General features: G+C 59.6%; 75 protein-coding genes. 53 read left to right on the top strand and 22 right to left on the bottom strand.

Annotation, left to right across the window (positions count from 1 at the left end; genetic code table 11):
• Both L6D64_RS26670 and L6D64_RS26665 read left to right on the top strand, forming a co-directional pair.
• The coding region (locus L6D64_RS26670) for a DUF2514 family protein (RefSeq protein ID WP_236192619.1) at positions 1–257 on the top strand (257 nt) is incomplete at its 5' end.
• 34 nt (positions 258–291) lie between these two features.
• A complete protein-coding gene (locus L6D64_RS26665) occupies positions 292–504 on the top strand; it encodes a hypothetical protein (protein WP_236192617.1) in 213 nt (70 codons plus the stop codon).
• Between the two features lie 323 nt (positions 505–827).
• On the opposite strand, the gene L6D64_RS26660 is transcribed toward L6D64_RS26665, so the two are convergent.
• The 7 genes from L6D64_RS26660 to L6D64_RS26630 all read right to left on the bottom strand — a co-directional run bounded on the left by L6D64_RS26660 (position 828) and on the right by L6D64_RS26630 (position 4,173).
• On the bottom strand, positions 828–1,880 hold the full coding sequence (locus L6D64_RS26660) for a site-specific integrase (protein WP_176509402.1): 1,053 nt from the start codon (positions 1,878–1,880) through the stop codon (positions 828–830).
• 1 nt (position 1,881) lies between these two features.
• Complete coding sequence (locus L6D64_RS26655) at positions 1,882–2,127, bottom strand: DUF4224 domain-containing protein (RefSeq protein WP_176509403.1); 246 nt, start codon at positions 2,125–2,127, stop codon at positions 1,882–1,884.
• A 39-nt stretch (positions 2,128–2,166) separates the two neighbouring features.
• On the bottom strand, positions 2,167–2,394 hold the full coding sequence (locus L6D64_RS26650; protein WP_176509404.1) for a hypothetical protein: 228 nt from the start codon (positions 2,392–2,394) through the stop codon (positions 2,167–2,169).
• A gap of 293 nt (positions 2,395–2,687) precedes the next feature.
• The gene (locus L6D64_RS26645; protein WP_236192615.1) at positions 2,688–3,074 is read right to left on the bottom strand and encodes a hypothetical protein; all 387 of its coding nucleotides are present in this window, start codon (positions 3,072–3,074) and stop codon (positions 2,688–2,690) included.
• The gene (locus L6D64_RS26640) at positions 3,064–3,489 is read right to left on the bottom strand and encodes a DUF2591 domain-containing protein (protein ID WP_176509405.1); all 426 of its coding nucleotides are present in this window, start codon (positions 3,487–3,489) and stop codon (positions 3,064–3,066) included. Before L6D64_RS26640 ends, L6D64_RS26645 begins: the two co-directional genes overlap by 11 nt.
• A gap of 187 nt (positions 3,490–3,676) precedes the next feature.
• Complete coding sequence (locus L6D64_RS26635; protein ID WP_176509399.1) at positions 3,677–3,880, bottom strand: hypothetical protein; 204 nt, start codon at positions 3,878–3,880, stop codon at positions 3,677–3,679.
• Complete coding sequence (locus L6D64_RS26630; protein WP_176509406.1) at positions 3,877–4,173, bottom strand: hypothetical protein; 297 nt, start codon at positions 4,171–4,173, stop codon at positions 3,877–3,879. The genes L6D64_RS26635 and L6D64_RS26630 overlap by 4 nt, the downstream gene beginning before the upstream one ends.
• A 320-nt stretch (positions 4,174–4,493) precedes the next feature.
• On the opposite strand from L6D64_RS26630, the gene L6D64_RS26625 reads away from it, so the two are divergent.
• Both L6D64_RS26625 and L6D64_RS26620 read left to right on the top strand, forming a co-directional pair.
• Complete coding sequence (locus L6D64_RS26625; RefSeq protein ID WP_176509407.1) at positions 4,494–4,706, top strand: hypothetical protein; 213 nt, start codon at positions 4,494–4,496, stop codon at positions 4,704–4,706.
• A 112-nt stretch (positions 4,707–4,818) separates the two neighbouring features.
• Positions 4,819–5,118, top strand: a complete 300-nt coding sequence (locus L6D64_RS26620; RefSeq protein ID WP_105948338.1) for a hypothetical protein — start codon at positions 4,819–4,821, stop codon at positions 5,116–5,118.
• A 47-nt stretch (positions 5,119–5,165) separates the two neighbouring features.
• Here L6D64_RS26620 and L6D64_RS26615 read toward each other — a convergent pair whose 3' ends face one another.
• Entirely contained in the window at positions 5,166–5,714 is a 549-nt protein-coding gene (locus tag L6D64_RS26615; RefSeq protein ID WP_176509400.1) for a hypothetical protein, read from the bottom strand.
• 172 nt (positions 5,715–5,886) lie between these two features.
• Between L6D64_RS26615 and L6D64_RS26610 the strand changes: the two genes are divergently transcribed.
• A complete protein-coding gene (locus L6D64_RS26610; protein ID WP_176509408.1) occupies positions 5,887–6,459 on the top strand; it encodes a hypothetical protein in 573 nt (190 codons plus the stop codon).
• Positions 6,460–6,476: 17 nt separating this feature from the next.
• Here the strand turns inward: L6D64_RS26610 and L6D64_RS26605 are convergent, their stop codons facing one another.
• Positions 6,477–6,752: a hypothetical protein gene (locus L6D64_RS26605; protein ID WP_236192613.1), complete on the bottom strand. Its 276-nt coding sequence runs from the start codon at positions 6,750–6,752 to the stop codon at positions 6,477–6,479.
• 121 nt (positions 6,753–6,873) lie between these two features.
• Positions 6,874–7,656 carry a DUF2786 domain-containing protein gene (locus L6D64_RS26600; RefSeq protein WP_176509409.1) on the bottom strand — a complete coding sequence of 261 codons (783 nt, stop codon included), beginning with the start codon at positions 7,654–7,656 and terminating at the stop codon, positions 6,874–6,876.
• 96 nt (positions 7,657–7,752) lie between these two features.
• Between L6D64_RS26600 and L6D64_RS26595 the strand changes: the two genes are divergently transcribed.
• Both L6D64_RS26595 and L6D64_RS26590 read left to right on the top strand, forming a co-directional pair.
• Complete coding sequence (locus L6D64_RS26595) at positions 7,753–8,397, top strand: hypothetical protein (RefSeq protein ID WP_176509410.1); 645 nt, start codon at positions 7,753–7,755, stop codon at positions 8,395–8,397.
• Between the two features lie 100 nt (positions 8,398–8,497).
• Positions 8,498–8,677: a hypothetical protein gene (locus tag L6D64_RS26590; RefSeq protein ID WP_176509411.1), complete on the top strand. Its 180-nt coding sequence runs from the start codon at positions 8,498–8,500 to the stop codon at positions 8,675–8,677.
• Positions 8,678–9,056: 379 nt separating this feature from the next.
• Here L6D64_RS26590 and L6D64_RS26585 read toward each other — a convergent pair whose 3' ends face one another.
• The gene (locus tag L6D64_RS26585; protein WP_176509412.1) at positions 9,057–9,470 is read right to left on the bottom strand and encodes a hypothetical protein; all 414 of its coding nucleotides are present in this window, start codon (positions 9,468–9,470) and stop codon (positions 9,057–9,059) included.
• Positions 9,471–9,582: 112 nt separating this feature from the next.
• Between L6D64_RS26585 and L6D64_RS26580 the strand changes: the two genes are divergently transcribed.
• A complete protein-coding gene (locus L6D64_RS26580) occupies positions 9,583–9,804 on the top strand; it encodes a hypothetical protein (protein ID WP_176509413.1) in 222 nt (73 codons plus the stop codon).
• Positions 9,805–9,813: 9 nt separating this feature from the next.
• Here L6D64_RS26580 and L6D64_RS26575 read toward each other — a convergent pair whose 3' ends face one another.
• From L6D64_RS26575 to L6D64_RS26555, 5 genes are all read right to left on the bottom strand, one after another.
• Positions 9,814–10,182 carry a regulator of G-protein signaling domain-containing protein gene (locus tag L6D64_RS26575; protein WP_176509414.1) on the bottom strand — a complete coding sequence of 123 codons (369 nt, stop codon included), beginning with the start codon at positions 10,180–10,182 and terminating at the stop codon, positions 9,814–9,816.
• An 81-nt stretch (positions 10,183–10,263) separates the two neighbouring features.
• On the bottom strand, positions 10,264–10,722 hold the full coding sequence (locus L6D64_RS26570) for a hypothetical protein (protein ID WP_176509415.1): 459 nt from the start codon (positions 10,720–10,722) through the stop codon (positions 10,264–10,266).
• Positions 10,719–10,988 (bottom strand): hypothetical protein, encoded by a 270-nt coding sequence (locus L6D64_RS26565; protein ID WP_176509416.1) that lies wholly within the window; start codon positions 10,986–10,988, stop codon positions 10,719–10,721. Before L6D64_RS26565 ends, L6D64_RS26570 begins: the two co-directional genes overlap by 4 nt.
• 19 nt (positions 10,989–11,007) lie before the next feature.
• Entirely contained in the window at positions 11,008–11,391 is a 384-nt protein-coding gene (locus L6D64_RS26560; protein ID WP_176509417.1) for a response regulator transcription factor, read from the bottom strand.
• Between the two features lie 3 nt (positions 11,392–11,394).
• Entirely contained in the window at positions 11,395–12,246 is an 852-nt protein-coding gene (locus L6D64_RS26555; protein WP_176509418.1) for a ParB/RepB/Spo0J family partition protein, read from the bottom strand.
• Between the two features lie 358 nt (positions 12,247–12,604).
• Between L6D64_RS26555 and L6D64_RS26550 the strand changes: the two genes are divergently transcribed.
• Both L6D64_RS26550 and L6D64_RS26545 read left to right on the top strand, forming a co-directional pair.
• The gene (locus L6D64_RS26550) at positions 12,605–12,925 is read left to right on the top strand and encodes a DUF1654 domain-containing protein (protein ID WP_176509419.1); all 321 of its coding nucleotides are present in this window, start codon (positions 12,605–12,607) and stop codon (positions 12,923–12,925) included.
• A 238-nt stretch (positions 12,926–13,163) separates the two neighbouring features.
• On the top strand, positions 13,164–13,952 hold the full coding sequence (locus L6D64_RS26545; RefSeq protein ID WP_176509420.1) for a sce7726 family protein: 789 nt from the start codon (positions 13,164–13,166) through the stop codon (positions 13,950–13,952).
• Here L6D64_RS26545 and L6D64_RS26540 read toward each other — a convergent pair.
• From L6D64_RS26540 to L6D64_RS26530, 3 genes are read right to left on the bottom strand one after another with little or no spacing between them, the layout of a single operon-like run.
• Positions 13,949–15,052 (bottom strand): beta family protein, encoded by a 1,104-nt coding sequence (locus L6D64_RS26540; RefSeq protein WP_176509421.1) that lies wholly within the window; start codon positions 15,050–15,052, stop codon positions 13,949–13,951. The genes L6D64_RS26545 and L6D64_RS26540 overlap by 4 nt on opposite strands.
• Entirely contained in the window at positions 15,027–15,446 is a 420-nt protein-coding gene (locus tag L6D64_RS26535; protein ID WP_176509422.1) for a hypothetical protein, read from the bottom strand. Before L6D64_RS26535 ends, L6D64_RS26540 begins: the two co-directional genes overlap by 26 nt.
• A gap of 41 nt (positions 15,447–15,487) precedes the next feature.
• Complete coding sequence (locus L6D64_RS26530; protein ID WP_176509423.1) at positions 15,488–16,339, bottom strand: S24 family peptidase; 852 nt, start codon at positions 16,337–16,339, stop codon at positions 15,488–15,490.
• Positions 16,340–16,427: 88 nt separating this feature from the next.
• Between L6D64_RS26530 and L6D64_RS26525 the strand changes: the two genes are divergently transcribed.
• From L6D64_RS26525 to L6D64_RS26490, 8 genes are all read left to right on the top strand, one after another.
• The gene (locus L6D64_RS26525; protein ID WP_125464606.1) at positions 16,428–16,604 is read left to right on the top strand and encodes a Cro/CI family transcriptional regulator; all 177 of its coding nucleotides are present in this window, start codon (positions 16,428–16,430) and stop codon (positions 16,602–16,604) included.
• Positions 16,605–16,813: 209 nt separating this feature from the next.
• The gene (locus L6D64_RS26520; protein ID WP_176509424.1) at positions 16,814–17,542 is read left to right on the top strand and encodes a DnaT-like ssDNA-binding domain-containing protein; all 729 of its coding nucleotides are present in this window, start codon (positions 16,814–16,816) and stop codon (positions 17,540–17,542) included.
• Positions 17,539–18,222 (top strand): replication protein P, encoded by a 684-nt coding sequence (locus L6D64_RS26515; RefSeq protein WP_176509425.1) that lies wholly within the window; start codon positions 17,539–17,541, stop codon positions 18,220–18,222. The genes L6D64_RS26520 and L6D64_RS26515 overlap by 4 nt, the downstream gene beginning before the upstream one ends.
• Positions 18,223–18,247: 25 nt before the next feature.
• Positions 18,248–18,544, top strand: a complete 297-nt coding sequence (locus tag L6D64_RS26510; RefSeq protein WP_176509426.1) for a DUF1364 domain-containing protein — start codon at positions 18,248–18,250, stop codon at positions 18,542–18,544.
• Positions 18,541–18,969: a VRR-NUC domain-containing protein gene (locus L6D64_RS26505; protein WP_176509427.1), complete on the top strand. Its 429-nt coding sequence runs from the start codon at positions 18,541–18,543 to the stop codon at positions 18,967–18,969. The genes L6D64_RS26510 and L6D64_RS26505 overlap by 4 nt, the downstream gene beginning before the upstream one ends.
• A complete protein-coding gene (locus tag L6D64_RS26500; RefSeq protein ID WP_176509428.1) occupies positions 18,966–20,264 on the top strand; it encodes a tyrosine-type recombinase/integrase in 1,299 nt (432 codons plus the stop codon). Before L6D64_RS26505 ends, L6D64_RS26500 begins: the two co-directional genes overlap by 4 nt.
• Positions 20,261–20,581 carry a hypothetical protein gene (locus L6D64_RS26495; protein ID WP_236192611.1) on the top strand — a complete coding sequence of 107 codons (321 nt, stop codon included), beginning with the start codon at positions 20,261–20,263 and terminating at the stop codon, positions 20,579–20,581. Before L6D64_RS26500 ends, L6D64_RS26495 begins: the two co-directional genes overlap by 4 nt.
• An 11-nt stretch (positions 20,582–20,592) precedes the next feature.
• Positions 20,593–20,982: an antiterminator Q family protein gene (locus L6D64_RS26490; RefSeq protein WP_019471606.1), complete on the top strand. Its 390-nt coding sequence runs from the start codon at positions 20,593–20,595 to the stop codon at positions 20,980–20,982.
• 103 nt (positions 20,983–21,085) lie between these two features.
• Here the strand turns inward: L6D64_RS26490 and L6D64_RS26485 are convergent, their stop codons facing one another.
• Positions 21,086–21,355: a hypothetical protein gene (locus L6D64_RS26485; RefSeq protein ID WP_176509429.1), complete on the bottom strand. Its 270-nt coding sequence runs from the start codon at positions 21,353–21,355 to the stop codon at positions 21,086–21,088.
• A 335-nt stretch (positions 21,356–21,690) separates the two neighbouring features.
• Here L6D64_RS26485 and L6D64_RS26480 point away from each other — a divergent pair, with 335 nt between their 5' ends.
• The 33 genes from L6D64_RS26480 to L6D64_RS26320 all read left to right on the top strand — a co-directional run bounded on the left by L6D64_RS26480 (position 21,691) and on the right by L6D64_RS26320 (position 45,994).
• Positions 21,691–22,062, top strand: a complete 372-nt coding sequence (locus tag L6D64_RS26480) for a hypothetical protein (protein ID WP_009397122.1) — start codon at positions 21,691–21,693, stop codon at positions 22,060–22,062.
• Complete coding sequence (locus L6D64_RS26475) at positions 22,062–22,379, top strand: hypothetical protein (protein ID WP_176509430.1); 318 nt, start codon at positions 22,062–22,064, stop codon at positions 22,377–22,379. The genes L6D64_RS26480 and L6D64_RS26475 overlap by 1 nt, the downstream gene beginning before the upstream one ends.
• Positions 22,379–22,717: an HNH endonuclease gene (locus L6D64_RS26470; RefSeq protein WP_176509463.1), complete on the top strand. Its 339-nt coding sequence runs from the start codon at positions 22,379–22,381 to the stop codon at positions 22,715–22,717. Before L6D64_RS26475 ends, L6D64_RS26470 begins: the two co-directional genes overlap by 1 nt.
• Before the next feature lie 155 nt (positions 22,718–22,872).
• The gene (locus L6D64_RS26465; protein ID WP_176509431.1) at positions 22,873–23,373 is read left to right on the top strand and encodes a hypothetical protein; all 501 of its coding nucleotides are present in this window, start codon (positions 22,873–22,875) and stop codon (positions 23,371–23,373) included.
• A gap of 3 nt (positions 23,374–23,376) precedes the next feature.
• Positions 23,377–25,056 (top strand): terminase large subunit, encoded by a 1,680-nt coding sequence (locus tag L6D64_RS26460; RefSeq protein ID WP_176509432.1) that lies wholly within the window; start codon positions 23,377–23,379, stop codon positions 25,054–25,056.
• Positions 25,053–25,214: a hypothetical protein gene (locus L6D64_RS26455; protein WP_176509433.1), complete on the top strand. Its 162-nt coding sequence runs from the start codon at positions 25,053–25,055 to the stop codon at positions 25,212–25,214. The genes L6D64_RS26460 and L6D64_RS26455 overlap by 4 nt, the downstream gene beginning before the upstream one ends.
• A complete protein-coding gene (locus L6D64_RS26450) occupies positions 25,207–26,505 on the top strand; it encodes a phage portal protein (protein WP_176509434.1) in 1,299 nt (432 codons plus the stop codon). The genes L6D64_RS26455 and L6D64_RS26450 overlap by 8 nt, the downstream gene beginning before the upstream one ends.
• A 16-nt stretch (positions 26,506–26,521) precedes the next feature.
• Positions 26,522–27,379 (top strand): head maturation protease, ClpP-related, encoded by an 858-nt coding sequence (locus L6D64_RS26445; RefSeq protein WP_176509435.1) that lies wholly within the window; start codon positions 26,522–26,524, stop codon positions 27,377–27,379.
• A 2-nt stretch (positions 27,380–27,381) separates the two neighbouring features.
• The gene (locus L6D64_RS26440) at positions 27,382–28,563 is read left to right on the top strand and encodes a phage major capsid protein (RefSeq protein ID WP_176509436.1); all 1,182 of its coding nucleotides are present in this window, start codon (positions 27,382–27,384) and stop codon (positions 28,561–28,563) included.
• Between the two features lie 48 nt (positions 28,564–28,611).
• Positions 28,612–29,145, top strand: coding sequence for a hypothetical protein (locus L6D64_RS26435; protein ID WP_176509437.1), 534 nt, complete (start codon positions 28,612–28,614; stop codon positions 29,143–29,145).
• A gap of 4 nt (positions 29,146–29,149) precedes the next feature.
• Positions 29,150–29,491 (top strand): head-tail connector protein, encoded by a 342-nt coding sequence (locus tag L6D64_RS26430; RefSeq protein ID WP_176509438.1) that lies wholly within the window; start codon positions 29,150–29,152, stop codon positions 29,489–29,491.
• Positions 29,488–29,814: a head-tail adaptor protein gene (locus L6D64_RS26425; protein WP_176509439.1), complete on the top strand. Its 327-nt coding sequence runs from the start codon at positions 29,488–29,490 to the stop codon at positions 29,812–29,814. The genes L6D64_RS26430 and L6D64_RS26425 overlap by 4 nt, the downstream gene beginning before the upstream one ends.
• 8 nt (positions 29,815–29,822) lie before the next feature.
• On the top strand, positions 29,823–30,005 hold the full coding sequence (locus tag L6D64_RS26420; protein ID WP_176509440.1) for a hypothetical protein: 183 nt from the start codon (positions 29,823–29,825) through the stop codon (positions 30,003–30,005).
• A 3-nt stretch (positions 30,006–30,008) separates the two neighbouring features.
• The gene (locus tag L6D64_RS26415; protein WP_176509441.1) at positions 30,009–30,509 is read left to right on the top strand and encodes an HK97 gp10 family phage protein; all 501 of its coding nucleotides are present in this window, start codon (positions 30,009–30,011) and stop codon (positions 30,507–30,509) included.
• Positions 30,502–30,888, top strand: a complete 387-nt coding sequence (locus tag L6D64_RS26410) for a DUF3168 domain-containing protein (protein ID WP_176509442.1) — start codon at positions 30,502–30,504, stop codon at positions 30,886–30,888. The genes L6D64_RS26415 and L6D64_RS26410 overlap by 8 nt, the downstream gene beginning before the upstream one ends.
• A 53-nt stretch (positions 30,889–30,941) precedes the next feature.
• Positions 30,942–31,442, top strand: a complete 501-nt coding sequence (locus tag L6D64_RS26405; protein WP_176509443.1) for a hypothetical protein — start codon at positions 30,942–30,944, stop codon at positions 31,440–31,442.
• A 40-nt stretch (positions 31,443–31,482) separates the two neighbouring features.
• Complete coding sequence (locus L6D64_RS26400) at positions 31,483–31,827, top strand: hypothetical protein (protein WP_176509444.1); 345 nt, start codon at positions 31,483–31,485, stop codon at positions 31,825–31,827.
• Positions 31,824–32,060 (top strand): hypothetical protein, encoded by a 237-nt coding sequence (locus L6D64_RS26395; RefSeq protein ID WP_236192610.1) that lies wholly within the window; start codon positions 31,824–31,826, stop codon positions 32,058–32,060. Before L6D64_RS26400 ends, L6D64_RS26395 begins: the two co-directional genes overlap by 4 nt.
• A 45-nt stretch (positions 32,061–32,105) precedes the next feature.
• Positions 32,106–35,393: a phage tail tape measure protein gene (locus L6D64_RS26390; protein ID WP_176509445.1), complete on the top strand. Its 3,288-nt coding sequence runs from the start codon at positions 32,106–32,108 to the stop codon at positions 35,391–35,393.
• The gene (locus tag L6D64_RS26385) at positions 35,393–35,731 is read left to right on the top strand and encodes a phage tail protein (protein WP_176509446.1); all 339 of its coding nucleotides are present in this window, start codon (positions 35,393–35,395) and stop codon (positions 35,729–35,731) included. The genes L6D64_RS26390 and L6D64_RS26385 overlap by 1 nt, the downstream gene beginning before the upstream one ends.
• A complete protein-coding gene (locus tag L6D64_RS26380; RefSeq protein ID WP_176509447.1) occupies positions 35,728–36,477 on the top strand; it encodes a phage minor tail protein L in 750 nt (249 codons plus the stop codon). The genes L6D64_RS26385 and L6D64_RS26380 overlap by 4 nt, the downstream gene beginning before the upstream one ends.
• A 2-nt stretch (positions 36,478–36,479) precedes the next feature.
• Complete coding sequence (locus tag L6D64_RS26375; protein WP_176509448.1) at positions 36,480–37,235, top strand: C40 family peptidase; 756 nt, start codon at positions 36,480–36,482, stop codon at positions 37,233–37,235.
• 29 nt (positions 37,236–37,264) lie between these two features.
• A complete protein-coding gene (locus tag L6D64_RS26370; RefSeq protein WP_176509449.1) occupies positions 37,265–37,687 on the top strand; it encodes a hypothetical protein in 423 nt (140 codons plus the stop codon).
• A gap of 42 nt (positions 37,688–37,729) precedes the next feature.
• On the top strand, positions 37,730–38,329 hold the full coding sequence (locus L6D64_RS26365; RefSeq protein ID WP_176509450.1) for a tail assembly protein: 600 nt from the start codon (positions 37,730–37,732) through the stop codon (positions 38,327–38,329).
• A gap of 56 nt (positions 38,330–38,385) precedes the next feature.
• Positions 38,386–42,108 carry a TipJ family phage tail tip protein gene (locus L6D64_RS26360; RefSeq protein WP_176509451.1) on the top strand — a complete coding sequence of 1,241 codons (3,723 nt, stop codon included), beginning with the start codon at positions 38,386–38,388 and terminating at the stop codon, positions 42,106–42,108.
• The gene (locus tag L6D64_RS26355) at positions 42,105–42,389 is read left to right on the top strand and encodes a hypothetical protein (protein ID WP_176509452.1); all 285 of its coding nucleotides are present in this window, start codon (positions 42,105–42,107) and stop codon (positions 42,387–42,389) included. Before L6D64_RS26360 ends, L6D64_RS26355 begins: the two co-directional genes overlap by 4 nt.
• Positions 42,386–43,099 (top strand): hypothetical protein, encoded by a 714-nt coding sequence (locus L6D64_RS26350; protein ID WP_176509453.1) that lies wholly within the window; start codon positions 42,386–42,388, stop codon positions 43,097–43,099. The genes L6D64_RS26355 and L6D64_RS26350 overlap by 4 nt, the downstream gene beginning before the upstream one ends.
• A gap of 12 nt (positions 43,100–43,111) precedes the next feature.
• Positions 43,112–44,134 (top strand): pyocin knob domain-containing protein, encoded by a 1,023-nt coding sequence (locus L6D64_RS26345; RefSeq protein WP_176509401.1) that lies wholly within the window; start codon positions 43,112–43,114, stop codon positions 44,132–44,134.
• A complete protein-coding gene (locus tag L6D64_RS26340) occupies positions 44,131–44,490 on the top strand; it encodes a hypothetical protein (RefSeq protein ID WP_176509454.1) in 360 nt (119 codons plus the stop codon). The genes L6D64_RS26345 and L6D64_RS26340 overlap by 4 nt, the downstream gene beginning before the upstream one ends.
• Positions 44,483–44,761, top strand: a complete 279-nt coding sequence (locus L6D64_RS26335; protein ID WP_176509455.1) for a tail fiber assembly protein — start codon at positions 44,483–44,485, stop codon at positions 44,759–44,761. Before L6D64_RS26340 ends, L6D64_RS26335 begins: the two co-directional genes overlap by 8 nt.
• Before the next feature lie 58 nt (positions 44,762–44,819).
• Entirely contained in the window at positions 44,820–45,263 is a 444-nt protein-coding gene (locus tag L6D64_RS26330) for a structural protein P5 (protein WP_176509456.1), read from the top strand.
• Positions 45,260–45,757, top strand: a complete 498-nt coding sequence (locus tag L6D64_RS26325; protein WP_176509457.1) for a DUF2514 domain-containing protein — start codon at positions 45,260–45,262, stop codon at positions 45,755–45,757. The genes L6D64_RS26330 and L6D64_RS26325 overlap by 4 nt, the downstream gene beginning before the upstream one ends.
• Positions 45,758–45,769: 12 nt before the next feature.
• The gene (locus L6D64_RS26320; RefSeq protein ID WP_176509458.1) at positions 45,770–45,994 is read left to right on the top strand and encodes a hypothetical protein; all 225 of its coding nucleotides are present in this window, start codon (positions 45,770–45,772) and stop codon (positions 45,992–45,994) included.
• Between the two features lie 45 nt (positions 45,995–46,039).
• Here the strand turns inward: L6D64_RS26320 and L6D64_RS26315 are convergent, their stop codons facing one another.
• Entirely contained in the window at positions 46,040–46,360 is a 321-nt protein-coding gene (locus tag L6D64_RS26315) for a hypothetical protein (RefSeq protein ID WP_176509459.1), read from the bottom strand.
• Positions 46,361–46,388: 28 nt separating this feature from the next.
• Positions 46,389–47,108, bottom strand: a complete 720-nt coding sequence (locus L6D64_RS26310) for an SOS response-associated peptidase (RefSeq protein WP_176509460.1) — start codon at positions 47,106–47,108, stop codon at positions 46,389–46,391.
• A 102-nt stretch (positions 47,109–47,210) separates the two neighbouring features.
• Between L6D64_RS26310 and L6D64_RS26305 the strand changes: the two genes are divergently transcribed.
• A complete protein-coding gene (locus L6D64_RS26305; RefSeq protein ID WP_176509461.1) occupies positions 47,211–47,639 on the top strand; it encodes a LexA family protein in 429 nt (142 codons plus the stop codon).
• A complete protein-coding gene (locus tag L6D64_RS26300; protein WP_176509464.1) occupies positions 47,629–48,903 on the top strand; it encodes a Y-family DNA polymerase in 1,275 nt (424 codons plus the stop codon). The genes L6D64_RS26305 and L6D64_RS26300 overlap by 11 nt, the downstream gene beginning before the upstream one ends.
• The last annotated feature ends 364 nt before the right edge of the window (positions 48,904–49,267 follow it).

The raw sequence follows: 49,267 nt of genomic DNA, 5'->3' as shown, positions 1-49,267 counted from the left end.
CTGGTGGGATGCGCGGGGAAATCGCCAGACTGCGGGACGGCCACAGAGCCACCTGCGGCGCCATTGCTACCCAGCAGCGCCAGGCAGGAACATCTGCCGTCGTGGTGCTCGGGGGATTGCTTGAAGACGCTGACCGAATGGCGGGCAGCTGCGCAGCAGCGCTTGAGCGAAGCCGAATAGCCGGGCTGGCGTGCGAGTCGATCTATAATGGCCTCTCCATCAAGGGGAGAGAGAATAGTGAGCGGTCGTTACGGTAACCAGAGGCCCCAGGAGTTTTTGCCAGGGATCATCATGCCTCCAGAAATCCACGGCCTGCTGCGCAAGCGGGTCGCGGAGATCGAGGTCAGTGACACGGCGACCAATTGCCTGATTGCCCAGGCGAGGGCCGAGAGTCTGGTAGAGGCGCTGGAGGTGCTGAAGGCGATCCCGGCCGCTGCGGTCGAGCGGCTGTACCTGGTGATTGTACATTCGGCAGATGCACGGCTGGCCGAGCTCGGTGGCTAGCTATATAAAGGAAGGGAACGTTCGGCAGGAAGCCGTAGGCGTGGGGCAAAAGGCGAGGGACAATCCTGGGACACTGGATGTCCCAAATAGTCATGAACTACCAGCACCAGCAATTAAGGCTTAGGCCAGTAATTCCGCGGTCTGCAGGCTGAAAGCCCCGAAAAACCTGAATCTCTTACCGGATTGCAAATCCGTCTACGCCGGTTCGATTCCGACCTCGGCCTCCACATTCGAAAGCCCCGCAGATTAACGTCTGCGGGGTTTTTCTTTATGGGTCCAAAAAGCCAAGAGTTCCGAAATAAAAGGCATGGAGTTCCGAAACTTCAGCCTTTCGAGGGCTTGGCGATGGCGCCGACGCGGCGGTAAACGCGTTCGGTGATTCCCTCTTTTGAGTGGCCCAGCAGCACGCTTGCATCGCTCAGGTCGTTGATTTCCGATGCCGCTTTCGGTCGGATATCGCGGAACTGAAACTGGGCGATTCGATTGGCCAGGTCTGGCTTCTTGTCCAGTTCGGCTTTCACCCTGGCAGCTTCGCGAGCCTCCGCCCACCGGTTGCGCAGCATGGGCCAGCTCATGCGTTTGCCGTGCTCGTTGACGATGAAGAACGGCGACAGGTGCTGGCTGGTGTATCTGATGATGCGGTCCAGCAGCAGGCCCAGGCTGTTCCTTACGCCATTCGCTTCCAGGACGATCCTCAATCGCTTGCCGGTCTTGCCTTGGCTGACCAGCAGGTAAATCCCTTCCATATCGTCCTTCCGCATGGACAGCACGTCCGACGGCCGCTGGCCAGTCAGGTATGCCAGGTCCATCGCATCCTTCAGCTCCGGTGGAGCCTCCTCATACACCGCCTGCCAGACAGTTTCGTTGGCGTAGAAGTCGCGCGGTTTCTCCTTGTTCTTTCTCACGCCCAGACACGGGTTGTCTCGGGTGGTGAGTCCCCATTCCCTCGCCGTGTTGAATACGTGGGAGAGAAGGGCAATCTCCCTGTTCGCCCTGGTCTTCGCCGACCGCGAGTCGCGGTACTGCGCGATCATGGCTGGTGTGATGGCGTCGATCGGTGCCGAGTCGAACACGGCGCGCAGCTGCTTGAGCTCGTAGATGTTGTCCTTCTGGGTCCTGGCGGCCTTGCCTGGGATGATCTTCAGCAGGTACTCGTCGAAGATCCCCTTCATTGTCGTCAGCTCGGCCGGGGTGGCCTTGGCTTCGAAGTCGGCCCACTTCAGCTTGGCCTGCACCAGGTCGGTACCGAGAGGGATTTCCTTGCCAGCCTGGTCGCGGTAGTAGTACCCAACCCACACTTTTCCGTTCTTTCTGGTGCGCTTGCGCCGGTACATGCCCGGCGGCAGGTCGCGGTTCTCGGTACTTCTGGGTCGCATTTCACTTTACTCGGGAGAAATCAGGGGTCCAGGCGGGCGCCGGGGGCGGGGCTGCAGCGACAGGCACGGTGTCGATCACCACGCCGCTGAGCTTCTGGCGGGCGTAGAGGCGACCCACTAGGGGCCGGCCGCCGCGGCTCTCGACGAAATGCCAGCCTTTCTCTTTCAACCAGCGGCGCTGCCACGCCCGGGGTTTGTAGCCGGTGATCACCACCAGCTCTTCGTCCGAAAGGATCTCGGTTTCCATGGGATGGTCTCCACGCCGCCGGTGGCGGCAGGTTGGTGGTCAGGCCTCGCCTTCGGTGATGGAGTGCTCGACCGAAAGTGATCGAGCGTCAGCAGCGCCCATGAAAAGCATGTTCAATGCGGAGCCCTGCAGGACAGCGACCGCATCTGTGCCTTCGTCGTCTTCCCCGAGCACTGGCAGCGCCTGGTGGCGGATGAGATCGATGCCGACGCCCTCGGGCACGTCGAAGCGAGTGATAACAGTCGTGGTCACGGTGATGATTGGCATGGCAATAGCTCTCCATGCCCGCGCATGTCGGCGGGCTTGAGTGGTTGGGGGAGGGGTTAGGCTGGAATCAGCCGCAGCGGACACGCGGCGAATGGAAGGTCTGCGGGCGCGCAGGGCGGACGGCCTCGAAGTACAGAGTCCACATGTCATCCCACGCTTCTTTCATGGTGGCGCCTTGGCCCGTACAGCCCATTCGCCGGCACCACCAGTAGCCGTTCCAGTAGGTCATGCGCGCTTTCATGGTCGCGGCCCCCTGTAGATCAGGTAGGCCATGTACATCAGAGGTAGGATCATTATTCGTCCTCCTGCTGCACGCCAAGCTCTCCCATCACCTCGGTGGCGATGGCAAAGCCAGGGCTGCCAAGTGGGCATTCCTGGATGATGCGGTTTAGGCCATCGATCAGATCGCGGGCTGTGCCGATCATCATGTCGGCGTCGGCATCCATGTCCAGGCCAAGCGCTTCGCCAATGCTGCCGATGGAGATGCAGGCATCCAGTAGCAAGCGCTTGCTGCGCTCGGCATCCTTGCGCAGTTGCTCGTTCTCGGTGGACAGCTTGCCCAGCAGTCCGTAGCACTCGGCCAGCAGGTTGTTGGCAGCTTCGATAGCCTGGCCTTTGCCAGCCACGCCGCGCTGGCAGGCTTGCATCAGGCCCTGCACGTCGGTTGCTTCAGTGGTCATTGATCAGCTCCTTCGGCACTTGGACGGTATCGCCGAGCTTGGCCTGTGCTATCGCTCGGCATGAGGCTGTCAGCGCGCTGGGTCCGTCGCCGCTTGGAAGCACTTCCTGGCCGGTGGCCTTGCAGACGTAGGCGCACCAGTACTCTCCGGTTGGGCTTCGGCTGAAGCCCGCGCCATCGAAACTTGTCTGAACGTGGTGCTTGTCGATCAGCGGACCACCAAGCGCCCAGTCCTCCCAAGGGTTGAAGCGCTTGGTGTGTTCGGTGGCGCTGGCCTGGTACCGGGCAAACACACGCCAGGGGTTCCCGTACTGCGGCGGTGCGAGGAACACGTCCAGGCCTTCAGCCCTGCCAACTGCCCAGCCCAGCGCCTCGCCGGCCAGGTCTGCCGTCTTCACTTCGATTAGGTCGGTCATGGGCGCCGCTCCATTTGGCGCTGGCGATACGTCGATGGCCGCTCGATTGCCCACCAGCCTGCGCTACGGGATCTGGCGTAATACCAGCGGCCTTGAGCGTCTGTTTTGTACCAGCCCGCCATGAATTTGGGTGTGCATGGCGCCCATACTTCTGCATCGGAGGGCGCGACGTTCCAATCAGTGTCCGTCACAGCTCATACCTCTCATCAATCCAGCGCCCAGGCGCCAGTGCGGGTGTAGGTTCGGGTTGGGTTTCGTGCGGGGAGAGCTGGCGCTGGAGGTGGGTAACGCACGGCACCGCCTGCTCGCCCTTGTGCTGGCTCATCCACGAAGCGCCGATCAGCGCGCCGATGGCGCCGTATGTGAGAACTTCAATCAGCCAGCCGATCATGGGTGCACCTCGGCGTTGTAGCGCTTGTAGTCCTCGCCGAATTCCCAGCAGTAGGTCGCCGGCCATGCGCCTGGCGTGCCTTCCTCCACGAACACGTATCGGTGCGCGAACTCGCCCGATCGATCCGGCACCGTCTTGCACCATTTGTGCTGCGGGCCACCCAGGAACCAGCCTGGGCATTTCTTCACGGCTTCAGCCATGAACGCCTCAAGGTCGTGGTGACCCTTGCTCATCGCGATGTAGGTGTCGCTGCCGACGCTGTGCACCTCCAGCGGATACTGTTTTCCAGGCATGAGAAATCCTTGGCCGCTCCTGCGACCTGCTTGTGCTTAAATTGGCGGGGTTTCGAAATGGATCTTTCTGTTAAGGAGAGCGCTATGTTTGCTGTTGGAATCGCACTGCTCGCCGTCGGCTTGGGTGCCTCAATGCCGGGCCTCTGGATACCTGGCGCCGCCCTCATGGCTGCAGGCGCAGTGAAGCGCGTGCGCAGCTGATCCCTGGCCGCCATATCGCGGCTGTTGGCGAAAAAAATTTATGTTCTGGTGACTTTAATCTGTGGCGAGGTGTCCACCGGTCACGAGGAGTGCTTCGCTCCTCATCAGCGGTGGATCACATGAGCTCTATTAGCAAGGATCAACAGTTTCATGCGTACGAACTGCTTCGAAAGCTCGATATCTACACGACTCAAACGATGAGTCAGGTTGTGTATGGTGTGACGTCCTCCGCCAACTGGCGATCGGATTGCGACCAGCACCGACGCATTTTTGAAGAATGGATGGCTTTTGCTGCAACGATGCACCTGCCTGAGCCCCCGGACGCGGACTGATCGCCGCTTGTCCGATACAGTTCTCAGTATATCCCGCTGCGGTTGATAGCCGCTTCGCGTTCGCTATTGTGAAAATAACCTATCGCATACAACTAAAGTCGTAGGAGACGGCATGAGGATTCGCGGTGATGTTTTTTGGGATTGGGCAGACCCGACGTTGCACCATCGCACTCAAGCCGAAACGCTCAGTGACGGCACCTTCATTGACGTGCAGGTGCGCCTGTCGCGAACTGGTATGACGCAGATGTTCATCGGTGTGTACGCATCCAGCGGCATGGCCATCCATGAGGAGGCTTTCGATTCTCGACCAGGTGAGTCGATGACCCGGGCGCTCGCATGGGGTGTTGGCCGCGCTCGCCGAATTGCTGTGGAGGGTGTATCTGCTGCTGATCGTCTCGCCGCATCGAAGTAGAGGGGAGAGGGGTTACAGCTGGGTGGAGTACTTTTGTACTCCTTGCCTCACAATGGCATGCGAGTGGCCTTCGGTTGTAACGTAAGACCCCTCACGGCTTCGCTGTAGATGTACTTGATCGTGTCCCAAGGGATGAGGTGGCGCTGGCCGTACTCACCCTCGCCATCGCATATATCGCAGCCTTCTACCGGCTCATCCAGTTCGCGGCATTCCGGGCATTCCTGGGTGACCTCCAGCTTGAACTCACCGAGCAGCAGGGCTTTGGCGCCGTTCTCGGCTGTGAGCCGCTTGGGCATCAGGCAGTATTCTTCAGGGATGTCTGGCAACGGCCCAACAGTGACAATCGGCAGCCCAGTCTCCGCCGCATCCCTCTCTGCCTCTTCTTTGGTCCACCAGAAGGCAGTACCAACCATCCAGGCTATTGGCTCGGGGCTGGGCTGCGGGGCTGGCTGGGCGCCGAGCTTGCGCAGCTCGGCGGGCAGGCTGGCCCAGGCCCCGGCCGCGATTGCACCTGTGCCGTTGGCTAGCAGGTCTTCGATGGCCGATGCGGCTTGGCTAATCAGTTCGGTATTTCTGAATGGGGCTTCCGTTGGCATGACGATTCCTTGGCCGCCATATCGCGGCGGTGAATAGAGGCGAGAGGGAGGGGGGGGCGGCTGACGCGCGCGAGTAATCTATGCGCTCTTTTTTCCATCTGTTGGCTCGTATACGATCGCGCTTTACCTTTACCCGTAGCTTGATGTGTCGAAGATAGAAAAGGAGTTTGAGTTGCTGGAAAAAATAGGTCGATTTATGGAGAAAATAAGCATCGTATTTCCCATAATTGCAGTTATCGTATCTGGGATTACTGTTGCCCAGCTTTTTTTGGGCTCCATAGGTGATTCGAATATCACCATCGGGTCCCGTGTAGATGCACTGAATGCGGAGATGCGTATCCAAAAATTTTCTGATGATCTTCAAGCCTTACGTGGAGACTTGGATGGGATAAAGAAACTTGTTGGTAACGTTTCTGACGGTAATCCCAATACAGCCGCAGCCCTAGACATTGCGGTGGTCAGAGATAGGCTTTCCGCCGTTGAAGGTCGGGTGCAAGCCCTAGATCTTGCTATAGGTAGCAGCCCTGAAAAATCCCTTGCAATCCCAATTTTGCGCAAAGACTTTGACTATCTTGTTAAAGACTCGGATAACCAAAGGGCTATTTTTCGAGCGGAGATAGATAAGATTTATGAACAGCAGAAGTGGATGATGAATGGGCTGATAACAGTGCTGCTTCTGATCATCGGTTCTGGAACTGCACTGCTAGCTAGGATTTATCTCAAGAGTCCTAATTCTGCCTCTTAAGCGCTGAGGAGCAATATTCAGACGCCTTTTTGAGTTTCAGGCTTCCAGTCTGCCCAGCCGATGACCGGCATCTTGGTCTTTGGGCTGAGAATCTTCTTGCCCTTCTCGTCGAGTAGGGCGGCTTTGCAGCGGATCTTCAGGTCACGGCAAGCTCCGGCCCGTTTGGCCAGCTCGATGAACTGCTGGGCATGCTGCGGGGTGTCGAAGAGCGCGCTGAGCTGCTTTACCTTCTCGCCTGCCATGATGGCCTCGGCGTTGCGCTGAACGGCCTCGGTCCACTCATCGAGCGTCATCTCCAGGGGGGGGGGCAGCCAGCCTTTCCGCTTGGCCTAGTGTTTTTGGTCTGCTTCCTGGCATCTGCGAAGGCGCTGCTCGCGGTCATGCCGAACACTGCAAATGTGCTCATAGATCACCTCATCGTGAGTGGCTGATTTGCGCAGCGGCCTGACCCAAGTGAGCCATTCCAGGGTTCAGTTCTACGCGCTGCCCGGCAAGCATCCCGGCGATCTGCGCCGCCATATCAAGCTCAACAGCGCGAGCCTTGCGGAGCTTGCCTATTTCCTTCCCGGCCAAGTACTGCTCGATCAGTGCCTTGTCCTGACTCTCCACCGCCATCAAGTCACGGCCGTTGGAGTGCTGCTCAATGGCTGGATCCTCCTCGCCGCAGGGCACCAGCTGATGGATTTTGCCGTGCACCACTGAAACCCACGCGATTGCAAAGTGGTCCCCCGCAGTCTCTGGCGAGTAGGCGTTGCGGCTCTTGCCGCACCGTACCCTTGCCACATAGTCGCGCCTGGCCTGCGTCAGCTTGGCAAGGAGGGTTTCGTAGGCGTACATCGCAATCTGGGGTGCCGGTGTGACGCCGACAAACAAGGCCCGTTCAACCATGCGTCCGGAGGTGTCGCACCAGTGGCGATACGAGAGAGGTCGGCAACCAAACACTCTGGCCACGATCCCGCTAAGCTGCCGATCCCAGGTTGGTCGGCGGTTCGCCCTGGACTTCTCCGACTGGACCTCGTCCACATCGCTCAGGCGCACATCCAGCTCGGTGAGTCGATATTCGCGCATCAGCGCTTGGGCCTGGCGCATTGCCGTGGCCGCCTCATTCTCGTTCGAGCTTTTGGACAGGGCCAGGCAGCGCTTGATCTTGCGGATGACTCGCTCGAGCTTGCTTTCGTCGTGCTGTTGTTCAGTCATGTTGTGGTCCTTGCGTGCAGGCGCCGCCCTCGCCAGGGAGGCTTCAATTCTGAAAAGGGGTGATATGCTTCCTGGCATATTTGCAAGGGGAGCAAAATGGACAGAGTCGTACTAGGTGGATGTCTTCTGCTGGTGCTGTTTGGGCTTTTTGTGGGACTGGGAATGCAAACTTCGCCAGAGGCTCAAACAACAATCAGATCGGCTTTTGAATTGCTCAGTTTTATCGCTACGTCTGTAACGGCAGTGGTCGCTGTAGTTGCATTAACCGGCTGGCGCATGCAGTTCAAGCACACTGAAAAATTTAACGCGCTGCGCGATCTTAAAGACTCGGCTACGTCACTGCATAAGTTTAGAGGTTACCTATTAGCGTTGCAGAACAAGTGTCTGGGGCTTCTTCAGGGCGCCTCCCCTGAGAATATCGCGTACCTTCAAGAAGCGGAGGACGAGGCCCGTCTGAAGTGGCTGGAGGCACTAGAGCATTACAACCGCGCTTGGAGTACAGCTTTGGTTTTTCTAACAGCTGAAGAGTCAGAGAATTTCGTCGGGTCGTCGAACGTCTTTAATAGACGATCTATTGATGACCCTGTGAAAATAACGATGCTGTATGCCAATGCCGCTCAGGATGGAGGCGCCCCCTTGTTTCAAAGTGAAGCCCGAGAGGTTACTGATGCTGCTAGGCATCTCTACGCATCCACCCGGACAGCGCTTGAAATCATGCTGATGGAAAAATTTCGACTTTAGCCAAGGCGTTCATCGTTTGAGAGGGGAAGGCGCCGCAGCTGGCGCGCATTGTTCTGCTGGGCTATCAATTCATGGCTGACTCGACCCCGTGGAGGTCGCCATGACACTGAAAAGCGATACCGAGGCCCTGGCCTCGATCGAGGAAGAAGCCCAGGCAATGCTGAAAAAGATCGGCCTGCCGGACGACCAGATGAAGAAAGAGATGGTCATCTGCCTGCGCCAGATCATTGCGATTGCGCGCTACCGGAAAGGCATGGGCGCCGGCCCTGAGGTTGAATAGGAAAGGCGCTTGTAGGATCTCCCCGCAGCGGCGGTTTGTTCAGGTAGTTGGTGTGTGCTATTCCGATATGATCGGACAAGGAGAACTCTAATGAGATTTCTCATCGTTATCGGAATAGCTCTGGCAGCCGCCCAGTTGGTTGGCTGCGGTGAAAAGGTGGAGGCGCAGCCGCAGGCCAACGGCGCTCCAAGTGCTTGCGGATGCTCTGACCAGGCAAACCTGATTGGGAATAAGCACGCCGTTTACAATTGCAATTGTGGAGCGATGCAATGCGTCGTCGCATTTTCAGCCAATGGAACTGGCGGTCCTTTGGGGGAAGTGGCGTTGCAGTGCAAGTAGATAATCATCGCGCCGCTGATTGTCCAGAAGCGGCTAAGAGTCAGGCCGCACGTACCTTGAACGACAACATGGCGGTGGCGTCGTCGTTGAAGCACTCGGCCAGCTCTTGATAGGCCCGGTATTTGGCCTGGCTGCGGGTCGCTGCCCATACGCGCTGCACGTAGTGGCGCGCATCTCCCAGCATGTAACGCACGTCATCCCAGTCGTACATGCCATTGGTGAGGACTTCCCACTGCTTGAGCGGAAGTTTCTCAGCCATTTCGCCGTACTGCATTTCCCAGGTTGGGTGGTAGTTCTGGATGCGCTTCTTCGGGTCGCTGTCGAGGATCACGCCGATGTAGTGGCCACGGTCGGCCATGATCACGCCTGGCTCACCGTTGGCGATCACGCGGCGCCCGACCTCGGCGAGTACGCCGTAATGCTGGCGCACGTATGCGCAGTTGTAGTTGCTCATGGTTTTCTCCATGCATGCGCCGCCCTCCGTGCTGGTGGCGGCATGGTGGCAATTTGGTTTGGGTTGGGGTATTACGGGTGAACGGCATGGGGCCGGATCAAGAGGATTTGTCATGAGTAACCAGCAAGCACAAATCGAAGCGCTCGAGCATTTCGTACTGGCTCTTTTCAAAGAACTGGATCAGAAACACGGCTTGCCGTTGAGCAGGATCGTCGATAGTGCCAAGTCTTCGGTTCTTGGCTCGGACGGCGCAGGGGGCCCAGAGCAGAAATCTGCAGCCGTTCAATACTTGGACAGCCTCGGCTTCCGGCTTGGGACTACCCGCCGCTCTTGACCTCTCAGCTCAGGCCTGCCTGATGTGTTCAATCACATACAGGCCGGTATTGTCAGGATCATCTCCCAGCGTGAGGTCCGACGCTCGCAGCTCTCGCCCAATGCGGAACTGGTCGAGTCTTCGCGCCACAAAATCCGACACAACGATTTCGTGGCGCGGAGCACTGAGGAAATGGCGGGCCGCTTCAGGCCCTAACTCATGGATGCGGTGGATCAGCAGGGTCATGGCCTCGCCGTTTTCCTCGACGCTGGCCCAGGCCTTGATCTCGGTCAGGGCCTGCTTAGTCCCTGGTCGAACTTTCAAGCGCAGGTCTTCTTCCTTCACTTTGGCTGCCTTCTCGCGCCGAAGCTTGTCGCGTTCCGCCTGGTTCATTGCCATGGCCGATACCTCCCAAGCCGCTGGGCGGCAGATTGATGTGTTGCTGGCGCCGGCCGTGCCGGGCGCGTGCGGTGGTGCGGGTCATGCTGCTTTCTGCTGATTCCAGGCCCCGACAGCGGCAAAGATCTTTGCAGCCTCTGCTTCGTCGAGCGTTGTGTCGGTGGGTATGGCGATCCAGCCGGCCGCCACCAGGTGATTAGGATTAGCCGTGGCCCGCAGGTCTGTGTAGGTCGCCTCGATCACGTCGGTCAGGTGCTCGGCGCGGTAGTTGCCTTGCGGCGCAACCTCGATGGACTTGTGGTACCGCTCGCCGAACTCAGTCCGACAAAGCACGCTGAGATAGATGGTCCACCGGTGCGGGATATCGCAAACCGCGTCGACGACCTGGCGCACGCGGATCTGCTTGAGGTTCTTCCAGTTGATCAGCACCTGCTGGCCGCTCGGGTCGATGTTCACCACGGCGGCGTGGTTGGCCGAGACCAGAGCCCGGCAAGTCCGCTCTAGGCGGGCCCGCATGTTGTGGGGTTTGCGCTTGCTCATTGCCGAGTGCCTGTCTTGCTTGCCGCCCCGGCCTCGCAGGCATCGACAAAGCGCATCGCAGCCTTGTAGCTGTAGGTGAACCCTTGCACGGCGCCGGTGGCGATCTCCACCACATCCCACATGCCGCCCTTGCCCGAAGCCTGGTATCGCGGGGCCGGCTGGCCGACCTTGGCGTGTGCCTCGATTCTGGCTGACTTGCTACGCTCGAGCAGGGCCGCGAGCACGGCAATCTTCTGCTCGAAAGCGGGATGCATTGCTGTCTGCATGGGGTGATCCTCGGTAGGGTCAGGCGTGAAGTTCCAGGCTCTCGGCCCGGCGAACAATTCGAACTTGTGCAGTGCGGCGCTCCGGCGCCCGGCGGTCACGGCGCATCGGGTCGCCGTCGTCGATCACCGCATGCATGGCGATGAGGCTGGCGAGCAGGATGCAGAGCGGGCTGATGATCTGTTGGCGCATGGCCTTGGTGACCGCCTCGATGCGGCGGCCGGCTTCCAGCTTGAACAGCGCGGCCTCGATACGGTTGGCCACGGTGCCCGGGCTTACCGCCATCTGGCGGGCAATTTCTTTGGTGGTGAGGCCTTGGGCCACCCACAGCAATGCTTCAAGCTCGCGGGGAGCCAGCGCCTTGCCGAGCTGGCCAATCCATGAGCCGCAGGTGATCGTGTCCATGATTTATCTCGGCGTGGCGCCGTCCAGGGCTTTGCGCAGCTCAAGGACAAGCGCGGTGGGTAGGGTGAGGGATCGGCTGTCTTCGTCGATGGAATCCAGCGCTGCAATCAAATTGCGTGAGGCGACGTGAACGGCTTCAAGGCGAGGCTTCGGTATCGCAGGGCCTTTCATCGTTCCTGCCGTGACTTTCTTCTTGCCGCTGGCCTGAGCCTTTTCCAACTCGGCTCCAAGAACCTTGCCGGCACCGTCGCCATGCTCTCGAACCACCTGAGCCGCCGTCGTAGCTGACACATGGCCCGCTGCAACCAAGCTCTGCACATCGGTGTTCGCGTTGCCTACAGTGAGCACCTGCTCGACGTGTTGCCGCGTCTTGCCAACCTTCTTGGCGATCTGCTCGGGTGACCATCCGAAGGCCCGCAAGCGTTTGTAGCCCTCGGCCAGTTCAAGCGGGGAGAGCTTTTCGTTCTCCTGACTAGAAATGATCCGCGCAACGCGGTCGGCATCGCTGCCTTCGAATGCGATGACGGGCACCCAAGCCTCAAGGATGTGCGGATTGTCCTTGTTGGGCGTGCGCGGGAGCCTGCCAGTTCTGTCGAGCTTGATCATGGCCCGACGACGGCGGTGGCCATCAACGATCCATACGCCGCCCTCTGCTCGTGGGCGAACCTCAAGGGGCGGAATCTGGCCGCCGTTGGCGATGAACTCGGCCAGGGCGTCAATGCTAACCTCAAGCGCTTCGCCCTCGGTGCGCAGGTTGAAGCCTGGCTCTTCATGAAGGTCTTCCAATTGCACCTTCATCGCGTCGGCGCGGCGGACCTCGCCATCCTTGATCATTTGTTTGAATGACTTTGCCATTGCAATTCACTTCCGTTGGGACGGTGATTTCCCGTCTGGCCCTGTCGCCAAGGCCAGCCAGTGAAATCGGAGTGATCCAGGCGCCCATCGCTCTCTGGGCTACGCGCTTCCCCGCATTGGCATGCGCGCCACTTGGTTTCCTGAACCCAGCTCACTGCATGAGGCAGCTGCTGCCCTCATGTGCCGCTGAGGGTGACGGGAGTCGAGTTGTGTAAAGAGCGTTGGCTGCCGTAGCCACCTGGCTCGATGCAAATGCAAGCGAACTTGCATTAATAAAAGCATGCTTGCAGCTTGAATGCAAGCACACTTGTGTGTTTTTAAAATACTGTATATACATACAGCTAGTAGGAGGCTTCTGATGTCAGCGCAGGAAAATTTCGCACACAGGGACGAGCTAACCGGACTGGAGCGCTTAGGTCTGAGGGTTTCAGCGATGATCAACTCACCGCTGGCGCAGTTCGGGAGGAAGGTTCTGATCCATCAACTGGACACGGACAGTGATCAGGACTGGGGAGCGATCATGGAGCTGCTATCACAGACTGATGGCCTGGACATGACGTTCTGTGACGACGGATCGGTGATCCTACAGTGGGATGCACCCACGGATGACGATCGGGTGATCGAGAAAGCGGTAGACCTCGACCTTGTCCGACACGAAGATGAGAAGGCCCCATTCTGATGTCGCATCAGATCGCAATCGCCTGGCTAAAGATCGAACTAGGCGCTGATGCTGTTGCGGATGCAGCATACGAATGGCTACAAAACCATTTGATGGGTCCGTGTGGTGTCTATTGGCCATGCTAGCGTGTAAGGCAGGCGATGATGAAAATTACTAAAGCTGGTGTACAATTCTCGGCATAAGGACTGACGGTAGCTGGACAGCATGGAAGCCGAATCGAAATATTTTGGTGATGCACGTGATTAAGGAAAAAGCGATCAAGGCTGCGCTTATCGATTGGCTATATTCAAAAGGCCACATTGACGACGCCATTCTGATAAATGAGATGGTAGTTGCTAATTGGGCGCGCAGAGCCGATTTGGCGTTAGCCAATGGGCGATTGCACGGCTTTGAGATTAAAAGTGCTTATGACTCTCTTAAAAGGCTTCCGGGGCAGGTTGAGTCATTCCAAAAGCACTTTGATAAAGTTACAGTTGTGGCCGCTTCTAAGTTTATTCCTGAGATCTTGAGGGACTACCCTGACGAAGTTGGTGTGTTGGAAGTCTGTTTGAGCGGCGATAGGGTGATGTTCCGCCAAGCGCGCTCAGGGCGAATCGCTGAAGTTCGGGATCGTCAAGTGATTGCAAGTTTGATCACTAGGGTTGAACTTGAAAAACTGCTTCGTCAGGAGGGTATTTGGTTTCAGTCTGGAGCTTCAAGGAAAGAGCTGCTGCCTTATGTCGAGTTTCTGTCAATTAAGCGACTAAAATTGTTCGCTTTGGATTGTATAAAACAGCGATATCGGGAGACATTTAATGCCTTTGAGGTCGCGAGGAAAACGAACGGTTCTTTAGAAAGTCTGTCGCTGCTTAGTAAGAGCGAAAATAGTAGGATTTCATTGGCTGCGACGCGAGAGTTGCCTTGTTCAGTATTCAGGTCTTTAGATAATGAAAACTGTAAGTCTGTCGATTTATCAGTGTTCGGAAATGACTATGGGGCTCTTTTAGATGTAGTGCCCCATACCGTGTTGACTAAAAAAAGATCTTAAATCAAGTCGTCAAAATCTTCTTCGTCGTCAAGTTTGCCGTTGCAGCGGAAGTCAATCTGTTTTGATAGGTGCATATTTACCCGGGCAGCAATCCAAGATGCCGGCGTTTTCATCCCATCAATATTTCCCTTCGCGGCTTCTCGAATCATCTCGCCCCCCCAGGTATCGTCATCGGAAATTTCTGAGTAAGATTTGATTAACGATTTGGCGGCATCAATATAGCCGCTAGAATTGTTATCAGGCCTTCTTTCGAATATCCAAGCATCATTAAGTGGATAGTCGATCCGCGGAGTGTATCGGCCTCCGCCGGTTATATATACACGGGAGTGAATAGACCCGTGATCACCATAAATTGCCGCTCCTGAACCGATAGCTTCATGGATTTTGGCCTCATACATTGCAATCAGCCCTCGCTTGCCACCGCTGTTTGGATCGAGGAACGAAACCACTGAAGAGGGGAAGCTAGTAGCTGTAACGGTAATTTCAGCGTCTTCAACTTCGTCCCGAATCTCGTTTATCGTAGCAATACAACCGGCTAACGAAGCGGGGAGGGTGTCACGCACATAACCTGCATCGATAATGGTGATTGCATTTTCGATCGAGTCAAGCGATGAAAGCGCAGAGATTATTTTAGAGGTATCCTCTCCAAAATCTCTGACTTTGAAGGCTACTTTGTGGCAGCCAGTTTTTTCCAATTCTCGAGCTTGTCGTATAATCTGAGATGTTTTCGAATCAGAAGTTATCTGAATAACTGGAATTACGGGGGCGTCAATGTTTAAGATGAACTCTCTCCAGTTCTTAAAGTTTGCGCCGGTGTCTTTAAGTTGTTTGATGTCGTCAGTTAAAAAAGATGGCTCGACGGTTAGGTCGAGTATGAATGGTCGCCCGGAGCTGGCTTCCACTATCTTCGATAATGGAATTTCGATGCTGGACTGCCGTGGCCACATACCTAGCGTGAACGTTGGAATAATCGAATCTTTGTGTTTTGAGCTTAGTTTTTCATATCCTAAAACCTCCGCTGGACGGCTTCTCAGTGAAGGGTAATAACTGTATCTATCGAATAAAATATTCACGTTATGCTTCCTCTGCTGACGTTTCATTCAGATTTTCATCCGTGCCGAGCGCAGTTTGACGATCAACTGCCTTTCGTTCTCGTTTGGTGGCTTGCTGTCTTACGGCTTTAGAAATAATGTATGCATCGATTTCGATCATCTTTGCATTGGCATTTTCTAAGTCGGTGATTTTAATCAGTAGGTCGGCGTTTGCTGCATGTGCTTCAGTAAGACGATTGATGAGTCGGAATAAAGGTATTGACAAAAATACTCCGAGTAGCAGGGCCGCAAGCCATCCCGATATACCAAGCCATATGGATTTTTCGCCATTCGCCAACGTGTATACTGATAGCAGTACGCCGATCAGGCTGAGCGCAACACCTATTGCACTTAAGTAAAACCCTGTATTTGATTCTTCGGTTAGCGGTTTAGAAATTTGCAATTGCTGCCTCCATGCATTTTGCTTTTCGGTTGCTCAATGCGTCACAGTTTTTGTGCATTCCATACCAGCAATACCTTTGCGTGTATGATCAGGTCATCAGTGCGCGCTTGCAGGTCTTTATGCTTAGGGTTGTCTGAGATCAACCACATATGCTCTTGATCTTTACGCTGCAGCCGCTTTATCAACAGATCACCATGCCAAGTGAGTACGTATACCCCCTCGCCCTGATAGTCGTTCACGCCTCGATCGACGATTACTGGATCTCTATCGTTAATCGTCCCCTCCATGCTTTGCCCCCATCCCGTAATTATCGACAGGGCCTGAGCTGAGGTGTAGGTCACACCTTTCTCGCGCAGAACTTCTTCGCGGATAACCACATTCCTAATGACTTCACTGTACTCGGCCGGAACCTGGCCGTGGCCCATGGCTGCACGGATGTCGTACTGTGGGATTGAGATGTCGCCATCGGCCGGCTGGGCTGTAGCAATGATGAAACCACTGCCTTTGTCTCCAGCAGGGTCTTCTTCGACCGCCCGAACGATGCTTTGCCGCGCCTCAGCGCTCAGCCCCTTGCCGTGCTTCTCAAGCATCTTTCTAACGGCATCCGCTGCTGAGCTGCTGCTCCCAGAGTCCTTTGCCGCAACTGACTTGGCTTCGCCTTTGCGAGGAGGCTCGCCTTTTCCTGAAAGAAGCCAATCGACAGACGTGTCGTAGCCCTCGGCGAGAGCCACAAGGTTCTCGTTTTTGATGTTTTCAGTGTCACCAGCAAACCACTGGCGTACAGCCTCGTAGCTGATTCCGCAGGTGTTGGCGATATCTCGCTTGACGTTGCGCACGCCCAATTCAGGGCGCCGAGCCAGCACAAGTTTAGTGATTCGGTCTGTGATCTTCATGTGCGCAATCTACAAGGTTGCTTGTCAAGCATGCTTGTTTTGCATATGCAAGCATGCTTGAATGTCAAGACGAGCAAAGGAGGTCGCCATGACCAAAAGCCAGGCAATCAAACATTTCGGGTCAATAACGGCGCTCGCAAAGGCGCTCGGCGTGACCTACGAGGCAGTCCGCCAGTGGGCAGATGTGCCTGAGCTGCGCCAGTACCAGATCGAGCGGATCACGAAGGGTGCGCTAAAGGCCGGGAAGGCAGACGCGGCAGCGTGACCGTGAGCGCATTGTCATCCGCCTGACCTTGCGCCAGTAGATGACGGAAACACCTGCGAATCCATCCAGTACCGGAATCGCAGACGAAAAAAAAACCGCCTGGCAGGGCGGTCTTCTGAAACAACATCGAGGTCGATTATGCACCGCACAGACGATGCAGGCAATACCACGCATTCCGCGTCAGCTGTCAGTCATGGAGGGCGTTCGTAATGGCTCGTATCCGCACCATCAAGCCTGAGTTCTGGACCAGTGAACAGGTCATGGAGTGCTCGGCGATGGCTCGACTCCTCTTCATCGGGATCTGGAACTTCTGCGACGACGCAGGCAACCACCCGATGTCACCGAAGACCATCAAAGCTCTCGTTTTCCCCGGTGACGACATCACTGCGCTGGCCGTGGAAGGCCTGCTCACCGAGCTGGTAACGAACCGGCTGATTACTCTCTACGAGGCGGGATCGAAACAGTACCTGCACGTCAACGGATGGCACCACCAGAAGATCGATAGACCCACCGTAAAGCATCCAGAATTCGTCGAGCCCTCGCCGAGCGCTCACGAAGAAGTTGGCGAAGGTTCGTCTAGCGGTGATCGAGGCCTCAGCCCCGGAAGGGAAGGGAAGGGAAGTAATACACACTCTTCGCGTGAGCCGTTCGCGATGTTCCTCGAGTGGGTTCCTGACCAGGCGCAGCTTGAGGCGTACGCCAAGCGATCAGGCGTCCCTATCGCAGAGTTCTCGGAAAAGGCCATTTCAGGATTTGTCGTCCACCACGACGCGAAGGGGCTGGCTAAAACCGAGAGTCAATGGATCGCTGACCTGGTCGCCTGGAGAAAGCGCGACCTAGCGAATGCTGCGAAGGTCGTTCCCCTGCGTGCTGGTCCGGGTGGCCAGCAGCTCGATGACCACGATACGTCTTGGATCGAGCAAGGGAGTGCCCAATGAACCCAGTCGCAGTTGTCACTCATGGCCTGTGGGCCAAGGTTCAGTCCGGTCAGCACGTCTCTGCTGGATACGATCTGCCCGATGAGGTGAAGGCCGAGCTCAACCGGAAGACGGCAGAGGTTATCAACGATCTGTTCCGTGACCTGCGCTCGATCTGCACCGCCTGGAAGCAGGCTTGGCCCGACCAGGCCACCTACAACGCGTCGAAACAGCAATGGCTCACTGCGTTTCTAGAGGCCGGCATTTGCAAGCCCGAGCAGTTGCAGTTTGGACTGATGCGCTGCCGCCAGTCGGGGGCTCCGTTCATCCCACCTCCCGGTGAGTTCATCCAGTGGTGCCAGCCGTCACCAGAGATGCTCGGTCTGCCGGCCTTGGCGGCCGCTTTCCGCGAAGCAACCCGCAATGCCCATCCTGCGATGGCTGGTCGGGGTAAGTGGAGTCACGACGCGGTCTGGCACGCGGCCAAGGAGTGCGGCTTCGAGAATCTCAACAAGCTGCCATCCGATGCCAGCTCGAAGCTGTTCGAGCGCAACTACACCATCGCAGTTTGGCGGCTTATGGCCGGTGAGCCGCTGCAGAAGATGCCGCTGGCACTTCCTGCGGAGGTTTCCGTGCGCCGCACTCCGCAAGTCGGAAATTCTGCCTTGGCAGCCATGCGCGCCCGCTTGGCGGGGCGCTGATTAATTACCTTCAAGGAGGCGTCCCGTGCGCCAAACAAAACTGACCAAGGCCGCGCGCGGCCGGGAGTGCCAGGTGCGCATCCCGGGCATCTGCAACGGCAACCCCGAGACTACCGTCCTCGCGCATTACCGCCTGGCTGGCACTTGTGGCGTGGGCAAGAAGCCGCACGACCTGCAAGGCGCCTGGTCCTGCAGCGCCTGCCATGATGCCTGCGACGGGCGCAGCCAGGGTGTAGACCGGGACACAGCGCGCCGGTATCACGCCGAGGGCGTCATGCGCACCCAGGCGCTGCTGCTGAACGAGGGGGTGCTGGTCGCATGAATGCTCCCGCCCTTCGCCCGTTCAAGGCCAAGCCGGCCCGCGCCAAGCCCGTCGACCGGGAAGGGCAGGAGCAGGCCGCGCTGATGCAGGAGCTGCAGCTGCGCTACCCGCAAGCCTACAAGCTGATTTACCACGTCCCGAACGGTGGGCACCGGATCAAGGCCGTGGCCGCCAGGCTGAAGGGGCAGGGCGTGAAGGCTGGCGTTCCCGACCTGGTACTGCCGATGGCGCGCGGCCGCTACTTCGGTCTCTACATCGAGTTCAAGGCCATGCCGCCGTTCGATGCGCCGGTATCGCCCAGCCAAGACGCCTATCTGCAGGCGCTGGCCGGCCAAGGCTACCTGGCGATCGTGTGCCGGGGCAGCATCGACGCTGTCGAAGCCATCCGCGCCTACCTGCTGCTGCCCGCCACGGTGGCTGCATGAGCGCGACCCGGGAAGTGAAGCTGAGCGAAGCCGAAGTACGCCGGCAGGCCGCCGACAAATCGGTGCGCGACTTGCGCGACCCGCGTCACCCCGGCCTATATCTCCGGTTCTGGAGCAATCGCGAGCGCGGCACCTGGCACCTGGTGCGAGGCAAGAAGTGGGTGCCGGTCGCCCGCTGGCCTGACCTGAGCGTGGCGGCGGTCATTGCCGAGCTGCCCGCGCTGCGTCAGCGCCTGCTGCGCGATCCGGCAACAGCGCCGGTGGTGTCGGGCATGGCCACCGTGGGGCAGCTGCTGGACTGGTATGGCGACCGTATGGCGCGTGATCGCTCACTGTCGGCGAAGCGCAAGGCCGGCGCCCGCTCCGCCATCGCCCAACACCTGAAGCCGCGCCTGAATGACCTGGCCGTGGCCGGCGTGAATGCCGATGCGTTGGACAAGCACCTGATGTGGCCATGCCAGGCCGAAGTGTCGCTGTCCTACCTGCGACAGATGTTCGCGCTGCTGCTGACTGCCTTCCGCCAGGCCCTGCAGCTGGGGTTGATCGACCGCAACCCAATGGCCGGGATGCGCTTCAACGACTTCACCAAGGCCAAGATCCTGCCCAAGGCAGCCCGCCTGCGTGACGTGCAATTGCCTGAGCTGATGCAGCAGCTGGCCAAGTCCTTCGACGAGGAACCGGGCGACGCCATGCTGGCCCTGATGATGCTGGCCCACGGCACCCGGATCGGTGAGACCCGCATGGCGCGCTGGAGCGAGATCAGCCTCGCCGCTGCCGAGTGGTTCATTCCCGCGGCCAACACCAAGACCCGTACCGAGCACCGCTTGCCGCTGACCGACCAGGTGAAGGCGCTGCTGGTCCGGTACCGGGCGATTCAGCAGGCCCGGGGCTACGAGGGCGTCTACCTGTTCCCGAACCGGCGGGGGCTGCCGCTGAGCGAAACCCAGGCGAGCATGGTGTTCACCCGGCTGGGGCAGGGCGAGTGGACCAGTCACGACCTGCGCAAAGTGTCCCGCACCACCTGGACCGACCTTGGAATCGACGGCCACATCGGCGAAATGCTGCTGAACCACACGCTGGGCAAGATCGCCAGCACCTACATCCACACCCAGGCCATGCAGCAGCGCCGGGCAGCCCTGGAGAAGTGGCACGCCTGGTTAGACGGCATCGGCTTTGGTGCCATTCACGGCCTTACCAAGGCCTTATCCGAAATTTCACAGAATTCCGGCGAGCCAGCGGAACACAAGGCTTCCAGCCACCTTGCCGAATTTGTAATTAGCGAGGATTCGAAGTGACAAGGAAGAGCCATGGCCCTGCCTTCAAGAAGGCTGCGATCAAGTTGGCTCTGTGCCCTTTGTGCCGTGGGAGAGCGGTCACTCAGGGTGTGTTTCACGAACTGACATGCGGCCACTGCAATGCCTCTGGCTTTGTGGCGGCTGCAACCGGCGAGGCCTTGGCCCTGGATGAACTGGTTACCCAGCTCAGCATGAGGCTCCGGGCGGCGCTCCGGCAGATTGAGCAGTTGAAGAACCCTCAGGCATCCGGGCCTGAGGCGACATATCAGGGAAGCAACCGGCGCGGCGCCGGGGGCACCAACTACACCGGGGATTGAGGGGAAAGGACATGAAAAAGCGGACCTACGTAGACAAGGCCCTTGGTGACACAGCGTACATGCTCGAGCAATGGGGCTGGTGGCGCATGGACGGCATGGGTGTGCCTCAGTATGTTTGCCCGCTGTATGCACTTATGAAGGAGCACGCCCCCGCGGAGGGAGGCCTCAAGCAATACGTGATAACTGACGACCTCGCCTTGGCGGTGGACGGCGCCGTAGCGAGGCTGAACAAACGGAACCCGCAGATGGGCGGCTTCGTATGGCTGTACTTCGGTGCCAAGTGGCCGGCGCTACGGATCGCTCGCGAGCACAAGATGGGCGAGGCGAAGGCGCGAGAGCTGATCAACACCGGAGTGGCCTGGATTGACTGCGCTTTGGAGCAATTGCGAGAGGCTGCATAAAAAGCTTTCCGCGCGGATAAACACCTGTTTTCATAGCAGCGTGTCCAGCTTGCAAGCAACGCGACACAGAGAAACCCCGGCCAGTTAGCCGGGGTTTTTGCATTTACGCCTTACCGTATTGCTTGTCTAGCCAAGCGTTCAAGTCGTCGCGCTTATGGGGCGCGCTCCCTGGAGCATGCTCTAGCTTATGCGCCACAATGCTCCGGTTCTCATCGTTTTGTTTGTAGTTTCGAGTCTTCAGGTATTGATCAATGAAATACTCGACCTCCCACTCTTCGGACATCGATACATAAATGCGGTCAATCTTTCCGCGATATTTTTTGTTGTCGTCGCTTTTCCAAACCACGGTGAACACCTTTTCATAGGTGGCCAATTGCCACGCTTTTTGATACCACCATTTAACGATTTGATCTACTCATCGAAGGTCGTCTAGTTCGATGAAGCCATTCCAATATCCCTTCATTCCAAGTCTCCGCATCTGCCGGGGCTTTTTCGTTTCTGGACGCTCGAAATGAACGCCGTTCGAGACTACTACCGGCGGCATGTGTACCTCTCAAACCTCATTGACGAGACGCACTCTCTGCTCGTTCGCATGGAGCCACACGAAGACGCGAGGGTTCGCCCCGTGCGAGTGAGGCACCTTCGAAAGCTTCTTCGGTACAAGCGACGTGCCAAGGGACGCACCTTACAATTTAAATGGAGCGACTGATGGACCCGACCGACCTCGGCCCAGGCACAGCCACCTGGCTGGGCGGAACGGGCACCGTATTGCTGGGCGGCTTTCTGTGGCTGCGCAAGTTCCTTTCCAAGGACGCCACCGACCGCGCTATGGACAATGCCGACATCGGCACGGTCCGTCGGCTGAATGAACTGCTCGACTCCGAGCGCGAGGCCCGCAAGCTGGCCGAGGCTCGAGCTGATCAGTTCGCCAAGGAACGCAACGAGCTTGCAGCAGCAGTAGGGCGGATGGAAGGAAAGATCGAAGCCCTCACCAGCCAGGTCGGCCAGCTCACCGAGAAGGTGACCACCCAGAGCGCCGAGATCTCCCGGCTTCGCTCCCAGCTTGGAGGCACAGCCTGATGGACAAATGCGCAATTGAATTCATTGCTCGTCGCTGGTGGCGTCGCGTTGAGGTCTGGGTCATCGCCATGCTGCTTATTGCAGGCGGTGCGGTGCTGGGTTGGCAGTCTGCCTACTGGGCGATGGCCAGCACTCAGGCCCACCAGGTGGATGAGATCCGCCAGGCCTACGATGCCGCCATGGCCGAGCGTGACAAGCGCCTGGACGAACTAACCAGCAAGACCGAGAGTGCCGCGAATAAAGCGTCGAAGGCTGCAACCACTGCAACCCAGGCGGCAGACAAGGCCGACGAGGCGCTCAACCGAGTGTCCCAATGATGGCTCGGCTCAAGACGTTGGGTTCGCGGATAAAGGAGAGCGCAGGGTCACGGGTCAAGGTGGTGACACCCGGCAGTTGGCGGAGCGGCATGACCAGCTCGCAACGCGGTTACGGCTATCGATGGCAGAAGGCCCGCGAGCAGTACCTGCGCGACCACCCGCTGTGCGTCTTTTGCGCAAAGACCGGCAGAACCACTGCCGCGAGCGTGGTTGACCACATCGTCGCGCACCGCGGCGACAAGGACCTGTTTTGGAATCAGGATAACTGGCAGTCGCTGTGCAAGTCCTGCCACGACTCGGTTAAGCAAGCTGAGGAGGCAGCAGGGCTGGGCGGGTGAGTTCAGCGAGCTGCCGAAACCCGCTCAGATTGCTTAGGGGCACGCCAGTGACGTGCCTCGTAAGGGTAGGGGGGCCAAAAGCTATGAATTCTCATCTAGCTAGACCGCCTCCGACCCCACGTACACATTTTTCTCCCCCCTAAAGGTTTTTGTTAATGGTGTTAACAGACAAACAGCGACAGTTTGTTGACGCTAAGGCCCGGGGTGCGTCAAACAAAGAAGCGGCGGAAGCCGCGGGCAGCAAGCCTTCGGCCGCTGCAGCAGCTGGCTCGCGTTGGGCTAATGATCCGAAGATTGTGGCCGCAGTTCTCGCTCGGAGAGCAGAGCTCAGTGTTAACCCTGAGCCGAAAAAACGTAGAGGCAAAGCGAAGGCCGATGAGGCCGCTGAAGACCCTGTCGAGGTAAACGAGGCGGACGGCGAGTTCCTGAGCTGTCTTCCAGACACACAGGATCCGCTCGAGTGGTTGATCGCGCTGATGAACGAGCCTCGGGCCAAAGTCTTCGACCGGCGCAACGCTGCGCAGACGGCCGTGCCGTACATCCACGGGAAGAAGGCCGAGGCAGGCAAGAAAGAGCAGAAGGCGGAAGCCGCGAAAGAGGCGGGCAAAGGCAAGTACTCCCAGAGCAAGCCGCCCCTCACAGTAGTCAAGGGGTGACTCATGCTTTGGACCACGGCCTGCCCTGACTGGTGGCGGCGTCTGGCTGCCAGCGAATCCATCATCCCCGAACCGCTCTTTCCCCAGGAGGCAGAAGAAAGCCTCGAGGTTTTCAAGGGTCTTCGCATTGTCGATGCCCCGGGCAGTCCAACTATCGAAACCGCATGTGCCCCATGGGTCCTGGCTTTCGCAGGTGCTGTGTTTGGCAGTTACAACAGCGAGACCGGTGAGCGCCTCATTCGGGAGTTCATGCTCTGCATCCCGAAGAAGAACAGCAAGTCGACCATTGCCGCCGCGATCATGCTGACGGCCTTGGTCCGCAACTGGCGAATGTCGGCCGAGTTCATCATTCTCGCGCCGACCAAGGAAATTGCCGACAACGCCTTCGTGCCGGCCAAGGACATGGTCAACAACGACGAGGAGCTGAGAGATCTGCTGCACGTGCAGCCGCACCTTCGGTTGATCACCCACCGGGAAACGGGGGCCACGCTGAAGGTCGTCGCGGCTGACAGCGACGTGGTCGGTGGCAAGAAGGCCGTCGGCGTGTTGATCGATGAGGCCTGGCTATTCGGCAAGAACCCGAAAGCAGCCGACATGATTCGAGAGGCCACTGGCGGTCTGCTGTCCAGGCCCGAAGGCTTCGTTATCTGGCTGACCACGCAGTCGAACGAACCGCCCGCTGGGGTATTCCGGTCGAAGCTGAACTATGCACGCGGCGTGCGTGACGGCCGGATCAACGACAATCGCTTCCTGCCGATCATCTACGAATTCTCCAAAGAGATGATCGACAGCGGTGATGCCCGCAAGCCAGAGAACTTCCACCTGGTGAATCCCAATATGGGGTTCTCAGTCGACCGACCGACGCTTGAACGCTTGTTCATGCAGGCGGAGATCGACGGAGAGGCGGAGCTGCGTGGCTTCCTGGCCAAGCACCTCAACATCGAGATCGGCCTGGCCCTGATGTCTGATGCCTGGGTCGGTGCCGAATTCTGGGAGCCACAGGCAGCCACTTGGCTCAACCTAAATGAAATCCTTGAGCGGTGTGAAGTCATCGATGTGGGTGGTGATGGAGGAGGGCTCGACGACTTGCTTGGTCTTGCCGTCGTCGGCCGGGAAGCGAGCACCCGCCGTTGGTTCCACTGGGCTCACGCTTGGGCCCACCCGTCCGTCCTTAAACGTCGCAAGTCCGAAGCCCCGCGGCTAAAGGATCTTGAGGCGGTGGGCGACCTGACCATCGTAAAGCGCATCGGTGAGGACGTTGAGCAGTTCGCAGCCATCGTAGCCCGCATCAACGAGACCGGCTTGCTGGACAAGGTCGGGCTCGACCCGGCGGGGATTGGCTCTGTTCTCGACGCCCTGGCCGACGCTGGTGTCGAAGAGGACAAGATCGTTGGCATCTCCCAAGGCTGGAAGCTCACCGGTGCGATCAAGACGACGGAGCGCAAGCTCGCTGAGGGCACGCTGTTGCATTGTGGCCAGCCGCTCATGGCCTGGTCGTGCGGAAACGCCAAAGGGGTGCCATCGGCCAACGCCTTCTTGATCACCAAGCAAGCCTCGGGCACGGCGAAGATCGACCCGCTGATGGCTACATTCAACGCCGTTTCTCTGATCAGCCTCAATCCTGAGGGGCGCGGGGGAATGGACAACTTCATGGCTGGCATTCGGGACCCACTGATCGCATGAACGCACTTCACATTTTCATCGCCTGCGCTCTGGTGGCTTTCTCCCTGGCTTGTGCTGGGGTATGGGTGCTGGCCGGTACTGGCTGGGCCTTGATTGCAGGAGCTGTGAGCTTCTTCTGCATCGCCGGCTTTCTTCGCCGAGGGCTGACCAGTGATTAAAACATTATCCCAGGCTTTGGGGGCTGCGGCCGCCAAGCCATCAGCCAGCATGAGCGAATGGTTGGGCAAGAGCATCAAGCTATCAGATGGCGGCTTCTGGGGCGCGTTTCTCGGGGCTCAGTCCAGTAGCGGAAAATCGGTCAGCGTCGACAAGGCGATGCGGCTTTCCACAGTGTGGGCATGCGTCCGCATCATCTCCACCTCGGTTGCGGGCTTGCCCCTGAGCATCTACCGGAGGATGCCTGATGGTAGTCGTGAGAGTGCACGGGACTTCCCGCTGTACGACGTGGTGCACACCAGCCCTAACGAGGACATGGCCGCCTTCCACTTCTGGCAGGCAGTCGTTGCCTCGATGCTGCTGTGGGGGAATGCCTACTGCGAGATTCACCGATCAGCAGGTCGCGTCATTGCGCTGGACTTCCTGATGCCGTCCCGAGTCGACCTCGAGTTCGATGATGATGGCCGGCTGAGATACTTCTTCAGGCCACGCAAGGGCGCGCGCCGGGAGATTGTGCGGCAGAACATGCTGCACATCCCGGCCTTCACTCTGGATGGCCGGGTTGGCCTTTCCGCCATTCGTTACGGCGCGGACGTGTTTGGCTCGGCGATGTCGGCAGACGACGCGGCCAACAGCACTTTCCGCAACGGCATGATGCCTACGGTCGCGTTTTCGGTGGACAAGACGCTGAACCCGGCCCAGCGCGTTGAGTTTCGTGAGTACGTCAAGACCATTTCCGGGGCGCTGAACGCTGGCAAAAGTCCTGTGCTTGAGCAAGGAGTGAAGCCGGAGATGATCGGCATCAACCCCGCTGACGCGCAACTGCTGGAGTCGAGAGGGCACAGCATCGAGGAGATTTGCCGATGGTTCGGCGTCCCACCCTGGATGGTGATGAAGACTGACAAGGGCAGTAACTGGGGCACCGGCCTGGAACAGCAGCAGATCGCGTTCCTCACCTACTGCATTATGTCCTTCACGGCGCCGATCGAGCAGTGTGTGAACAAGTGGTGCATGACTGCGGTAGACCGGATCAACTTCTATTCGGAGTTCTCGCTCGAAGCGTTCCTGCGGGCCGACAGCTCTGGGCGCGCGGCGTACCTCAGCACGATGGCCCAGAACGGCTTCATTACCCGCAACGAAGGGCGGCGAAAAGACAACATGCCTCACATGCCAGGCGGTGACGTTCTGACGGTTCAGTCGAACCTGGTGCCGCTGGACCAGCTGGGCAAGCAAGACGATGGTCAGGCCGCAAGGGCCGCACTGATGAACTGGCTTCAACAGCTGGAAAAGTAAATCTCGGGAGTAATCCATGAAACACAAGATCCAGTCTCGCGGCCTGCGCAGCGAGATGAGCCCGCGCGCGCTCGATAAATGGAATCCCGCGATCCAGGCGGCCGTCGAGAACACCTCGGACACCATCACGGTGTACGGCGTGATCGGGGAAGACTGGTATGGCGAGGGCGTCACGCTGAAACGAATCGACGCCGCCTTGCGGGCAATCGGCGAGCGTGATGTCACCGTCTACATCAATTCTCCAGGTGGCGATATGTTCGAAGGCATCGCCATCTATAACCGCCTCCAAGAGCACAGCCACGAGGTCACCACCAAAGTGCTCGGCATGGCGGCCAGCGCTGCTTCGATTGTCTTCCTCGCGGGGAAGAAGCGAGAGGTGGCCAGCAGCGCCTTCCTCATGATCCACAACTGCTGGACCTGGCTCGCTGGCAATCGCAACTACCTGCGCGATATCGCCGACGACATGGAGGAGTTCGACGCGGCGATGGCCGACCTCTATGCCGAGACCAGCGGGCAGTCGGCTGAAGACATGGCCGAACTGATGGACGACGAAACCTACATCCGCGGCAAGCGTGCTGTGGAACTCGGCCTGGCCACTGGGCTGTTGTCGTCCACCGAAGTCACCGAGCGCGAAACCGAAGACGCCGCCCAGGCCAATGCGCTCAAGGCGATGGACGTAGCCCTGGCCAAGGGCGGAATGCCTCGTTCCGAGCGCCGCGAACTGTTCGCCAGTTTCAAGTCCGGTATGCCTCGCGCTGCCGGCGGGGGCACGCATAACGCTGCCCCGACCGATAAGCCCCGCGCTGTCGCGCCAGACCTTTCCGCCTCTCTGAGCGCGGCAACCAATCTCCTCAATTCTCTGAAAGGAAAGTGACCATGGACTTTGAAGCCCAAGTCAAGGAACTCAACGCCAGCCTCAAGGCCATTGGCGACCAGATCAAAAGCCAGGCCGAGGCGGTCGATAAACAGATCAAGGCCAGCGGCGAGATGAACACCGAAACCCGCGCCAAGGTCGATGAGATGCTGACCAAGCAGGGCGAGCTGCAGGCGCGCCTGGGCGAGGCTGAGCAGAAGCTCGTGAATGCGAGCCGTGACCGTTCTCATCAGGAGGAACCGCAAAAGTCGGTGGGTGCCCTGGTGATCGGCAGCGAAGAAATGCAGGACATGAACTCGTCCTTCCGCGGCTCGCGTCGCGTCTCCGTGCCGCGCGCGGCTATCACCACTGCTACCGGCGGCGACCTGGTTCCCGCTCAGCGTTTGCCAGGTGTCGTCGCGCCGCCGCAGCGCCGACTGACGATCCGCGACTTGGTGGCGCCGGGCGAGACGGAGTCGAACTCCATCGAGTACATCCGTGAAACTGGGTACACCAACAGCGCGCGTACGGTCGCGGAGGGTACCGCAAAGCCGTACTCCGATATCACCTTCGCCCTGGCGACCGCAAACGTCCGTACCATCGCTCACCTGTTCAAAGCGAGCCGCCAGATGCTCGATGATGCCAAGGCACTGCAGAGCTACATCGACGCTCGCGCACGCTACGGCCTGAACATGGCTGAAGAAGCCCAGCTGCTCTACGGCAGCGGCACTGGCGCGAACCTGCAAGGCCTGATGACAGTCGCTCAGCTGTACGCCCAGCCCGCTGGCGTGACAGTAGTGGGCGAGCAACGGATTGACCGCCTGCGCCTGGCGCTGCTGCAAGCCGAACTGGCGGAGTTCCCTTCGGATGGCATCGTGCTCAACCCGATCGACTGGGCGGCCATCGAGCTGACCAAGGACGGTGAAGGCCGTTACATCATCGGCCAGCCTCAGGAGGGCACCAACGCGAAACTCTGGAATCGCCCAGTGGTTTCCACCCAAGCCATGACACAGAACGACTTCCTGGTCGGAGCCTTCAAGCTCGGCGCTCAGATTTTCGACCGCATGGAAATCGAAGTGTTGATCTCGACCGAGAACGACAAGGACTTCGAGAACAACATGGCCACGATCCGTGCTGAAGAGCGTCTGGCCTTTGCGATTTACCGCGATGAGGCGTTCGTTACCGGTCCGCTGATCACTCCTTGATTTCTCTGGCTAGGGGCGTCAGCAATGACGCCCGATTGGAGTACTCCCATGGCACGTAAACAGGAAAAACCAGAGTCCACGGTTGAGCCGAAGGAACCTGTCTCGACCACTGAAACCAGCGACGGCCAGGCCGTGGATGGGGCTTTGCCCCCTTCGCCTGGTGATACAGCCTCGTCAAATCCTGGCGAGTCGGGCGCTCCCGCAACAGCTCCAGGCTCGGGTGAGAGCGCAGAGCAGGCGCTGCCGGAAACACCGGTAGACTCGGGTGCCGGATCGGACATCGCTGCAAGCGACCTAGCCGCCAGTGCCGAAGCTCCCGCTACGGAAGCGGGGGCATCGGAAGGTGCAGGCCAGATCGGGCCAGCGCTGAACGACCGCACCGACGAAGCCGATCAGTCAGCTGGAGAGGGTGAGGTTGCCGCTAACCCCAATCCAGCAACTCTTCAGATCTACCCGATGCGGTCCTACATGGACGAGGGCGAACTGCGTCGCCGCGGCGGTCCCGCTTACCGGGTGCCACGCAGGCATGCAGAGGAGTTGGTGGAGCGGAAGCTGGCATCGTTCGAGCCGCTGGAGGAGTAGCGACATGCCGGTCATCAGCATGACCATCGCCCGGCATCACCTGCGGGATCCTGACGACGATGACGCATACCTGGAACTACTGATCGAGGCGGCCGAAGGTCAGGCGATGGACTATCTGAACCGCCGCATCTATGAGGATCAGCAGGCGCTGGATGAGGCTGTCGCCGCCGGGGATGCCGGCGAGTCTCCCATGGTCAGCAACAAGCAGATCAAGGCTGCCTGTTTGCTGATTCTCGGCCACCTTTACGGGAACCGTGAGGACGTTGTAATCGGGACTATCGCCACCGAACTGCCGCAAGGTTCGAAGGCGCTTCTTACCCCACACCGTATCGGGTGGGGCGTATGAGAGCCGGGCCGCTTCGTCACCGATTCGAGGTGACCCACCGACATGAAGAGCGCAATAAGTCCGGCGGAGCCACAGTGACGTGGCTTCCTGGGGCTCGCCCTGAAATGTGGGGCGAAGTCCGCACCCCTACAGGGCGCGTAACGGCAGTCGCGGAAAAGCTGAGTGCAGTTGTTACGGCTGAAATCATTGCCAGACCGCGCTCGGACATCGTTGTCGGGTCGCGTCTGACGCGCCGCGGGATCACTTACCAAGTCGAAGCAGTGTTGCCGGACAACGAGAACACCCTGATGAGGCTGCTCTGCTCATCGGTACCGAACCCATGAGGTGAACAATGAAAATTCAAGCTTTGGGCCCACTGACCGGCGCGTCTGGCGAGCGCGAGAAAGGCGATATCTTCGAGGTCAAGAAGGAGTATGGCGAAGGCCTGATCGCTCGTGGATACGCCGTGGAAATCAAAGACGAATCCGCGTCTGCTGAAAAGCCCGCGAAGGCACCGGCCCCGGCCAAGGAGTAGGCTATGGCGCGTCGGTCCAGCATTCGCGGCGATATCCGGCTGCGCCGGACGCTGCGCAACATCCACAAGACGATGGACAACGAGCTGCAGCCGGCGATGCTGGAGGCGGCAAACCGCGTCTTGGAGACCCAGAAGCAGTTGATGCCCAAGGACACCGGCGCGGCCGCTGCTGCACTACGGGTATATGTGTCGCCCAGTGGCCTAGACGCCCAGATCGGCATTCGCGGCAAGCGCGACAACCGGCGGTTCTTCTACTTGCGCTTCATCGAGTACGGCACCAAGGGTTACACCGGCGGCAAACGGGCCGGTGATCGATACCGGCGCGACAGCAATAAGAGCGATGGCACGCACTTCTTTGGCAAATATCCAGAGATTCCGGCCAGGCCGGCACATCCCTGGCTTCGTCCATCGATAGACGTCAACCGGGAGTATGTGATGGCCGACATCGAAGCGGCTGTGCAGCGCACGCTACGCAAGGCAAGCCAGGGGGTAGGCAATGGCTGATCCATCGCTGGCCTTGCAGGAAGCCATCTTTGCCAGGCTCCAGGCTGAGGTGAGCTGCCCGATCTACGACGGTGCACCGCTGAATGCGGAAATGCCATACGTCTCCATTGATCGGGAGGTCTCGGTCAACAATACCCCGATCTCAGGTCGCAAGCGCGAAACGCGCCTGCTGTACCTGTCTGTCTGGTCCGACGCCGTGGGCCAGGCAGAGGTGAAGCGCATCAACGGCGAAGTCATCGCTGCCCTGGACGAGCGCCGGCTTCCTCTGGAGGTGGGGCGCGCTGTATCCGTCAGGGTCGAGCAGGCCGACGCCCAGCGCGATGCTGACGGCATCACTTACCAAGGCGCGATCACCGTCCGCGTGATCACGACCCACTGAATCACCTACCGGCCGCGCAGCGGCTTTATCCAATGCCATTTGGAGGATCCCCCATGGCCGAAGACAATCTCAACACCGCCGCCGGCTGCCGGCTGGCGTTCGGTGGCAAGACCGCCCCTGCTTCCCTTGCCGAGTACGAGGCCGACACCTATGTCCAGGTGGGCGAGATCGAAGACTTGGGCGAATTCGGCGATACGTTCAGCGCCGTGAACTTCACCGCGCTGAGCGACGGCCGCGTGCGTAAGTACAAGGGCACCGCCGACGCCGGCAACATGACCCTGGCGGTCGGCTTGGACGCAGGCGATGCTGGCCAGAAAGCGGTGGCGGTCGCACACAAGGACCGCACCAAGGGCAACTACAACGTCAAGATCACGCTCAACGACGGCGATCCGACCTCTACCCCCGCCATCCTGCCCACCACCTTCTACTTCGGTGTGAAGGTGATGAATAACACCGTGGCCGCAGGTTCGGCTGACAACGTGGTGCGTCGCAACATGACGTTCGCGATCAACACCGACATCATCGAAATCCCGGCCGGCCCGGCTGTCCCTTGATCGGCGGGGCTGAGCCTCGTCCTTTACTGCGAGAATCCCAATGAGTGAAGCCCTGTACGGCACTGCCACGCTCGTGGTCGGCGGCCGCAGCTACACCCTCAAGCCCACTCTGGAAGCGGCATTGCTCATCGAATCCCGCTTCGGCGGGCTGCGTGCGGCGCTGGACTCCATGAGGCTGATGAGCATCGCCGCCTGTGCGGACATCATCATCGCCGGCGCCAATCTCAAGCCCGACGAGCACGCGGTCATCGCGGGCGATGTGTTCCGCACGGGCGTAGCCAAGGTGTCGGGGCAGCTGACCGACTTTATTACCGTGCTGCTCAACCCGGTGCCGCCGAGCGTGGCCGCCCGGGGAAAGGACGAGGCGGCCAGCACAGCGCAGTGAAGAACGGGAGCTACGTTGACTACCTGTTCGGCGTGGCTACAGGCTGGCTTGGCTGGCCGCCCGATACCGCGTGGCACACCCCGATCCCGCACATCATGCTCGCGCTCGATGCCCGGCTCGATTGGACAGGGCGTGGCCAGGCACAAGGCCAGGCTACCGCCGCGAAGCCGCCCACCCGGCAGGGCGTGGCGGAAAAGTTGAAAAGCTTCCTGCGAGGGCGGCCCAAACAGTAGATAGCGTGCCGCCTCCGGGCGGCTTTTTTGTGCTTGGAGATTTGCATGGCCGACCAACAAGTCCAGGGGATGCTGGTCCAGATCGAGGCCACCACGGCGCAGCTGCGCCGCGAGCTGGCCAGCGCTGACCAGGTGGTGGCGCGCACCTCGCAGTCGATCGACCGCAACCTCGCTCAAGTGGACTCAGCGTTCGACAGTGCGGGTGGCGCGGCGCAGCAGGCCGGTGTGTTGATCCGTGGCGCCTTCGCCGCAGTGGCCGGGGCAGGCATCATTGGCGGCATCATCAAGCAGGTCGACGCCTACGGGCAGATGTCAGACCGGATGAAGGCTGCCGCTGGCAGTGCTGGCGAATACCAGATGGTGCAGGAGCACCTGCTGCGCACGGCCCAGGAAACCTACCGGCCCCTGGCCGAGGCTCAGGAGCTGTACATCCGCACTGCGGAGGTGATGCGCAGCCTGGGCTTCAACACTCAGCAAACGCTCGACATCACTGACAGCTTCAGCTTCTTGCTGGTGACCAACGCCGCAGCCGCCGACAAGGCAGGCTCTGCGCTGGATGCCTATTCGAAAGCGCTGCAGACCGGCAAAGTCGAAGCCGATGGCTGGGTGTCGATTCAAGAAGCCATGCCGACTATCGTCACTGCGATCGCCACTGCCACCGGCAAGAGTGCTGAGGAAATCCGCAGGCTTGGTGTGCAGGGCAAGCTGTCGCTTGATGACATCAACACCGGCCTGTTGCGCACCGTGGAGGCCAACCGCAAGGCTGCGGCTGACATGTCTACCAGCGTGCAGGATGCGTTGGTGAACATCGGCAACGCCGTACAGACTTTCCTCGGCGGCATGGAGGAGAAGACTGGCGCTGTAGCCGGCCTGTCGAGCATGCTGATCGCCCTGGCGGACAACGTTGAACTTGTGGCGGTAGCGATGGGCGGCGCCGGCGTGGCCGCGCTCACCAACTACGTTGCCAAGTCTGGCCTGGCTGTAAAAGCGGCACTGGCCGACAGGTCGGCTCGTATCGCTCAGGCAGAGGCTGTGGTGCAGGCGGCTATCGCCGATCAGCGCAAGGCTGAGACCGTCACCATCCTTGCCGCTCGCGAGGCTGCGGCGGCGCGCGGTACAGCGGTGCAGACGCAGATGTCTATCCAGCTGGCCCAGGCGCGGCAGCGCGAGGCCGCTGCTACAGCCGCGGTAGCCACAGCGCAGGCAAGCCTGCGCACCGTCAGTGCGGGCCTGCTCAGTGTGCTGGGCGGCCCGATGGGCCTAGCGCTGTTGGCTGGCACAGCCGCTGCCAGCTTCATGCTGCTGAGCAACAACGCCGATCAGGCCGGGGTCAGCCTGGAGGATCTGCACAAGCCCGTGGCTCAGCTGCGGGAAGAGTTCGCCAAGCTCAACAAAGACCAGCGGGAAGCCTCGCTGGTCAAATGGCAGCAGGAGCAGGTCACCGCGACCGATAAGGTGAAGGACGCCTACGGTGACCTTGCCCAGTCCATTCGCTCTGCCGTGGTCACTGCGCCTGCGCGCGACTCGGGCGGGCAGTACAACCGGCAGCTGGCGGAATACCAGGGCCTGATTGATCGGCTGAACGAAGCGCGGTCCGCTGGGCAGGGGCTATCGCCGATCCTGCAGGAAGTCGGTAACCGCTTGCAGCTGCCGGCCGGTACTGTGCAGCAGTGGGTTACCCAGGCGGGGGCGGTGAGTGACGCCGACCAGCGCTCCAGCCTGATCGCCGACACCCTGCGGGTGCTCACCGGTGTGACCGACGAAAACACGTCGGCCACCCAGGCAAACAATGCCGCGAAGGCCGGCATGAGCACGGCAGGCCAGACTTACCTGGAGACGCTGCAAACGCAGTTGGCATGCCTGCAGGACAACGGCGATGCCACCAAGATCGCCAACCGCTACATCGCAGAAAACACGGACCTCACCGAAGCTGACCGCCTGGCGATCCTGTCGGCGGCCAGCGCGATCGAGTCGCAGAAGAAGGCGAACAAGGACGCCACCGAAGGCACGAAGGACCGCACCAAGGCCCTGAAGGACGAGATCAAGGCCCTAGACGCGATCATCGACCGGGCGCTGCCGGAGAAGAAGCGGCTCGCTGACCTGGCAGAAGGTGTGCAGGGGCTGCGTAAAGCTCAGGCCGCCGGCAAGATCACCGCCGCCGAGATGGAACTCGGCATCAAGAACCTGAACACGGCCTACGCCGATACGACCATCCAGAAGCGGACGGAAGAAGAGAAAAAGCTGGCGGAAATCCGGCGCAACAGCGCCGAGGCCTACCGCAAGGCCATGGAGGTGGTGCTCCAGACCCGGCAGGACGCCATCAACGCAGATGTAGCGGGCGTTGGGATGGGAGACGATGATCGCGAGCAGGCCGACAGGCTGAATGCCGTACGGCAGAAGTACGCAGAGTCTCGCCGGCAGCTGGAAGAGCAGCAGGAGGACGTTTCCCGGCGACTCAGTCAGAGCGCATATGAGGAACGGCTGGCCGACCTCGCCGACTACCAGGCCCGCGAGTTGCAGATGGAAGTCGACGGCTTTGAGGCAAGGCTGCAGGCGCAGCGGGACTACCGCAATGGCGCCAAACGAGCCTGGGCCAACATCCAGGCCGATGCCGCGAACGTTGCCGGTGCAACCGATGACATGCTCACGACGGGTTTCAATACCGCACGCGACAGCCTGGCCGACTTCGCTATCAAAGGCAAAGCCAGCTTCAGGGACTTCACCAGCAGTGTGATTTCGGATATGGCCAGGATCGCCAGCCAGCAGGCCGCAAGCTCTCTGCTGAGTGGGCTGGTCGGCCTGGGTGTGTCTGCGGTGGGCAGCTACTTCGGCGGCGGCTCCGGTAACGGCATGACGCCCGGTTCTGCGGGCGCCGTCTCGTCGAACCTCGGTGCGTCGCAGGCTGGCTACGGCAGCGCGTACTTCCCTCAGGCGCTGGGCGGCGCTTGGTCTGGAGGAGTGCAGTTGTTCGCCAAGGGCGGTGCGTTCACTAACAGCGTGCTGAGCCGGCCGACTGCCTTCGGCATGGCAAATGGCGGCTTGGGCGTTGCCGGCGAGGCAGGGCCTGAGGCAATCATGCCGCTGGCCAGGGGCTCGGACGGATCGCTCGGGGTCCAGGTGGTTGGCGGCAGCGGGGGCGGGTCCACGGTGGTTCAGCTCAACGTACCGGTTTCGGTGAGCGTTGAGGACCGCAGTGCAGACGGCATGGAGTTGGACAGCACTGCGCTTCAGCAAAACCTCCAGCAGCAGATGCAAGGGGTGGCTGAGCGGGCCATTGCCGCTTCCTGGCGGGCAGGTGGCGTGAGCTATCGAAACAGTAACGGGAGACGCTGATGGCGATCGAAACCTTCACCTGGACGCCGGACGACGAGGCCAGCGGTGACAGCACCTTGCGCACCCGGAAATCACAGTTCGGTGACAACTACGCCCAGGTGTCTACTGATGGCCTGAACGCCGAGTCTGACAGCTGGGCGCTGTCGTTCGGCGGTCTGGCTGACGAGGTCGCGCCTATCCTGGCGTTCATCCGGCGGCACCAGGGCGCCACGTCATTTCTGTGGACGAACCCCGAAGGTGTCCTTGGGCTGTACCGGTGTGAGACGTTCCGGCAGCAGCGAAAGCCGGGCGGTGTGGCGGTGCTGACAGCTACTTTTGAACGAGCATTTCATCCATGACCTTGATCACTCAGCTGCAGAAGCTGGAACCCGGCGCAGAAATCCTGTTGTTCGAGCTGGACGGCTCCGATTTCGGGGCGGACACGCTGCGATTCCATGGGCACGCGATACCGCATACGCCCCAGGAACTGGCAGCGGCTGGCGCGAATGCCGACCAGCTGCCGGCCAAGTCGATCTGGTGGCAGGGCAACGAGTATGGCGCCTGGCCCATGCAGATCGAGGGCATCGAAGCGAACTCGGACGGTACCGCCGTGCGCCCCACGCTGACCGTGGGCAACGTCAACGGCCGAATCACGGCCCTGTGCCTGGCCTTCGATAACCTACTCGAGTTCAAGCTGACCATGCGCCACACGATGGCGCGTTACCTGGATGCGCTGAACTTTCCAGCAGGCAACCCGGAGGCTGATCCGACCGAGGAAGCCATCGAGGTCTGGTACATCGACCAGAAGGTGTCCGAGAACGGCACCATGGTTTCTTGGGAACTGGCTAGCCCTGGCGACGTGGGCGGGGAGACGATTGGCCGGCAGATGACCCAGCTATGCCACTGGGCAATGACTGCAGGCTACCGTGGTCCTAACTGCGGATACACCGGGCCTTACTACGATCTGGACGGCAACCCCACGGATGAACCGGCCAAGGACCAATGCAACGGCTGCCTCGACTCAGGCTGTACCGTTCGCTTCGGCCAGGGCAACCAGCTGCCCTTTGGCGGCTTCCCGGCTGTTTCCCTCATCGCACGGAGCTGACCATGCGCAAACACATCTTGGCCGCCGTGCAAGCGCACGCTGCGGCGGAATACCCGCGTGAGTGTTGCGGGCTGCTCATCTCCGCGGGGCGAGCGCAGCGGTATATCCCGTGCGACAACACCGCTACCGACGCTACAGAGGAATTCCGCATCTCGCCGGAGCAGTACGCCGCGGCTGAAGACCATGGCGAGGTGATCGGCATCGTGCACTCGCATCCGGATGCCACCAGCAGGCCGTCACCCCGTGACCTGGCCATGTGCGAGGCCACTGGGCTGCCCTGGTACATCCTGTCCTGGCCGGAGGGTGACCTGCGCACTGTTACGCCGACCGGTCACGCACCGCTGCTTGGGAGGCCGTTCGTGCACGGCGCCTGGGACTGCTGGCAGGTCTGCGCGGACTGGTACAAACGAGAATGGGGCCTGGATTTCCCGGCTTATACTCGGAAAGAGGGCTGGTGGGAGCAGGCAGATGGCCCGAGTCTCTACGAGCAGGCCTATGAGGCAGCCGGCTTCTACCAGGTCAGCCAGCCGCAACGCGGCGACATGATCGTCATGGCCGTCGGCCGAACGGCTCACCCGAACCACGCCGGCATCTACCTGGGCGCTGACGCTCGGCTGCCAGAGGAAGCGGTGGAGGTCTTCGGGCCTGGCCCGTTCATGCTGCACCACCTGCTGGGGCGGCCATCAGAAATCGTCGTGTTCGGCGGGCCATGGCTCGACCGGACGCGCCTGGTGCTGCGTCACCGCGGCGCCAAGTGATACATTCCCTGATTTCAGGGAGGGATGACATGCGAATTCTGTTCGGTGCGCTTGGGCTGGCCTTGTTGGCGGGTTGCGCCACATCTGTCACGCCTGTGAGTCAGGCGACGCCTGTGCCAGTTGATGAGCTGTTCGCTCACCAATCCAAGCCTCAAGAGCCTTCCGGAACGCTGACAGTAGTGCGCGACTCCGGTGTAAGGGGATCAGGCTGCGACGTAGTGGTCTACATCAATGGCAAGAAGTCTGCAAAGGTCGGTCCTGGCCAGCGCGCAAGCTTCTTCTTGCCTGTCGGGCAGCCCGATGTCGGCATTGGATTAACCGATTCTGGGATATGTGCCGGCATGGCGGTGAGGTCGATCGCCGGGAATGTACGAGAAGGCAAGGAAAGCCTTTACCGAATCAGCGTTGATATGAGTGGGGTCTACATAGGGCCCTATCTGGAATACAACTGACAAAGCCGCCTTCGGGCGGTTTTTCGTTCATGGGGATCCGTGATGAGTTCAACAGCCGCACACTACCAACCACTGACTGTCATCAAGCTATCTGGCTCACTCGCTAAGAAGTTTGGGCGCATTCACAGACGTCAAATCGACAGCGGTGCAACCGTAGAGGTATTCAAGGCACTGAACGCCACTCTTGAGGGGTTCAGCGAGGAGGTGAGAAGGCTCGCCGGCCTTGGCATGCGTTTCGCCATCTTCCGGAATGGTAAAAATGTTGGCCAAGGCGACTTGATGCGCGCTGGCACTCGCGAAGTCCGGATTGCTCCAGTCCTTGAAGGAAGCAAGCGTGGAGGCTTGTTGCAGGTGGTGCTTGGAGCTGTTCTGATCGTCGCGTCAACCTTCGCTACGGGGGGCTTGGGTACGGCGTTGCTCGGCGCGGGTATCGCGAACATGGCAGGCGGTGTAATTCAGATGCTCAGTCCTCAAGCTGCCGGATTGTCGCAAAGTGCGGCTCCCGAGAATCTTCCCAGCTATGCCTTTGGTAGCGCCAAGAACACTACTGCCAGCGGAAACCCCGTCCCAATCTGCATCGGCGAGCGGCGATGGGGTGGGGCGATCATTTCGGCCTCTATCGAGGCACAAGACAAGGCCTAGGGCCAATTCAGCTTACAGGCCGCCTCCGGGCGGTTTTTTGTTGCCCGGAGGAAAGCATGGGCCCGACAGATCACCTGGAAATCACCGGCGCCAAGGGCGGCGAGAGCAAGCCGAAAACCCCTGTCGAGGCGCCGGATAGCCTTCAGTCGACGAACATCGCCAAGATCCTGCTGGCCGTGGGCGAGGGCGAGTTCGACGGTACGCCTACCGACCGAGACATCTACCTCGACAATACGCCGATCATGGATGCCAGCGGCAACGTGAACTTTCCCGGTGTGAAGTGGGAGTGGCGCTCTGGCTCTGTCGAGCAGGATTATATCCAGGGTATCCCTTCGATCGAGAACGAGACCACCTTCAACGTCGAATTGCGCAGCGACAACCCGTTCACCCGGGCACTGAGCAACACCCAGCTTTCTGCGGTACGGGTGCGCATGTCCTGGCCGCGCCTAGTGCAGCAAGACAGCAGCGGCAACACCAACGGTTACCGCATTGAGTACGCCATCGACGTAGCCACTGATGGGGGCGCATACGTCGAAGCAAACCGGGGGGCCGTGGACGGCAAAACAACCAACGGCTACCAGCGGTCGGTGCGCGTCAACCTGCCGGCGGCTACCTCCGGCTGGATGCTGCGCGTGCGACGCATCACCCCCAACGCCAATAGCGGCACCATCGGCGACACGATGACGATCGCGGGCTACACCGAGATCATCGACGAGAAGTTGCGGTACCCGAATACCGCGTTGTTGTACATCGAATTTGATGCTCAGCAGTTCCAGAACATCCCGGCCGTCACCGTGAGGTGCAAGGCCAAGCGTTGGCCGGTGCCCAGCAACTACGACCCAGAGACCCGCACCTATACGGGCGTATGGGACGGCACCTTAAAGCAGGCGTGGACCAACAACCCTGCATTTGTCACCTACGGCCTGTGCGTCGAGGATCGTTTCGGCCTGGGCAAGCGCATCAAGTCGTGGATGGTCGACAAGTGGGAGATGTACCGCATCGCGCAGTACTGCGACCAGCTGGTTCCGGACGGCATGGGCGGGCAGGAGCCGCGCTATTTGTGCGATATGAACCTGCAAGGGCGGGCCGAGGCTTGGACGCTGCTACGTGACTTGGCCGCTATCTACCGGGGCATGGTGTATTGGGCCCACGGCTCGCTGTTCTTGCAGGCGGACATGCCGCGCGCCCAGGACATCGATTACGTCTTCACCCGGGCCAACGTGATCGACGGCGACTTCGTATATGGCGGCGCCGAGCGCAACACCCACTACAGTCGCGCCCTGGTCAGCTACGACAACCCGGCCAACAACTATGACACCGACGTCATTCCGGTGACCGACCTAGCACTCCAGCGCCGGTACCGGGACCGGCCAATCGAGATTTCGGCCATCGGCTGCACTCGGGCCTCCGAAGCCCAACGCCGCGGGAAATGGGCGCTGTTGAGCAACAGCCAGGACCGCACCGTCACCTTCAAAACCGGCATGGAAGGGCGTATTCCGCTGCCGGGCTACGTCATTCCTGTAGCTGATGAGCTGGTGGCGGGCCGTCCGAATGGCGGGCGGATCTCTGCGGCTGCCGGTCGCGTCGTGACACTGGACCGTGACACGCCGATCAAAGCCGGTGACCGCCTGATCCTGAACCTGCCGAACGGAACAGCCCAGGCGCGCACGGTGCAATCGGTCAGCGGCCGAGCCGTCACGGTGACCGTTGCTTACGGCGTGCAGGCAGAGCCTGAGCTGCAATGGGCAATCGACTACGACGACCTGGCGGTACAGCTCTTCCGGGTGCTGAAAACGGTGCGAACCCAGGAAGGGGAGTACGAAATCACGGCGCTCGAGTTCAATCCGAGCAAGTTCGCGGCCATCGACACCGGCGCCAAGCTGGACGAGCGCCCGATCAGCGTCATCCCGATAACCGTCGTGCCACCGCCGGCCAGCGTCTCGCTGACCTCGGCTTACGCCGTGGATCAGGGCATCGCCGTCAGCACCATGATTATCGCCTGGCCGGCAGTGCAGGGTGCTGTGGCCTATGACGTGGAGTGGCGCAAGGACAACGGCAACTGGGTACGCCTGCAGCGGACCGGAACTACCTCGGTGGACGTGGTCGGCATCTACGCGGGCGCGTATCTGGCCCGCGTACGCGCCGTCAGCTCCTTCGACATCACCTCGATCTGGCGTGATTCGACGCTCACCGAGCTGAAGGGCAAGGAAGGCACGCCGGCGGCGCTGGCTTACTTGCGCACCAAGTCGGAGGTCTTCGGCATTCGCCTGGAGTGGGGCTTCCCACCAGGCGCGGAGGACACGGCCTACACCGAGTTGCAGATGTCGTCTGCGTTCAGCGGAGAGAACCCTGAAGGCTTGGGTCAGCAGGCATACCCGACCCCCAGCTGCCTTCATAGCGGCATGGCAGCCGGCGTTGTCAGGTACTTCCGTGGCCGACTGGTCGACCGCACCGGAAACGTGGGTCCATGGACGGACTGGGTGTACGGCCAATCCAGCGCCGATGCTTCAGAGATTCTCGACTACATCACCGGCAAGATCACCGAGACCCAATTGGGCCAGGATCTGCTCAAAGAAATCGAAAAGATCAGTGGCGAAGGCCTGGGCTCTGTGAACGAGCGGTTCAAGGCTGGCGACCAGGCGCTGCAGAACCAGATCGATTCGCTGTCAGCACAACTGGCTGATCTGGCCGGGGCGGAGGACTGGGCGTCAGGCAAGCCATACCTCTCCGGCACCCTCGTCAAGCACGACGGCAAGCTGTATCGGGCGAAGGTGGATGTTCCGGCCGGCACCCCGGTCACCGACGCAGCCTATTGGGAATACCTGGGCGACTATGCGTCCCTGGGTGACCTAGTGTCTGCGTTGGCGGTGCGTGTGGATGGCGTTGAAACCAGCGTTGAGGAAATCAACGGCGAGCTGACCGCGATGGCAAGCCGGATTCTTGGCGTCGAGGCTGCTGTTGCACCACGGATGGCTGGCGCGACCAGCTGGCGAGCCGGCGAGCAGGGCGCTTATGCCGGTGCGTTCTCGATCTACTCAGCATTCGCCCAGGCTGACATGGCAATCGCCAAGCAGGTGACTGAAGTGAAGGCTCAGGTGGACAACAACCTGGCGCGAGTCGTGCGCAGCGTGGAAACGCTCACGGATAACGTTTCTGCACTCGCCAGCACCACTGACACTTTGACAGCCCGGGTCGGTGAGGCAGAGAGCGAGATCCAGAGTGTTTCTCAGGCGGTGGTAGACGAGGCCGGCGCGCGAGCTCAGCAATTTGGGACGCTCACCGCTGATCTGAATGGCACTAAGGCTCTGGTTCAGGACACCTCTTCGGCAGTCGTGGGGCTCGGCAACGAGGTGCATGCCACCCGCAACATCAAGGTCGGGGTGGACGTGAACGGGCGCTACTACAGCGCCGGTATGGGCATTGGCGTCGAGAACACGCCAAGCGGCATGCAGAGCATGGTCTTGTTCCTCGCCGATCTGTTCGCGGTGATGAACCAGCCAGGCGGCACGCCGAAATCGGTGTTCGCGATCAACAACGGCCAGGTGTTCATGAACAGCGCGATCATCAACCAGGCCGACATCATCAACCTGATCATCACCGGGGAGTTGAAAAGCGCGAACTACGTTCCAGGGCAGAGCGGTATCAGGATCAACTTCGTCACAAGCCAAGTTGAGATCAACGGGGTGGTCTCTGGCCAAGGCCGGTTGAACATTTCCCAGAATTCGCTCGCTTTCTACGACACCAACGGCAGACGCCGAATTTTGTTGGGGCAACCATGACGATCGGTTTGTATATCTGGGACGAGGCTGGAAATCTTGAGATCAGTCCAGAGACCAAGATCACCCGTGTGCTGGGGACGGTGAATACCGGTACGGAGCCGAGCGCTATCGCGGTACCGGCCTTTTCCGGCGGCACACCGTTTGCAGCTGTTACCGAATGCGCCCAGTCGTTCCGCGCCCCCAAGCTCATTATCAGTGGGACCACGCTTAGCTGGGCGTGGGAAGCCCTTGGAACTGGGCAGCGGGCGGCTGCGCAGGTGGTCTACGGAATACGCCTATGAGTTTCGCTGAGTTTGTAAATGCGGATGGATCATCGGTGATGATCAGCGATGACTATTTCAACTACTCGCTTCGTCACTCCCAGCGGGTAACGTTCTCGGCAGGGGGGATTCTGACCTACGACTTCACCATCAGTCGAGCAAACTGCGAGACGCCAGTCATTGCGTTTAGGACGTCGACCGTAGACACCGTTTTGCTGTCAACTTCCCGATCAGGGACTACTGTTACCTGGACGTTTCGTGCATTTAGCCGGTATCCGGCTCAAGTTGGGAATTTCAGCTTTGAATATTGGATTTTCGATCGACCAGTTGAGCCCGCTAACGACTTCAGTCTGATCCTTTATGACGCTGCCGGCAATATCACGTTCGACGCTCGACGGAAGTATCTGCGCTACTTGCAGTTCTTCGATCAGGATTTGAACGGCACCGGTCCTTTCAACTTCACCGCATCAGGCAATCAGTTTGCGGTGGTGCAGGGGCAGCTGTCACGAGTGTATGGCTTCGATGTCATCGAGGGCGGCGGGCCCAACGGCAACAATCAGTATTTTCAGGTGATCGAAGGCAAGTGCGTTAGGGTCAATGGCTCTTCATTATCGTTCATGGAAAACCCGATCTATTCAAGTACACCGGTAAATTCCAATATCTTCCCGGTGGCCTTCTTCTACCGACAACAGATGTTTCTTGTTGACGTCAGTTCAATGTTGATTCCATAAGCAGGAGGCCGGATGGCTCTTGATCAAATCAGACTTGGCACGCCTCCCAGCGGCCAGGATGGCGACGATGCGCGCACGGCATTCAGTCGTATCAACGCAAACTTCAAGTCCATGGATGATTGGGCCATTACCGGCCCGGTCAATCGGACAGTGACGAATCTCAACGATGCCGTGGCGCCTGGGTGGTATGCGGCGCTGTCGGGCTCGGCGGCTAACATCCCCCCTGGGATAACCTACCCGTTGATCTATGTGACCACTCACCCGAACGGTTTCATCCTGCAGGAAGCCCGCGATGTCATCACCGGTAAACCTGCTTGGCGCTCTTATAACGCCAACGTCAGTGCTTGGGGGACGTGGCGCCCAGGGTTGTCCACTCTAGATGTCGGCACAGCCGCCGCAGCCACGCTGACCACCTCAGCGCTTGACGATACTGTGGGCCGGGTGTTGAAAGTCGGCGATTTCGGCCTGGGCAGAAACTTTGTTGTCACCGATCCCAACCTGAACAACTATCTGTCGCCCGGTAACTATATCCTCCCGGCGGCCGGTCTATCGCCGCTTCCGCCAGGATGGGCGCAGGGGCGGGCAGTCCTGACGGTGCTTGGTGGTGGTTCGTACGCTCAGCAGATGATCTCTCGTAGCGGCGTTTCGGCCTCCCGTTGGTGGAACGGCACCAGTTGGGAGTCTTGGGTTCTAAACAACAACGAAAGGGGTTCCAACACCAACGGGCGCTACACAAAGTTTGCTGACGGGTCGCAGATCTGCGAGGGAGTCGTGACCCTCCCTGCTCAGGCTATTTCGACCTCGGTTTCTGTTAACGGGACCTTCGCTGCCCCCTTCGCTGCAGCGCCCAGAGTCGTTTATACCCCGCTCACTGCCGTGGGTAGCGGGTCACAGGATAGCATCGGATTGACTATGATGAATGGCCCTTACGCGGGCGTCGGCGCCACAAACTGGAACCTCAATTGCTACGCGTACAGGTACGGCACTAGCTTCCCTGTTCAATTCAGCTATATCGCCTATGGGAACTGGCTATGATCAATATCACTTTTTCTCCGGTCCGGATGAACAAGCGTCTTGTTTTGGACATGCGCGGCGACACAGTCATCGTCAACGGGGAGTCGTTTGATTTCTCTCCGTTGTTGGAGGGGGCTACCCTGCCCCGTGAGGCGATTATTTCGGAGTGGTTTCCAGGCGACGTCATGCGAACAGCCGGAGTGCTGTCTATGACTATCAGACTCCCTCACGGCCCGTATGCCCCCGAAGAGACTAGATTCCCCGAGCCCATCGTCGTGGAGGCCTCAGGTCTCGTCGCGCTGCCGCCTTACGGGGAGCCCCCGGAAATGGCCGAACCGAAAGAAGCCGCCGTTAGCGAGGCTCAGGCAAATGAGTAACATCGATTGGTCCAAGATGGTCACTGCCGAGATGAAGGAAGCCCAGACGGCCGCCGCTGCTCTGGCGCAAGTCCAGGCCGAAACCGCCCGGCTTCGTGCCCAGGCTGATGCTGCAATCGCCCCGCTGCAGGATGCATTGGATTTGGACGAGGCAACTGATGCCGAGGCAGGCCTGCTGAAGGAATGGAAGCGGTATCGCGTTGCGCTGAACCGCTTGCCCGAACAGGAAGGCTATCCCGCAGAGATTAACTGGCCAGCGCCGCCAGCCTGATACGTACCGAACCCCACCAACCGCCGCCAGGCGGTATTTTTTTGCCTGGAGAAAACCCATGACCCAATCCCAGCCCCGGGGCGTACGCAACCGCAACCCTGGCAACATCGATTTCAACGCTCGCAACGACTGGCAGGGCCAGATCGGCAAGGAACCTGGTGGCCGCTTCGCCATCTTCGACACGCCCGAGAACGGCGTTCGTGCCCTGGGCAAGCTGCTCATCAACTACCGGGGCAAGGACGGCATGCCCGGCGTGGGCGGGAAAGGCATCGACACTGTGTTGGAGACCATCAGCCGCTGGGCGCCGAGCAACGAGAACGACACCCAGGCCTACGCCTCGGCCGTTGCCAAGCGCATCGGCGTGCGCACCACCGACCCGATCGATATCCGAAACCCGGCCACGCTTCGGGGAATGGTGCTGGGCATCATCATCCACGAGAACGGCGGCAACCCGTACCCGCCGTCGATCATCGACGAGGGCGTGCGGAGGGCCTTGGCATGAAGTCGTGGGCAATCAGATCGTTGATCCTGCTGGCGCTGCTCGCGTCCTATTGGGGCGTGTACCAGCACGGCAGGGCAGTGGAACGCGCCGAGGCCGCCCAGGCTTCAGCCGAACGTGACAGCGGCGACCGCCTGGCCGAGGTGATCGGTGAGCGCGGCGCCCGCCAAGAAGAGCAACGACGCGCACAGGTGCAGGAGGAGGCGAGAGCCCATGCTCAGGAAGAAAGAACGATTGCTGATTCTGGCGCCGCTGGCGCTGACCCTGCTGGTCAGCGGGTGCGCGGGGAAGCCGCCAGTTTCGCCGCCGCTGTCAGTTGCCCCGGCACGGATATCGCCGCTGTCGCTCGAGGCCAGGCAGCCACCCGCGCCGCCATGGTGCTCTCCGACCTGTTCGCACGGGCTGATGCGAGAGCGGGAGAGCTGGCGAAAGCTTATGATCAAGCCCGAATAGCGGGCCAGCTCTGCGAGAGGTCCTATAATGCGCTAATCAATTGATTGGAGCGGGCAATGGAGAAGCGCACCTTCATCGGAATGATTGAAGCGGGAGAGCCCCTGATGAAAGAAGCTCTAGACGCCATGCGGGCTTATCACCAGGCGCAGGATGAAGGCAGACCCGCTGATGAAGTCGAGCGGCTGCATCTTCTGGCCGAATCGCTATTTCAAGTGGTGTGCGATTACCAACTGCGTGTGGTGGCCAAAGCGCGCGGTAAAGATCTGCCACCGCTTCACTGAATTTGTTCAGCGTACAGTCCGGCAACCAGGCCACCCTGCTGGCGCCTAGAGTTTGTACTGGATGGTGTAGGACGCATCAGTCCTTGGTTCTATCGTAATTGGAATGCCGAATAGCTTTCCATGACATTCACTTACGATACAACGATATACGGCGCCCTGCCGGAGCTGGTCCCACAAGCCCTCGTCATGTATCGAGATGCGCAAAACGCGGTTGCTCGGATCCTCTCTGACCACAGCAACGTGATGGTCCAGGTCGCAACCGAAATCCGCAGAAGTCAGCTCTGAATCGTAGCCGATCAGCACGCCGTGTCTTTTCAGATCGTCCCTGATACGCTCAATTACGTCATCTGCTTCTTGTTTTAGCATGATGGTTATCTCGCGGTGCTTTCACTCATCAAAACTCTAGCTGACCCTGCTGATCTTCGCTGTCTATCGGTGTAATCAACGTTACACCCTCATTCCTGACATTACCCACCGCCTTGCCCACGGGATACCAGCGGAAGTCCGCTGCCGGCCTGCACCTCTGTTCCACGATTTCCGACGCCCGCTCCGGTGATGTAGTCGGGTCGAGCCATTCCTGGGCAAGCTTAGGGGGCAACACCAAGGGTTTTCTGTCGTGGATATCGACCAGTCCTTGGTCTGCGGCCGCTGTGATGATCACAAATCCATCGCGCTCATCCGGTTCAATGTTCTCGTGAACCTCGGCGAGCGCTGCGAAGTAGAGCGGTCTTCCGTCAGCGCTGGTGATGTAATACGGCTGCTTGCGCTTAGGGTCGGCCGGATCCGGTATCCATTCAAACCAGCCGTTGGCCGGCGCCAAAGCTCTACCCCCTGGCCACAGCCCATTGAAAAACTTGCCCGTCACCACTGTTTCGGCCCGTGCATTGATCGGATCGGGGCGCTTCCCCTTCGCCCAGAATGGTGACCATCCCCACTTCACCCGATCTACGATCAACCCATCCCCGACCTGGCGAATGATCTCGACTCGGGTCGACGGCGCTACGTTGTAGCGATTGATCGCCTCATGGTCATAGCCATTGATCACCACCAGGTCCAGCGATAGCTGGCGTAGGTAGTGATCCATCGAATCGTAGATCGAATAACGTCCACACATAGCTCACCTCTCGCCTGTCAGAATTATCGCTGTCCAGGATTGACCGGAGGAACGATGCCGGATTTACTGTATATGCATACAGTTTGCATTGGACCTTCCATCATGACCATCACTTTCTTGGGTACGCCAACCGGCGGCACCGAACAGCTACCGCTTTACTCGTTCCATGTCCCTGCGGGTTTTCCTTCGCCTGCGGCGGACCATCTGGAAGGCCATATTTCCCTGGATGAGCTATTCGACCTGCGCGCGCCCCATGTGTATCTGGTGAAAGTGGAGGGCGACAGCATGCAAGGCGCAGGGATCTACTCGGGTGACGTCGTCATCGTCGACCGCAGTCGTGAGGCAGAGCATGGGGACATTGTCATTGCTGCGGTCAACAGCGAGCCTGTTTGCAAGCGTCTGCACCGCCGCGATGGCGTGGTAATCCTCAAATCGGAGAATCCAGCATACCCGCCGCGGTACATCATGGAGGGTGATGAGCTCGTCGTTTGGGGCGTTGTGCGCTATAGCGTTCGTGATCATGCGCAGTGACCAAGTGTTCGCGCTGATCGACTGCAACTCGTTCTACGCGAGCTGTGAGCGCGTGTTCCGGCCTGACCTGGCCAAGACGCCGATTGTCGTATTGAGCAACAACGACGGCTGCGTGATCGCCAGGTCATACGACGCGAAGCCCTTCGTGAAGATGGGTGAGCCGTATTTTCAGGCGAAGGAGAAGCTCCGCCGCCACGGGATCATGGCCTTCAGCAGTAATTACGCGCTGTATGGTGACATGAGTGAACGCGTCATGAGCTTGATCGAGTCGATGGTACCGGCGACAGAGATCTACAGCATCGATGAGTGTTTCGCTGATCTCTCTGGCATTCAGGAAAACCTGACGCAGTTCGGGCGGAAGCTGCGGTCGAGGATTTTTCAGTGCACGGGCATCCCGGTGGGGGTGGGCATCGCTGGCACCAAGACGCTCGCGAAGTTGGCCAACCACACGGCCAAGCGTTTGCAAGCGCAGACTGGCGGTGTGGTCGACATCACTGATCCGTTCAAGCGCGATTGGGTGCTGCGCAACACCCAGGTGAAAGAGGTATGGGGCGTAGGCCGACGTATGACTGCCCACCTTGAGGCGATGGGGATTCACACGGCGATGGACCTGGCCAAGGCTGATGCCTGGACGCTGCGCCAGAAATTCAGTGTGGTGGTCGAGAAGACTGCTCGCGAATTGGCTGGCACACCGTGCTTGGACCTGGACGAGGCGGAACCCCCAAAACAGGAAATCTGCTGCAGCCGGATATTCGGCAAGCGCCTCACTGAGCTGGCGCCCATCAAGCAGGCGGTGGCTACCTATGTTGGTCGGGCCGCAGAAAAGCTTCGCGCCCAGGGCTCAGTGTGTAAACGCATGCGCGTGAGCATCCGCACCGGCATGTTCAATCCAGACGAAGCGCATCACGCTCAGGGGGCTCTGGTTGAGCTTCCATATCCCACTTGCGACACACTGCTGATGACTCGACTGGCCACCGACGCGGTCGGGCGGATCTTTAGGCCTGGATTTCGCTACAGCAAGGCCGAGGTACTACTGATGGACCTGCGGCAACCAGGTGAGTTTTCAGAGGATTTGTTCGCGTTCAAGCAATCTGTGGCATGTGACCGGCTGATGCAGGTGATGGATGGAATAAACGAGCGCTGGGGGAGGGGGACAATGCGAGCCGCCATCGTGCCTGCGACACCGGACTGGGGAATGAGGAGGGAGATGATGAGCCAATCCTATACGACGCGGATCGATCAGCTGTGGACCGTCAAGTGCTGAATCTTCCTGGCGCGTGGCTTGACGAGTTAAATGACCAGACGGCACTTAAGGCAGACCCGGATGGTCGTGCACTTGTCCTGAGTGAAATGGCACACGCGGCGCATCGCCGACGGGATGTCGGTGATGAGGATCTTGTTGAGATGCTCGAATTCGCTGAGGCCGCCAGATTGTGGGCGTTGACCGAGACAGATTTCGCCTAATCCCGATCGATAACGATGACTCGCGAACGGCTGCTTTCGACCCAGGCTGTGTGAAAACGCAAGTAAGTACGTCGAGTAGCGAAAGAAGCTGGGGCAGCCTGTTAATTCAGCAGATCTAAGTGCTGATCTACCTAAGTCGGGCACCAGACGCGGCCTGTGCTATT

It is taken from the genome of Pseudomonas urethralis (genome assembly GCF_021602465.1).
In the GTDB taxonomy this organism is placed as follows: domain Bacteria; phylum Pseudomonadota; class Gammaproteobacteria; order Pseudomonadales; family Pseudomonadaceae; genus Aquipseudomonas; species Aquipseudomonas vlassakiae.
This window is presented reverse-complemented; position numbering and strand designations above follow the sequence as displayed.

Excerpts from the sequence above, each read along its gene's own strand:
- L6D64_RS26665 (WP_236192617.1), top strand. The coding sequence starts at position 292 with ATGCCTCCAGAAATCCACGGCCTGCTGCGCAAGCGGGTCGCGGAGATC.
- L6D64_RS26660 (WP_176509402.1), bottom strand. The coding sequence starts at position 1,880 with ATGCGACCCAGAAGTACCGAGAACCGCGACCTGCCGCCGGGCATGTAC.
- L6D64_RS26655 (WP_176509403.1), bottom strand. The coding sequence starts at position 2,127 with ATGGAAACCGAGATCCTTTCGGACGAAGAGCTGGTGGTGATCACCGGC.
- L6D64_RS26650 (WP_176509404.1), bottom strand. The coding sequence starts at position 2,394 with ATGCCAATCATCACCGTGACCACGACTGTTATCACTCGCTTCGACGTG.
- L6D64_RS26645 (WP_236192615.1), bottom strand. The coding sequence starts at position 3,074 with ATGACCACTGAAGCAACCGACGTGCAGGGCCTGATGCAAGCCTGCCAG.
- L6D64_RS26640 (WP_176509405.1), bottom strand. The coding sequence starts at position 3,489 with ATGACCGACCTAATCGAAGTGAAGACGGCAGACCTGGCCGGCGAGGCG.
- L6D64_RS26635 (WP_176509399.1), bottom strand. The coding sequence starts at position 3,880 with ATGATCGGCTGGCTGATTGAAGTTCTCACATACGGCGCCATCGGCGCG.
- L6D64_RS26630 (WP_176509406.1), bottom strand. The coding sequence starts at position 4,173 with ATGCCTGGAAAACAGTATCCGCTGGAGGTGCACAGCGTCGGCAGCGAC.
- L6D64_RS26625 (WP_176509407.1), top strand. The coding sequence starts at position 4,494 with ATGAGCTCTATTAGCAAGGATCAACAGTTTCATGCGTACGAACTGCTT.
- L6D64_RS26620 (WP_105948338.1), top strand. The coding sequence starts at position 4,819 with ATGAGGATTCGCGGTGATGTTTTTTGGGATTGGGCAGACCCGACGTTG.
- L6D64_RS26615 (WP_176509400.1), bottom strand. The coding sequence starts at position 5,714 with ATGCCAACGGAAGCCCCATTCAGAAATACCGAACTGATTAGCCAAGCC.
- L6D64_RS26605 (WP_236192613.1), bottom strand. The coding sequence starts at position 6,752 with ATGACGCTCGATGAGTGGACCGAGGCCGTTCAGCGCAACGCCGAGGCC.
- L6D64_RS26600 (WP_176509409.1), bottom strand. The coding sequence starts at position 7,656 with ATGACTGAACAACAGCACGACGAAAGCAAGCTCGAGCGAGTCATCCGC.
- L6D64_RS26595 (WP_176509410.1), top strand. The coding sequence starts at position 7,753 with ATGGACAGAGTCGTACTAGGTGGATGTCTTCTGCTGGTGCTGTTTGGG.
- L6D64_RS26590 (WP_176509411.1), top strand. The coding sequence starts at position 8,498 with ATGACACTGAAAAGCGATACCGAGGCCCTGGCCTCGATCGAGGAAGAA.
- L6D64_RS26585 (WP_176509412.1), bottom strand. The coding sequence starts at position 9,470 with ATGAGCAACTACAACTGCGCATACGTGCGCCAGCATTACGGCGTACTC.
- L6D64_RS26580 (WP_176509413.1), top strand. The coding sequence starts at position 9,583 with ATGAGTAACCAGCAAGCACAAATCGAAGCGCTCGAGCATTTCGTACTG.
- L6D64_RS26575 (WP_176509414.1), bottom strand. The coding sequence starts at position 10,182 with ATGGCAATGAACCAGGCGGAACGCGACAAGCTTCGGCGCGAGAAGGCA.
- L6D64_RS26570 (WP_176509415.1), bottom strand. The coding sequence starts at position 10,722 with ATGAGCAAGCGCAAACCCCACAACATGCGGGCCCGCCTAGAGCGGACT.
- L6D64_RS26565 (WP_176509416.1), bottom strand. The coding sequence starts at position 10,988 with ATGCAGACAGCAATGCATCCCGCTTTCGAGCAGAAGATTGCCGTGCTC.
- L6D64_RS26560 (WP_176509417.1), bottom strand. The coding sequence starts at position 11,391 with ATGGACACGATCACCTGCGGCTCATGGATTGGCCAGCTCGGCAAGGCG.
- L6D64_RS26555 (WP_176509418.1), bottom strand. The coding sequence starts at position 12,246 with ATGGCAAAGTCATTCAAACAAATGATCAAGGATGGCGAGGTCCGCCGC.
- L6D64_RS26550 (WP_176509419.1), top strand. The coding sequence starts at position 12,605 with ATGTCAGCGCAGGAAAATTTCGCACACAGGGACGAGCTAACCGGACTG.
- L6D64_RS26540 (WP_176509421.1), bottom strand. The coding sequence starts at position 15,052 with ATGAAACGTCAGCAGAGGAAGCATAACGTGAATATTTTATTCGATAGA.
- L6D64_RS26530 (WP_176509423.1), bottom strand. The coding sequence starts at position 16,339 with ATGAAGATCACAGACCGAATCACTAAACTTGTGCTGGCTCGGCGCCCT.
- L6D64_RS26525 (WP_125464606.1), top strand. The coding sequence starts at position 16,428 with ATGACCAAAAGCCAGGCAATCAAACATTTCGGGTCAATAACGGCGCTC.
- L6D64_RS26520 (WP_176509424.1), top strand. The coding sequence starts at position 16,814 with ATGGCTCGTATCCGCACCATCAAGCCTGAGTTCTGGACCAGTGAACAG.
- L6D64_RS26515 (WP_176509425.1), top strand. The coding sequence starts at position 17,539 with ATGAACCCAGTCGCAGTTGTCACTCATGGCCTGTGGGCCAAGGTTCAG.
- L6D64_RS26505 (WP_176509427.1), top strand. The coding sequence starts at position 18,541 with ATGAATGCTCCCGCCCTTCGCCCGTTCAAGGCCAAGCCGGCCCGCGCC.
- L6D64_RS26500 (WP_176509428.1), top strand. The coding sequence starts at position 18,966 with ATGAGCGCGACCCGGGAAGTGAAGCTGAGCGAAGCCGAAGTACGCCGG.
- L6D64_RS26490 (WP_019471606.1), top strand. The coding sequence starts at position 20,593 with ATGAAAAAGCGGACCTACGTAGACAAGGCCCTTGGTGACACAGCGTAC.
- L6D64_RS26480 (WP_009397122.1), top strand. The coding sequence starts at position 21,691 with ATGGACCCGACCGACCTCGGCCCAGGCACAGCCACCTGGCTGGGCGGA.
- L6D64_RS26475 (WP_176509430.1), top strand. The coding sequence starts at position 22,062 with ATGGACAAATGCGCAATTGAATTCATTGCTCGTCGCTGGTGGCGTCGC.
- L6D64_RS26470 (WP_176509463.1), top strand. The coding sequence starts at position 22,379 with ATGGCTCGGCTCAAGACGTTGGGTTCGCGGATAAAGGAGAGCGCAGGG.
- L6D64_RS26465 (WP_176509431.1), top strand. The coding sequence starts at position 22,873 with ATGGTGTTAACAGACAAACAGCGACAGTTTGTTGACGCTAAGGCCCGG.
- L6D64_RS26460 (WP_176509432.1), top strand. The coding sequence starts at position 23,377 with ATGCTTTGGACCACGGCCTGCCCTGACTGGTGGCGGCGTCTGGCTGCC.
- L6D64_RS26455 (WP_176509433.1), top strand. The coding sequence starts at position 25,053 with ATGAACGCACTTCACATTTTCATCGCCTGCGCTCTGGTGGCTTTCTCC.
- L6D64_RS26445 (WP_176509435.1), top strand. The coding sequence starts at position 26,522 with ATGAAACACAAGATCCAGTCTCGCGGCCTGCGCAGCGAGATGAGCCCG.
- L6D64_RS26440 (WP_176509436.1), top strand. The coding sequence starts at position 27,382 with ATGGACTTTGAAGCCCAAGTCAAGGAACTCAACGCCAGCCTCAAGGCC.
- L6D64_RS26435 (WP_176509437.1), top strand. The coding sequence starts at position 28,612 with ATGGCACGTAAACAGGAAAAACCAGAGTCCACGGTTGAGCCGAAGGAA.
- L6D64_RS26430 (WP_176509438.1), top strand. The coding sequence starts at position 29,150 with ATGCCGGTCATCAGCATGACCATCGCCCGGCATCACCTGCGGGATCCT.
- L6D64_RS26425 (WP_176509439.1), top strand. The coding sequence starts at position 29,488 with ATGAGAGCCGGGCCGCTTCGTCACCGATTCGAGGTGACCCACCGACAT.
- L6D64_RS26420 (WP_176509440.1), top strand. The coding sequence starts at position 29,823 with ATGAAAATTCAAGCTTTGGGCCCACTGACCGGCGCGTCTGGCGAGCGC.
- L6D64_RS26415 (WP_176509441.1), top strand. The coding sequence starts at position 30,009 with ATGGCGCGTCGGTCCAGCATTCGCGGCGATATCCGGCTGCGCCGGACG.
- L6D64_RS26410 (WP_176509442.1), top strand. The coding sequence starts at position 30,502 with ATGGCTGATCCATCGCTGGCCTTGCAGGAAGCCATCTTTGCCAGGCTC.
- L6D64_RS26405 (WP_176509443.1), top strand. The coding sequence starts at position 30,942 with ATGGCCGAAGACAATCTCAACACCGCCGCCGGCTGCCGGCTGGCGTTC.
- L6D64_RS26400 (WP_176509444.1), top strand. The coding sequence starts at position 31,483 with ATGAGTGAAGCCCTGTACGGCACTGCCACGCTCGTGGTCGGCGGCCGC.
- L6D64_RS26390 (WP_176509445.1), top strand. The coding sequence starts at position 32,106 with ATGGCCGACCAACAAGTCCAGGGGATGCTGGTCCAGATCGAGGCCACC.
- L6D64_RS26385 (WP_176509446.1), top strand. The coding sequence starts at position 35,393 with ATGGCGATCGAAACCTTCACCTGGACGCCGGACGACGAGGCCAGCGGT.
- L6D64_RS26380 (WP_176509447.1), top strand. The coding sequence starts at position 35,728 with ATGACCTTGATCACTCAGCTGCAGAAGCTGGAACCCGGCGCAGAAATC.
- L6D64_RS26375 (WP_176509448.1), top strand. The coding sequence starts at position 36,480 with ATGCGCAAACACATCTTGGCCGCCGTGCAAGCGCACGCTGCGGCGGAA.
- L6D64_RS26370 (WP_176509449.1), top strand. The coding sequence starts at position 37,265 with ATGCGAATTCTGTTCGGTGCGCTTGGGCTGGCCTTGTTGGCGGGTTGC.
- L6D64_RS26365 (WP_176509450.1), top strand. The coding sequence starts at position 37,730 with ATGAGTTCAACAGCCGCACACTACCAACCACTGACTGTCATCAAGCTA.
- L6D64_RS26360 (WP_176509451.1), top strand. The coding sequence starts at position 38,386 with ATGGGCCCGACAGATCACCTGGAAATCACCGGCGCCAAGGGCGGCGAG.
- L6D64_RS26355 (WP_176509452.1), top strand. The coding sequence starts at position 42,105 with ATGACGATCGGTTTGTATATCTGGGACGAGGCTGGAAATCTTGAGATC.
- L6D64_RS26350 (WP_176509453.1), top strand. The coding sequence starts at position 42,386 with ATGAGTTTCGCTGAGTTTGTAAATGCGGATGGATCATCGGTGATGATC.
- L6D64_RS26345 (WP_176509401.1), top strand. The coding sequence starts at position 43,112 with ATGGCTCTTGATCAAATCAGACTTGGCACGCCTCCCAGCGGCCAGGAT.
- L6D64_RS26340 (WP_176509454.1), top strand. The coding sequence starts at position 44,131 with ATGATCAATATCACTTTTTCTCCGGTCCGGATGAACAAGCGTCTTGTT.
- L6D64_RS26335 (WP_176509455.1), top strand. The coding sequence starts at position 44,483 with ATGAGTAACATCGATTGGTCCAAGATGGTCACTGCCGAGATGAAGGAA.
- L6D64_RS26330 (WP_176509456.1), top strand. The coding sequence starts at position 44,820 with ATGACCCAATCCCAGCCCCGGGGCGTACGCAACCGCAACCCTGGCAAC.
- L6D64_RS26325 (WP_176509457.1), top strand. The coding sequence starts at position 45,260 with ATGAAGTCGTGGGCAATCAGATCGTTGATCCTGCTGGCGCTGCTCGCG.
- L6D64_RS26320 (WP_176509458.1), top strand. The coding sequence starts at position 45,770 with ATGGAGAAGCGCACCTTCATCGGAATGATTGAAGCGGGAGAGCCCCTG.
- L6D64_RS26315 (WP_176509459.1), bottom strand. The coding sequence starts at position 46,360 with ATGCTAAAACAAGAAGCAGATGACGTAATTGAGCGTATCAGGGACGAT.
- L6D64_RS26310 (WP_176509460.1), bottom strand. The coding sequence starts at position 47,108 with ATGTGTGGACGTTATTCGATCTACGATTCGATGGATCACTACCTACGC.
- L6D64_RS26305 (WP_176509461.1), top strand. The coding sequence starts at position 47,211 with ATGACCATCACTTTCTTGGGTACGCCAACCGGCGGCACCGAACAGCTA.
- L6D64_RS26300 (WP_176509464.1), top strand. The coding sequence starts at position 47,629 with ATGCGCAGTGACCAAGTGTTCGCGCTGATCGACTGCAACTCGTTCTAC.